The sequence below is a fragment of the Hymenobacter sp. genome (assembly GCF_031398885.1).
Lineage (GTDB): Bacteria > Bacteroidota > Bacteroidia > Cytophagales > Hymenobacteraceae > Hymenobacter.
The window spans coordinates 1-57,671 of the sequence record NZ_JANNOD010000047.1; the positions used below are offsets into that span (position 1 = coordinate 1).

General features: G+C 60.6%; 42 protein-coding genes (1 of these 42 running past the window's edge). 5 read left to right on the plus strand and 37 right to left on the minus strand.

All coding sequences use genetic code 11. From position 1 onward, the window contains the following. Positions 1-11: 11 nt before the first annotated feature. On the plus strand, positions 12-101 hold the full coding sequence (locus tag RMO51_RS22585; RefSeq protein WP_409025038.1) for an integrase core domain-containing protein: 90 nt from the start codon (positions 12-14) through the stop codon (positions 99-101). Between the two features lie 281 nt (positions 102-382). After that, the gene (locus RMO51_RS08385; protein ID WP_310393751.1) at positions 383-757 is read left to right on the plus strand and encodes a hypothetical protein; all 375 of its coding nucleotides are present in this window, start codon (positions 383-385) and stop codon (positions 755-757) included. A 149-nt stretch (positions 758-906) separates the two neighbouring features. Here RMO51_RS08385 and RMO51_RS08390 read toward each other — a convergent pair whose 3' ends face one another. Then, positions 907-1,140: a helix-turn-helix transcriptional regulator gene (locus RMO51_RS08390; protein ID WP_310393753.1), complete on the minus strand. Its 234-nt coding sequence runs from the start codon at positions 1,138-1,140 to the stop codon at positions 907-909. Positions 1,141-1,268: 128 nt separating this feature from the next. Between RMO51_RS08390 and RMO51_RS08395 the strand changes: the two genes are divergently transcribed. Beyond that, entirely contained in the window at positions 1,269-2,213 is a 945-nt protein-coding gene (locus tag RMO51_RS08395) for an energy transducer TonB (RefSeq protein WP_310393755.1), read from the plus strand. Positions 2,214-2,227: 14 nt separating this feature from the next. On the opposite strand, the gene RMO51_RS08400 is transcribed toward RMO51_RS08395, so the two are convergent. From RMO51_RS08400 to RMO51_RS08480, 17 genes are all read right to left on the minus strand, one after another. Continuing rightward, entirely contained in the window at positions 2,228-3,058 is an 831-nt protein-coding gene (locus RMO51_RS08400; RefSeq protein ID WP_310393757.1) for an IS5 family transposase, read from the minus strand. Between the two features lie 191 nt (positions 3,059-3,249). Further along, the gene (locus RMO51_RS08405) at positions 3,250-3,687 is read right to left on the minus strand and encodes a hypothetical protein (RefSeq protein WP_310393759.1); all 438 of its coding nucleotides are present in this window, start codon (positions 3,685-3,687) and stop codon (positions 3,250-3,252) included. Between the two features lie 394 nt (positions 3,688-4,081). Then, positions 4,082-4,732 carry a hypothetical protein gene (locus RMO51_RS08410; RefSeq protein ID WP_310393761.1) on the minus strand — a complete coding sequence of 217 codons (651 nt, stop codon included), beginning with the start codon at positions 4,730-4,732 and terminating at the stop codon, positions 4,082-4,084. A gap of 505 nt (positions 4,733-5,237) precedes the next feature. After that, positions 5,238-5,426, minus strand: a complete 189-nt coding sequence (locus tag RMO51_RS08415; protein WP_310393763.1) for a hypothetical protein — start codon at positions 5,424-5,426, stop codon at positions 5,238-5,240. A 66-nt stretch (positions 5,427-5,492) separates the two neighbouring features. After that, positions 5,493-6,335 carry a DUF4350 domain-containing protein gene (locus RMO51_RS08420; RefSeq protein WP_310393765.1) on the minus strand — a complete coding sequence of 281 codons (843 nt, stop codon included), beginning with the start codon at positions 6,333-6,335 and terminating at the stop codon, positions 5,493-5,495. Positions 6,336-6,372: 37 nt separating this feature from the next. Next, complete coding sequence (locus tag RMO51_RS08425; RefSeq protein WP_310393768.1) at positions 6,373-7,632, minus strand: glycoside hydrolase family 88 protein; 1,260 nt, start codon at positions 7,630-7,632, stop codon at positions 6,373-6,375. Between the two features lie 3 nt (positions 7,633-7,635). Beyond that, positions 7,636-9,504, minus strand: coding sequence for a heparinase II/III family protein (locus RMO51_RS08430; protein WP_310393769.1), 1,869 nt, complete (start codon positions 9,502-9,504; stop codon positions 7,636-7,638). 10 nt (positions 9,505-9,514) lie between these two features. After that, positions 9,515-11,368: a glycoside hydrolase family 88 protein gene (locus tag RMO51_RS08435; protein ID WP_310393771.1), complete on the minus strand. Its 1,854-nt coding sequence runs from the start codon at positions 11,366-11,368 to the stop codon at positions 9,515-9,517. 4 nt (positions 11,369-11,372) lie between these two features. Beyond that, positions 11,373-13,238 (minus strand): hypothetical protein, encoded by a 1,866-nt coding sequence (locus RMO51_RS08440; RefSeq protein WP_310393773.1) that lies wholly within the window; start codon positions 13,236-13,238, stop codon positions 11,373-11,375. Between the two features lie 146 nt (positions 13,239-13,384). Continuing rightward, positions 13,385-16,369 (minus strand): hypothetical protein, encoded by a 2,985-nt coding sequence (locus RMO51_RS08445; protein ID WP_310393774.1) that lies wholly within the window; start codon positions 16,367-16,369, stop codon positions 13,385-13,387. Between the two features lie 110 nt (positions 16,370-16,479). Further along, positions 16,480-18,306: an alpha-galactosidase gene (locus tag RMO51_RS08450; protein WP_310393775.1), complete on the minus strand. Its 1,827-nt coding sequence runs from the start codon at positions 18,304-18,306 to the stop codon at positions 16,480-16,482. A 52-nt stretch (positions 18,307-18,358) separates the two neighbouring features. Further along, complete coding sequence (locus RMO51_RS08455; protein ID WP_310393776.1) at positions 18,359-19,291, minus strand: hypothetical protein; 933 nt, start codon at positions 19,289-19,291, stop codon at positions 18,359-18,361. Between the two features lie 627 nt (positions 19,292-19,918). After that, positions 19,919-26,011: an Ig-like domain-containing protein gene (locus RMO51_RS08460; protein ID WP_310393778.1), complete on the minus strand. Its 6,093-nt coding sequence runs from the start codon at positions 26,009-26,011 to the stop codon at positions 19,919-19,921. 138 nt (positions 26,012-26,149) lie between these two features. Beyond that, entirely contained in the window at positions 26,150-26,737 is a 588-nt protein-coding gene (locus RMO51_RS08465) for a fasciclin domain-containing protein (protein ID WP_310393780.1), read from the minus strand. A 43-nt stretch (positions 26,738-26,780) separates the two neighbouring features. Next, a complete protein-coding gene (locus tag RMO51_RS08470) occupies positions 26,781-28,226 on the minus strand; it encodes a RagB/SusD family nutrient uptake outer membrane protein (RefSeq protein ID WP_310393782.1) in 1,446 nt (481 codons plus the stop codon). 17 nt (positions 28,227-28,243) lie between these two features. Beyond that, on the minus strand, positions 28,244-31,705 hold the full coding sequence (locus tag RMO51_RS08475; RefSeq protein WP_310393784.1) for a TonB-dependent receptor: 3,462 nt from the start codon (positions 31,703-31,705) through the stop codon (positions 28,244-28,246). Between the two features lie 109 nt (positions 31,706-31,814). After that, the gene (locus tag RMO51_RS08480; protein ID WP_310393786.1) at positions 31,815-32,828 is read right to left on the minus strand and encodes a FecR domain-containing protein; all 1,014 of its coding nucleotides are present in this window, start codon (positions 32,826-32,828) and stop codon (positions 31,815-31,817) included. Positions 32,829-33,463: 635 nt separating this feature from the next. On the opposite strand from RMO51_RS08480, the gene RMO51_RS08485 reads away from it, so the two are divergent. Next, a complete protein-coding gene (locus RMO51_RS08485) occupies positions 33,464-34,885 on the plus strand; it encodes an alpha-L-fucosidase (protein ID WP_310393787.1) in 1,422 nt (473 codons plus the stop codon). A gap of 20 nt (positions 34,886-34,905) precedes the next feature. Here RMO51_RS08485 and RMO51_RS08490 read toward each other — a convergent pair whose 3' ends face one another. From RMO51_RS08490 to RMO51_RS08520, 7 genes are all read right to left on the minus strand, one after another. Next, positions 34,906-35,496, minus strand: coding sequence for an RNA polymerase sigma-70 factor (locus RMO51_RS08490; RefSeq protein WP_310393789.1), 591 nt, complete (start codon positions 35,494-35,496; stop codon positions 34,906-34,908). 182 nt (positions 35,497-35,678) lie between these two features. Beyond that, the gene (locus RMO51_RS08495; RefSeq protein WP_310393790.1) at positions 35,679-37,721 is read right to left on the minus strand and encodes a glycoside hydrolase family 2 TIM barrel-domain containing protein; all 2,043 of its coding nucleotides are present in this window, start codon (positions 37,719-37,721) and stop codon (positions 35,679-35,681) included. After that, positions 37,718-38,068, minus strand: coding sequence for a cupin domain-containing protein (locus RMO51_RS08500; protein ID WP_310393792.1), 351 nt, complete (start codon positions 38,066-38,068; stop codon positions 37,718-37,720). Before RMO51_RS08500 ends, RMO51_RS08495 begins: the two co-directional genes overlap by 4 nt. 5 nt (positions 38,069-38,073) lie before the next feature. After that, positions 38,074-38,892 (minus strand): 5-dehydro-4-deoxy-D-glucuronate isomerase, encoded by an 819-nt coding sequence (kduI, locus tag RMO51_RS08505; RefSeq protein ID WP_310393794.1) that lies wholly within the window; start codon positions 38,890-38,892, stop codon positions 38,074-38,076. A gap of 144 nt (positions 38,893-39,036) precedes the next feature. Further along, the gene (locus RMO51_RS08510) at positions 39,037-40,395 is read right to left on the minus strand and encodes a BNR-4 repeat-containing protein (RefSeq protein ID WP_310393795.1); all 1,359 of its coding nucleotides are present in this window, start codon (positions 40,393-40,395) and stop codon (positions 39,037-39,039) included. 132 nt (positions 40,396-40,527) lie between these two features. Next, positions 40,528-42,810, minus strand: coding sequence for an FAD-dependent oxidoreductase (locus RMO51_RS08515; protein ID WP_310393797.1), 2,283 nt, complete (start codon positions 42,808-42,810; stop codon positions 40,528-40,530). A gap of 78 nt (positions 42,811-42,888) precedes the next feature. Then, positions 42,889-44,619: a sodium:solute symporter family protein gene (locus RMO51_RS08520; protein WP_310393798.1), complete on the minus strand. Its 1,731-nt coding sequence runs from the start codon at positions 44,617-44,619 to the stop codon at positions 42,889-42,891. 553 nt (positions 44,620-45,172) lie between these two features. On the opposite strand from RMO51_RS08520, the gene RMO51_RS08525 reads away from it, so the two are divergent. After that, positions 45,173-46,201, plus strand: a complete 1,029-nt coding sequence (locus tag RMO51_RS08525) for a LacI family DNA-binding transcriptional regulator (RefSeq protein WP_310393800.1) — start codon at positions 45,173-45,175, stop codon at positions 46,199-46,201. Positions 46,202-46,267: 66 nt separating this feature from the next. Here the strand turns inward: RMO51_RS08525 and RMO51_RS08530 are convergent, their stop codons facing one another. The 12 genes from RMO51_RS08530 to RMO51_RS08585 form a co-directional block, all read right to left on the minus strand. Then, complete coding sequence (locus RMO51_RS08530; RefSeq protein WP_310393801.1) at positions 46,268-47,152, minus strand: IS3 family transposase; 885 nt, start codon at positions 47,150-47,152, stop codon at positions 46,268-46,270. Between the two features lie 27 nt (positions 47,153-47,179). Continuing rightward, positions 47,180-47,311, minus strand: a complete 132-nt coding sequence (locus RMO51_RS08535) for a hypothetical protein (protein WP_310393803.1) — start codon at positions 47,309-47,311, stop codon at positions 47,180-47,182. A gap of 6 nt (positions 47,312-47,317) precedes the next feature. Next, positions 47,318-47,476, minus strand: a complete 159-nt coding sequence (locus tag RMO51_RS08540; RefSeq protein ID WP_310393805.1) for a hypothetical protein — start codon at positions 47,474-47,476, stop codon at positions 47,318-47,320. Positions 47,477-47,567: 91 nt separating this feature from the next. Further along, positions 47,568-48,026 carry a nuclear transport factor 2 family protein gene (locus RMO51_RS08545; RefSeq protein WP_310393807.1) on the minus strand — a complete coding sequence of 153 codons (459 nt, stop codon included), beginning with the start codon at positions 48,024-48,026 and terminating at the stop codon, positions 47,568-47,570. A gap of 40 nt (positions 48,027-48,066) precedes the next feature. Further along, on the minus strand, positions 48,067-49,413 hold the full coding sequence (locus tag RMO51_RS08550) for an MFS transporter (protein ID WP_310393809.1): 1,347 nt from the start codon (positions 49,411-49,413) through the stop codon (positions 48,067-48,069). Positions 49,414-49,500: 87 nt separating this feature from the next. Beyond that, positions 49,501-50,154, minus strand: coding sequence for a bifunctional 4-hydroxy-2-oxoglutarate aldolase/2-dehydro-3-deoxy-phosphogluconate aldolase (locus RMO51_RS08555; RefSeq protein ID WP_310393811.1), 654 nt, complete (start codon positions 50,152-50,154; stop codon positions 49,501-49,503). 119 nt (positions 50,155-50,273) lie between these two features. Further along, positions 50,274-51,284, minus strand: a complete 1,011-nt coding sequence (locus tag RMO51_RS08560) for a sugar kinase (protein ID WP_310393813.1) — start codon at positions 51,282-51,284, stop codon at positions 50,274-50,276. 229 nt (positions 51,285-51,513) lie between these two features. Further along, positions 51,514-52,938: a glucuronate isomerase gene (uxaC, locus tag RMO51_RS08565; protein ID WP_310393814.1), complete on the minus strand. Its 1,425-nt coding sequence runs from the start codon at positions 52,936-52,938 to the stop codon at positions 51,514-51,516. A 62-nt stretch (positions 52,939-53,000) separates the two neighbouring features. Further along, positions 53,001-54,656 (minus strand): altronate dehydratase family protein, encoded by a 1,656-nt coding sequence (locus RMO51_RS08570; protein WP_310393816.1) that lies wholly within the window; start codon positions 54,654-54,656, stop codon positions 53,001-53,003. Beyond that, complete coding sequence (locus tag RMO51_RS08575; protein WP_310393818.1) at positions 54,653-56,179, minus strand: tagaturonate reductase; 1,527 nt, start codon at positions 56,177-56,179, stop codon at positions 54,653-54,655. Before RMO51_RS08575 ends, RMO51_RS08570 begins: the two co-directional genes overlap by 4 nt. Positions 56,180-56,783: 604 nt before the next feature. Beyond that, positions 56,784-57,554, minus strand: a complete 771-nt coding sequence (kduD, locus tag RMO51_RS08580) for a 2-dehydro-3-deoxy-D-gluconate 5-dehydrogenase KduD (protein WP_310393819.1) — start codon at positions 57,552-57,554, stop codon at positions 56,784-56,786. Beyond that, positions 57,551-57,671, minus strand: the 3' portion of a protein-coding gene (locus RMO51_RS08585; protein WP_310393821.1) for a hypothetical protein. The gene runs 71 nt beyond the window's last position; the window shows 121 of its 192 coding nt (coding positions 72-192); its start codon lies off the right edge, out of view — the gene reads right to left on this strand; it ends in the stop codon at positions 57,551-57,553. The genes kduD and RMO51_RS08585 overlap by 4 nt, the downstream gene beginning before the upstream one ends.

Genomic DNA, 57,671 nt, shown 5'->3' on the forward strand with positions numbered 1-57,671 from the left:
CGCGCCAGCTGGTGGACGAGTGGATGCTCGACTACAACACCCAACGGCCGCACCAAGCCTTGAATTTTATGACCCCACTCGAATTTAAACAAGCGGCTTAACCTCTGCTAACTACTGGCTTACCGAATGGGGAAGCGGACACCACTATCTTCCCACGCTACAAACCTGGGCGGAACCGCAGTCGGTGACATTGACAGTCCCGAGTTGCGACGCCCAAGACTTACCACATGTCATCAGGCAGATGGAGCGGGTGTTGGTCCGGCTTAACAACCGCTTTTACAAGCAGTACAAACGCGGGACGCGCTTTTCTCCCCTTGTTGGGCTGCGGAAGCTGGAGTGCACCTTCCACGACGGTCGCTACCACCCCCATTTTCACTTCTTATTGCGGGATACCGTCATAGCTAACGACTTGCGGAGCGCGTGGCTCGAAGCCTATCAACATGCAGGGATTGCTGTGAGGGCTCAATCGGTGATGCCATTAGCAACGGCCTCTATTGGACAAGCCTTAAATTATTTAACCAAACCCGTTCACTCTCCCAGGCAGTCGACCTCCCTGCCTGTGCACGCCTTGGATTGCATTTTTCGAGCGTTTCAAGGCAAACAGATAATTCAAGATTATAAAGATGCTCCTTGGTTGCCTCCTATTGACTTCGAATTTAATGAGTTGAGGTACTCCGCCGCCAAGATGACTTGTTACACCTGGAATGCCAAAGCAGGAGCATGGCTCAACTCCAAGACAGGCCATTATTTAACTTAATAGTTGGGCGTGTCAACGAGGAAGACAGTTCCTGGCAATGAACCTCGTTGACATGCCCTACTATTTGTACTGCGCTTTGCGCGCTTCGTTCACCTCTAAAAATTCTGCGTAGTTCTTCTTTATGCCATTTTTTGCAGGTATTGGGGACTTTAATGAAACTGCACTAGCGGGAAGTCGACTAAGTCGCGCAACGGCATTTCTAGGCCTTCGGCCAAGCACACCAACACGTCTAGGGTCGGTGAGGTCTGGGCGGTCTCGATGCGGTACACGGTCTTTTTCGTGATATCTGCCGCGTCCGCTAGCGCTTGCTGGCTCCAGCCCTTGGCTTCGCGCAGGGTGCGCAAGTACTGCCCAAAGGCCTGGTTGCTCGCGGGCTTCTTCACGGCCGCAAGCTCCGAGAAAGCCGAAAGCAATTTGTGGACACATGAGTCCACAGTTTGAAATAAAATGGTATGTTTGCCGGTACATCTGCGGCGGGAATAGGCCCTTGGCAGTTGTGCTGACTCCTTCCATGAAATTATTTAATGCAGTGCACGTCTGCTGTTGCCTCGCTGCTGGCAGCATCGTTACGCCAAGCACGGGCTATGGCCAAGCGGCCCACAAAAAGGCCATTATCTTTAGCACGGGCTACCAGTACCTGACGCGCACCAGTCAGCTCACGCCGTTCCGCTACACCCGTTCTTTTCGGGGAACAGGCCCACTTTTTACGACGGTCTACAAACTGTATCATCCCACCAAGGGCACGCCCTTTCTCACGATTACGGCCAAGCACGATAAGCCCGCTCAAACAGTCGTCGTGGAGGTTGCCGATACTCAAGGCAGTATTTTCTCTCAGATTAACCAGGAAGAAACCACGTACGAAGGCACGCCCGTCACGGGCTTCGGCTTTCGCGGGGCTGTGGGCGGCCTGTTCGGCAAACGCATCCCTAATCAACTGGGTCTACAATTCACGAGCCGCCGCGCGGAGCAGGTCAAGGTGTTAAGTGTATTAGGGGAGCACGAGGGCAATGACTTTGAGTTTTTTACCCTGGAGGCGGAAACAGTCTTGCCTCAGTTGCCGAAGGGCCCAAAACCTGTGCGCCCCGTACAGGCTCAGTCCGTGGCCTCCTCCCCCCTGACACGTGATACGTCCACCACCCGGCCTTATACTTTCATTGAACAGATGCCCGAATACGAAGGGGGGCAGCAGGCATTAAATTATTTTATCTACAAGAACACCCAGTACCCGGCCTTGGCAAGCCGCAACGGGATAATCGGTCGGGTATTCGTACAGGTGGTCATTGACGAAACCGGCCAGCTAGGAGAGCCAACTATATTGAAAGGCTTAGGAAATGGCTGTGACGAGGAAGCTTTACGCGTCATTCGCTTGTTACCGGCGTTTACACCGGGAAAACAAGGAGGCGTTCCAGTGAAAGTGAACTACACCATGACCGTTTCCTTTGCACCTAGGTACTAGGTGTATGAAGCTGTTTAGAAAGTCAGTTTGGCGTTAATTTTTCGCAAAAAGAGGACGAGAAACGCGAGCCAATGAAAGGCCAGCCAGTTGCCAACGCCGGTTTCGTAGCGCACGAGCAGGGTTTTGAAGCTGTCGAGCCACGCATTGGCGTGTTCGATGACGGCGCGGCGGCGATAGAGTTCGGGGTCAAAAAACGTGTCGTCGTCGGTTTGCCAAGCGGTGGCGCGGCGGTTGCGGGCGATGTTGGCTTCGATGGCACGGGCGGCACAGACTTGGCGCAACTCGATGGTGTCGAACGCGCTGTCAGCGTTTAAAAACAGCCCGGCCACGGCAATGCCGGCCGCTTCGAGCAGCACGCAAAGTTCCTCAAACAAGGCCGCCAGGCGAAAGCGGTCGTGGTGGTTGCCCGCCTGCGGCGTGGCACAGGCCAGGGGCTGGCCCTGGTTATCGGCCAGGAACAGGGCCGTGGTGGTCCGGGCCTTTTTGCGCCCTTGGCAGCCCACGGCGGCTCCCCCGTTTTTGGCCGGCGTGTGGCTGCCGTCGAGTTGGACGCATGAGCAATCCAGCCAGTGCTTGTTCCGGCGCAACACGCTCAGCCAAACGGTTTGCCACGAGCCGTCTTTGCGCCACGTATTGAAGCGGGCGTACACGCCTTGCCAGCTCAGGGTGGCCCCGGTAAAGAACTGTTTGACGGGCAGGTAGCGCCACTGGCAACCGGTTTTGAGCTTGTAGAGCACGGCCTCCAGTAACTCGACCGGGTCCACCCGGCTGGGCCGCCCGATGCGGGACTGGGTCAAGTGGGGTAAAATCCAGGTGCGGATAATAGCTTTGGGCAGGACTTCCATGAAGCAGGTGAAACAAGGTGGCTCGCACCCCAAAGTGCGCCCGTCGCGTGGGAGTCCTTTGCGTTTCTGTTGGCCGTCGGCTACTTTCTAAACAGCTTCGATAGTCCCAGCGTGAGGTGAGACGGGTCACGGGTAAAGATAGTCGGGTTCATTTGCCATTGGAGAGCATCAAAAAGTGTGGGGCAATCGGGCTAAGCGGCCATCGGAAGAGGCTCCGCTGGCAGTGGGCGAAAGCCGGGGTGTTGCTGCCGAAAACACGCTTCCCACTCCTCGTTGAGCACCTTGGTGCGGGCCTGCACGAGCAGGTGCGCGCCTTTTTTAGTCCACTGCATTTGTTGCCGCTTCACCATTCGCTTGGCTAGCACCTGATTTACCGCCGACTCGACAAAGCCGGTGGAGACGCGTTCGCCGTAGCGACGGCGCTCGGCATAGTCCACGATGAAGCCGCTGTTCTGCTCCACGTAGGTGTGAAAGTCAGCCATCAATCGGGTCAACGGCTTCCACTTACTGTATTTCCTGGCCACGAGCGGGTCGTCTTGGTGCGTGGCCAGGGTGTCGTCCAGGTCGGCTATCTTTTCCACGGCCCGCCCGGCGTTGCCGTGCCAGAGGTGCCACTTGATGCTGGTCAAGCTGTCCTGTAGCGCTTTTCCCCAGTCGCATCGACCTGAGCGAAGCCCAGCGCGTACTGGTGCAGCACGGTCAGGCGCATGGTCAGGTGAAATCAGTCCAGGATATGAGTGGACTCTCTTCCACCTGCCGCTGATACTCCTGCTCCTTTTTGGAGACGCGCACGAAAATGACGGCCTGTTGCATACCGATGGCAGCGTCTGGGCTTTGCTGCCAGAAACCAGCAACAGCATTCCGAAAAATCAGTTTTTCAAAGCTGTATCAGTTGAGTAGAAACTATGTTGGGTATCCGTCTGCCGGGTAGTGAAGTGGCGCCTGGCCAACCCCCAACGCTTAGTCTGGCGTAAAAGGGTCAACACATTGGTTTGCTCCACATCGCTTTTTAAGAGCGCTAGCTTAATCACCGTAGCGGATGGTTATTGGATCGGCGTGCAATGATTCCACAAATCTATTGCCCAAAGCCAACCCTAACCCCAAAGACACGCCGAGACTATAGCTTCCGGTGGGTATTTTTACCGCCTTGTCGGCGGTGTAAGGTTTGGCCGCATTGGGCTGCAACACGTCCGTTATGTGTAACAATACCTTCATGTTGCCGTGAGCCGGAATCGTAACCGCGTCACTTGCCCAGAGATTGACCTGACTGGGTTTGTCGTCAATGGCGACCCGAGCTATCGATAACGAGCGGAACACCCCGTCCGGCTCCCCTACTTTACGTCTTTTATGGTCAAAAGTGAGCCGCGAACGATGGGGGAAGAAAACGTCGACTCCAGTCGCGTCAACCAACCTGATGCCCAAAAAGTCCACTGGGTTTTTTATCACCACGGCGGCGGTTGAGTCGTTGCTGATGACCAGTACGGCAACCAGTCCTTTCTCAGAATGCTGCTGGAGGGTATCTGCTCTTACGCTAGCCTTTATGGCTCTTTTCTGCTTAGCACCAAAGGAAGACTTAAGCGCCTCCTCTCGCACTCTTTGCGCCGCAGCCCTGCGTCCCATGCCTGCGTTGAGCAACAGCACCAGGGCAGCGAAAACGATGAGCTTGGGTTTCATTTCTGGCGGAAAAAGGTAAAACATCCCCATTAGCGGCAGTAAGTACAGCGGGGCCAAGTAGTACGGCTAGCGGCGTAGAAGCAGATGGAGGATATCATTTGATTCACGACGTTGCGCTCCGCAATATCGGTTGGCCCACCTGGAGAATGGTCTCCCGCTAGCCTTATCTGTCCTATGTACTCGGCATCCCAAAAGGTTCTGGCTCTGCCGTCAAGTCCCGGTTCGCTTTGGAATGCGGGCAAGTTCCTCAATTGGGTTACGGCAGCCGACTCTGATTGGCCCGTGTGGGGCACGGTCAAGCTTTCAATGCGCGCCTCAATGTCCGGGACAACGGCGTCCAGCGCGGGCTGCAAATGGCGCTCATGCACTGCTTCGTGATTCTGAATAGCACTGACCATATACCATAAGCCTTTCTGATGGCTTAAATTATGTAAGTCATTGATTTGTTGGCAGGCGTTGCCACCGTTCGTATTTCCGCCGTATGGACCAGTAATTTGTGCTACCCCTAATTGAACAGCATCGACTTCTCCTGCGCGTTGGTAACCGTGACGGTACCGGCCGTGGAATGCCGGGCGCAGCCCACGGCAAACTTTTTTAGCAGCGGCGGCCCGATGACCACCGAATATGCTTTGCCCTGGCGGTTGGTGCCCGTGGTGGATGAAAGCCCGGCCTGCGCCGATGAGTGAGACTTCATAAGGTAGGCCCAGTGGTGATGGGCCCCTTTATCCCGCACTGTTTTTATGCGCTCCCATGCCGGCTTTCATCGGCCACCGAGGGTGCGGCGCGGTGGTACCTGGTTCAGCAACCAGGTGGTCAGTTCCTCGGCAGCGACGTTGTTTTGAAACTCGGCGGGCAGGTGCGTGTTGCCAATGTACTCGTTGTATATCCACGGGTCGCCCACGGCAAACACGGTGCCCTTGCCCAGGCGGGCCGTGGCCATGATTACGTCACCCCGGTCGGTGAGCAGGGGCGTAGCGCCGCCGGTAGCGCGCAGCGTCGAAATTCCCTTTAGGTAAAGCGTACTGCCGACGTGAAGTACCGGGTTGGCTTCCGCGACCACAATTTTGCCGATGCTCAGGTCCTCGCGCACGACGGCGTTGCGCGTCTTGTTAGTGAAAGCCAGACCGAACTGAGCTGCCAGTTGGTTGAAACGGGTTAGCTCGGCATTGGCAGAATCATTGGCCAGCAGCACCAGCACACCGCCCTCCCTTACCCACCGCGTGACGGCGGCCACGTGCGAATCGGTCATATAGTTCGGCTGCGGGGTTTCGCGCTCGGTATCCGGGTCGGAGATGATGTAGAGGTCCGTCGCCAGCAGGTTTTCACGGGTCGGAGCCGTTGGCAACGTGGCCAGGACGGCTCCTTTGCTCGTAAAAATTGCCCCCCACTGGGAGTAGCCCGAATCCTGCTTGTCTTCCCAAGTGTAGTGAAATAACTCAGGGCGCCCATCTGGACCGGTCCGAAACTCGCGGTTGAAATAGTTGTCCAGCGTTACCGTAACCGGACGAGCAGCGGCGACCGGGGCGGTGGCCGACGGCCGCGAGGAGGTGGTGCAAGCCAGCAGGGTGCCCGCCAGACAGGAAAGCAAAACCGATGTCTTCATAGGTAAATTTTTAGCGCTGTAAACCGTTATCCTCTACTTAAAATTTCTTGATATTTTCCTTCCTAAGAGGCTGTTCGCCCTTCGGCTGAACTTCCGGGACACGGATTTTCTTCGGGTCAGTCCGCTGGTTCCAGCGCAACAGGCCTTCGATGAAATAGTAGTCGGCGTAATTGATGGGCACGTCGATTTCCGAGTTGTGGGGTAAGTGCCCGGTGGAATGCATGAGGATGAAGCTGTTATTCGTATTGGGTTTAGCCAAATATGCCGGTGAAGCCAGGCTGCTCAGCATCTGCCCCGCAGCCTGCTCGTAAGCGACTTTTTTGCCGGGAGAATACCGGCTTAATTCCAGCAGCCCGGAAGCGGCGATTGCCGCCGCGGAGGCGTCGCGGGGACGTCGGGGTTGGGCCGGGGCGTCGAAATCCCAGTAGGGCACTTTGTCGGAGGGCAGGCTTTTGTGGTTGAGGAAGAAGTCGGCAATGGCCTGGGCCTGGCGCAGAAAGCGCGGGTCCTGGGTTTCGCGGTAGGCCACGGTGAAGCCGTACAGGCCCCAGGCCTGCCCCCGCGCCCAGGCCGACGCGTCGGCGTAGCCCTGGTGGGTTACGCGCTGGCGAACCTGCCCGGTAAGCGTATCATAATCAACGACGTGGTAGCTACTGTGGTCGGACCGGAAGTGGTTTTTCAGGGTGTTCAGAGCGTGGGTGGTGGCAATGCGGTAATAGCTGGAGTCGCCGGTCTGGCGGGTGGCCCAGTAGAGCATTTCCAGGTTCATCATGTTGTCGATGATAACCGGATACTGCCACACGTCCCGGCCATGGTCCCAGGAGCGAATGGTGCCCGTTTTGGGGTTGAAGCGGGTAATCAGGGACTTGGAACCCTGAAGGATGATGCGCTTATATTCCGGGTCGCGGGTGAGGCGGTAGCCGTTGCCGAAGCTGCAAAACAGCATGAAGCCCAGGTCGTGGGTGCCGGTATTGAACTGTTCTTTCTTCAGGTCGGCAGTCCATTGCCGGGCCAGCTTTTCCCACTTCTTATCCCTGGTGTAGTCATACATCAGCCACAGAGAGCCCGGAAAAAAGCCGCTGGTCCAGTCCGGCGACTCCACCGTGGCCAGGGAACCGTCTTTGGCGGTGGAGCGGGGGTAGCGGCCGGGGGGCATTTTCGTCTGGGCCAGGGTTGCTAAGTGAGTCTGCGCCGTTTGGAGCGCAGCTTTGACCGGTACGGCTACTTCCGTCCGGAAGGCGGCCAGCCCCAGCGCGAGGCCGAGCAGCAGCGAAGTTTTTGGGAAACGCGGGCGCATAGCTTAGTAGTTGGTTAAAGCAGGGGTGTGAAATTTGCCGGATTGGGCCGCTTTTTCGGGCAGCAGCAGCACGCTCAGCGTGCGTTTGGCCCCCGGCGGCAGCGTCAGGTCAAAGCCGACCAGCGTGGTGCCGGGGTTGGGCGCGTCGTAGTCCTGGGGCGGGTCCGTAGCCCAGGTTTGCAGCGTGATGGTGGCGGGTTCCCGCACTTGCAAAATAAGCTTCTTGCCGTCTTTGGTCAGCTCGGCGCGGTTTTTTCCAACCAGCTTCACGCTCGCCGGGGTTAGCATGGCCCAGCGCACGGTAGTGGCTTTATTGGCGGCCCGCAGCTCGTCGCGCACCACCACGTAGCGCCCATCCACAATGGCCACGCCCCGATTGGCTTGCGCTAAAGTATTATTATAGAGACTGGTAAGGTCGGTGGTGGCCCGCATGAAGCCCGGCGCGGCGGCGGCGCGCGTGATAGGGGCGTACCCATCTACGAGCTGCAAGCCGTCATCGACCGTTAGGGTGCTGTGGGCGCGGTTGGTGTGGCGGTACACCTGCCAGCGCTGGGCATCCTGGCCTTTGCCCCAGATATCCAGGCCTTTCGCTTCCAAGGAGCTGTAGTCCTCGGGGCCAAAATCCATGGCCCAGCGTACCCCGTCGGCCTCCATCACAAACGAGCCCACATCCATGTGCCCGTGATTGACGGAGGGCGAACCGCCCTTCAGCCCGACGAAGATGGCCCGCGGGTCGGTCCAGGAAGTACGCATGAGCGCTACGGGATTACTGCCGCCGCCCGTCCACAGCAGGGCTTTCGGCGGCGACAGCGCATTGAGCCGGACGCCCCCGTTCCAGAGCACAAGGGCGGGCAGCAGGCGGTGGGCCACAAACTTCTTGTCGCGGTGCCGCGCCAGGCGGTGCTGCTCGCCCCACAGCAGCGACGCATCGTTGGTGCGGTGGGCAAACCAGAACAGGGCCGGGTGCAGGCTGCCCCCCGGCCCCGAGTCGGAGTAGTTGAAAGCGGCCCCCGTGGGCCCACTCATGTGGGTGACGTAGGCAGCAGTTTTCAGGAAGCCGGGTTGAGCGGTCAGGCCGAAATCCCGACCGAAAGCTTTTTCCAGGGCCGCCACCAGCAGCACGTTGAAGCTCGTGCCGTAGTCCCAGTAGGTGTAGCCCTCCGGATAGGCGCCGTCGGGGGCGTACTCGCGCATGGGCAGCTCGATGGTGTTGATGGCGCGGTTGATGATTTTTTTCGCCACTTCCGGGTGCTCGTCGTAGAGTGCCAGCGCCCCGTAGGTCATGCCCGCGTTGCAGACCTGATTCCAGTTGTGCGTAGCCGTGAGCCAGTTGGGGTCGCCGGGCGGACCGAGGGAGGGCACCAGCCCTTTGGTCAGCAGGGCTTCGCCGATGGCCAGGCGCGACGCCGGGGGCAGCTGCTTGTACAGCCAGTCGTAGCCGATGGCCAGGGCCAGGGTCATCTCGGCCACGTCCAAGAAATGCTCGGGGTTCCAGTCGCGGAAAGCGGCGGCGGCCAGCATTTCCCGCTCGGCCCGCTCGGCGTAGCGCTTATCCTGGGTGAGGCGATAGGCATAAGCCAGAAAAAACACCCGCCGCAGGCACTCCCGCGACACGGTGAGCAGGCGGCGACCCACCAGCGCGCGCTGCACGGGGGCCACGCGCGTCAGACTGTCGCACTCCCGCAGGATGGCCCGGTGCACGGCCGCCCAGGTGGTGTCGGTGGCAATGGTTTGCCGGATGGCGGCCTCCTCGCCCTCGCGCAGCAGCAGCCGCGGATGCCCCGACAGCTTTGCCGAGCCGATGTAATCCGGCTGAGCCCTGGCCGTAAAGCCGCTCAGCAGCAGAAGTACTACAAACAGGTAGGTGCGCATACGTGTAGAATTAGGGCGCTTTCACCTCAGTCCGGTCGCTTGGCTTACCCTGGGAGTGCAGCAGGCGCTGCATTTCCATGCACGTAAAGAGCAGCGGAAACAGGCCGTGGGCGTCGTCGGGGCTCACGGGGCGGGCGTCGTACTTGGCCGGGTCGGTGCTGATGTTGGTGCCGACTACCGAGCCTTCCACGGTGCCATCGGCGGCAATTACGCTTTCCAGGGCCCGCCAGCCGCGCAGGGCCGCGGGCTGGTATTTTTTCGGCGGAAGCCAGCCCTGGTTGATGCCCCGCGCCAGGGCCAGGGTGAAAATGGCGGTACCCGACGTTTCGCGAAACGACTTGGGGTCAGTCAGAATGTTGCGCCAGAAGCCCGAGGCGTCCTGCGCGCCCACGATGCCGTCGATGTGACGGCGGTAGAAAGCCAGGATTTTGGGGTAGTCCTTGTGGCTTTTGGGCAGGCGGCCCAGCACTTCCATGGTGGCCCACGCGGCCCATCCGTTGGCCCGCGACCAGTACGGAATGCGCTGCTCGGGCCGGTTAGTCATATAGCCCTGGGGCAGCAGCCGGCTGTCGGGGCGGCGCAGGTAGCCGGCCAGGCCGAGCAGCTGGCGGGCGGCCTCGTCGTAGTAGCGCTGCTTCTCCGGGGCATTGGCGGCCAGCTCGGCCGAAAAGAGCAGAAACGGAATGCTCATGAACATATCATCGGCCCAGACGGTGAACTGCTCGGGCGTGCGGCGGGCCAGCACGCCATCGGGCAGGCGCACTTGCTCTTCCATAATGTAGCGCCGCAACGGGGCCACGAACTGCTCGTAGGCCGGCCGACCAGCAAAGCTTTCATCCTCCCGCAGCCGGTAAAGCAAGGGCAGCGCGGGCGCGGTGGTGTAGTCGAGCATGGGCCGCCCCACCATCTGGTACTGCATGGCCTGGAGCGCGTGCCGCGACTCTACCTGATAAGCAAAAAAGTCGCGGTGGCCGATGATAAAGTCGCAGTACCGGGCGGCAAACTCGGCGTACTTTTCCTGGCGCGTGGCCTCGCTGAGCTTCTGTAGGCCCCACATCAGCCCCCCGATAAAGTAGTTGTACTGGTACATGGGGCTGCCCGTGGCCGCTACCACTACGTCCGGCCGGGGCACGGTCCAGGTGAAGGCGCGGCCGTCGTTGTAGTACAGCGCGCCGGGGGTGAAGCCGGCTTCGGGCGGAAACGTGGCCTCGGGGCCGGGGGCGGCGAAAGGCCCCACGGTCAGCCAGGTGGCGCGGCTTACCTTGGGGGCCAGGGGCTGCAAGCTGAAACGAATGCGGCGGGCGGTGTCGGGCAGCTCCAGCAGGTGGCGCGACTGCAAATAAAACAGCCAGCGCTGCCCGGTGGGCCGCGCCGACTGGCCGTCGCTGAACGACTTGACCAGAATTTTATTGACGCCTTTTTTCAGGGCTACCCGGAATGAATCGGTCAGGGCCAGGGTGTTGTCTTTCCACACGATTTCCCCGTAGCCCACGCTGAACTCCTGGCGGCCCGTTTTCTCGTAGGCTACCCGGTCGTTTACCCACAGCCGGAGCGCGTCGTTGTGGCTAATCTCGAAGGTAACCGTCTGGTCCTGGGGGCTGATAACGGTGCTCAGGCCGTAGGCCGTGCCCTGGGGGCTGCCCAACGTCTGCTCGAAGTCGACGTATTCCAGAAAAGGATTTTTGGGCTGGTCTGTCAGCTCCAGGCGGTAGGCGCCCGTGCGCAGAATCTTATCGGCCACGGCCTGGCCCACGGCCAGGGGCGTGCGGGTGCCCACCAGGGCGGGGTTGGTTTTTTGAGCGAAGCCAGGGGCACAAAAGCCCCCCAGCCCCAGGTACAAGCCGCAACAGACAAGCAGTTTCATAACCCTAAATTTTTTCGAACTGAAGCTTAACGGCTCCCTGGCGGGTGCCCGCGGGCAAAGCCAGGCGCAGGCGCACGCCGCCCGAATTTCCGGTGTGCAGGCCCTTTTCGGCGGCCAGCCCCAGGAGGACGCGGGTGCCCGCCGGCGCGTCCTGCAAGGTGAAGGCGTACACGGCCTTGCCCACCTGAATGCCGTAATGTTTCACCTGGTCGGCTGCGAAGCTGCGGTCCCGGAAATGCCCCCCGCCGCTGGGCAGCTCGCCCCGGCCGATTGCCTGAATCTCTTCCCCGGCCCACAAGCCGTAGAGCTTATCCGGCGGCACCAGCAGATGGAAATCCAGGGAAGTAGAGTCGCCCTGCAGCCCGGCGAGTTGAATGGTCATGGTGAGCTGCTTGCCCTGAAAGGCGTAGCTGCTTTGCAGGGTGCCGCCCTGCTGCCCCTTGGCGGAGCTGAGGTTTTCGCGCCAGTTCACGGTCACGCCGTTGGCTTCGGTGGCGGTGATGGCTTCCAGCTTCTGGTGGGAATCGTAGGTGGCGACTTTGCCGCGCACCCGCACGTGCGGAAAGCCGGCCCAGTCGTTGGTGTCGCCCAGCCGCAGCTTCGCCTTTTCTACTTCTGAAGGCAAGGAGTGCTGGGTGGAAAATAAAACACCTCCTTCGGCGTGCCAAAGGTTGGCGAAGCCCCTGGCCCAGATGCTTTTGTCGTAATTGAAGAAAGATGCCTGAAACGGCCCCTCGCGCACCACCACGCCTTCAATATCGGGGAAGCGACCCAGCTTTTCGTAGGTTGGGGCGGCGGGCGCGACGGTCAGCGCCTGCGCCCACTGCGCCAGGTTGTCCGACCAGCCCGGACTGCCGAACTGCCGCACCAGGTAGGCCGCCTGCGGATTGCCGAAGGCGGCCTCCGTGAACGTCACCTTCGGCAGTACGTTGCCGGCGTGGGAAGTGCGGGTGCCGAAGTTGCCCAGCCACACCAGACTGGGCGTAACGAACTGCTGCTGCAAGCGAAAAAACCGGCCCACCGTGGCCCGCAGCTCCGGGTCGCGCGAGTCGTAGGCGAACTGGGCCAGAAAATCGGCCCCCAGCATGTGGTAGTGGCCGGAAGCTCCCCCGTTTTCGCCCACAATCCAGCCGTTGGCCGTCACCTTGTCCCGCACCAGCTTGTTGCCGGCCTGCAGGGCCCAGCTTTTCCACTCCTCGTTGTTCAGCTCATTGCCCAGCCGCCAAAGCAGGCCAATCAGGTCGATGGAAGCGTTGAACACGTAGGTGTAGGTCCACGGGTTTTTATAAATCCACTCCCCCGTTTTGGTCATCGTGGCCCGCCAGTAACGGTCTTGTTCCGGGCTGAGGTGGCCTTTGAGCTTGCGGTATACTTCCACCATCTTGTTGCCGTGAAAAGCCGTGCCCCACGGGATGGTGCGCCACATCTGGTCTTTGGTAAGCCAGGTGTTGCGGTCGTACTCCATGAACGTACCCTCCGACAGCACCCGTTTGCGCAGCACGTCGTTGGCCACCAGCAGGGCGAATTTTCGGTACTGGGGGGCTTTTTTGCGGTCGTGGTCGGCCAGCCACAGGGCGTGGTCGGCGAACTTGAAGCCTTCGCGGGCCAGGCTGAAGTTCAGCTCGTCCTTAAACTTTTTCTCAATCAGGTCCAGGGCCACGGCCGCGTCGGAGCCGGCCGCGGCGAATACGGGCTGTACTTCCTCGCCGTAGCGGAGTTTGTAGAAATCTTCTACCTGGCGCACCGACAACGGTGCGGTAGCGGCATACGCCGCGGGGGCCTGCGCCAGCAGGTGGGGCCGGCCGGCCAGCGCCGCCAGCCCGCAGGCCAGCAGGGCGAGTAGATGTCGGTTCAGGTGAGCGAAGGTCATGGTCAGGTACGTGGCTGGACGGGTCGTGGGAGGCTTTTGGGGGCTTGCGTTTCTACCCTGTTTAAAGAGCCTGCTTCGGCAGAAACGATAATCAGTGCGGGGGTTTTAAGCTTAGGCGTGCCATTTTTCAGGTAACCAAAACTTCCCTACAGCCCGGCCGCCAGCAGGTTGAGGGTGAGCTGCACGGCGGCCGGGTCGTAGCGGGCGGTGGCGGCACTCGCGGGCCGGCTGCCGGGCAGCAGCCGCTCATTGACCAGGAGCTGACTTAGAATCAGGTGGCCTCTCCTGGGGCCGAAATTGATTTTGTACACCGGCGTGCGCACCAAGTCTTTGCCGGCCAAGGCCAGGGGCGCGAGGTCTTCGGCCTGCCCGCCCCGGCCGGCCGCGTACAGAGCCGCCAGGTCGTAGGACTTCACCGGGGCGTTGGGGTTCACGCTCATTTTGAGGGCCGGCGCGTCCTCCACCAAAAACGTGACCTGCCGCTTCAGCGAGTCGATAACGGCCTGGTCGCTGGCTTTGCCGGAGTAGGCGTAGAAGCCCTCCAGCTCGTAGGCGTAGTAGGCGGTGCCGGCCAGCTTTTCGCGGCTAGCGCCCCGGCTCAGCCACTTTTCCTGAATGGCCTTCTGGTTGAGGCCACTTAGCTCCATGGCCGTGGCCGGCACCAGCAGGCCGCCCCGCATTCCGTTCCAGAGCCAGGTGGCTTCCCGCGGCAGGTGTTGCCAGAGGCTGCTGTCCTGGGGCGCGGGGTGGAGGTGGCTTTCCGGCTCGGCCACTTCCCGGAAGGCCACGGCCAGCTGAAACGGCAGCGCGGTTTTTTGCTCGGCGCTGGCCGTTATTTCCCGTACGCCCTGCAAGGGGCCCAGGTCGCCTTCGTAGTAGCCCTGGCCCAGAAACCGGGGGCCGATATCGAGCATCACAACGTGCTGGCCCCGGTCCAGGGCCTGTTCGAGCTGCCGGGGCCAGGTGGGGTCGTCTTTTTTTTGGTCCCAGGTGCGGCGGCCGGTCACAACCAGGTCGGCTCTGGGGTCGGTGGCAGCCACCGTGCGCAGCCCAAAGCTGGTCAGCAGTTGCCGCAACTCAGTTTCTTCGGCCGGCACTCCGATTACCTTCCGGATTAGCTGCCGGGGCACCTGGGGCCGCAGGGTACGCACGTCCCAGGCCGACACCACCGGCAACCGGACCGCCGAGGCGGCGGGTGCGAGGATAGCGCTTATTTCCCACTCGCCCACCGTGGCCGGCAGCGTCAGCTGCACCGGTTCCACCCGCTGCTGGTGGGCGCCCACCACCGCTTGCACCACCTGGCTGAACACGGGTGCGGCAGCGGGCTGCTGCTTGCCCTTGATGGCCACGGTGGCCATCATCGTGGTTTCCTGGTCGGTGTCGTTGAAGAAATGCAGCGGCACCGTGAGGGCCTGCGCCGTCAGGAAGTTCCGGTCCCAGAGGTCCAGGCTGACGCTCACGGGCGCGTAGGCGGCCGTCAGGGCAGCCCACACCGGCTTGGGCCGACCCTGCTTCAGCGAGTCCAGAAACCAGTGGTTGCCGTCTTCGGGCGGGCCCAGGGCGCAGAAGGGCGAAAAGCCGGCCGCCCCAATGCGCCGCCAGTACTCGGCTACCTTGGCGTTGGCGAGAGTATGATGGCGCAGGCGCATTTCGCGGGTGTGGCGCGGTCCCAGAAACCGCCGAAACGCCGACGGAATGGTGGGGTAGTCCCCCATGTCGCCCTGCCCGTCCAAGTAGTTGCCCCCGAACTCATCCACCATAATGGGTAGGGGAAACTGCTGGAAGGAGTCGTAGTACAAGCCCAGATTCTCGAACAGACTCCACCAGTACTTATGCACGTGCAGCACGTCGCGGTGGCCAATGACCAGGGGCGGGTAGTTCTGCGCTACCGCCCCAATGGCCTCGAAGGCCCGCTTCAACTCGTCTTCGCCCTCGGTTTCGTTCCAGCCGTGCAGGAGCACCACGCTCGGGTGGCGCATACACAGGTCGAACCAGGCTGGCCACTGTTCCAGCAAGCTCGCGCGGGAAGCCCGCATGCCGTGAAAAAACAGCCACTCGGCCTGCACCATCAGCCCGTACTGGTCGCAGAGGTCGAGCAGGCGCTCGGGGGGCATTCCCAGGTGAAACCGCAGGGTGTTGGCCCCGTGGCTTTTCAGCCGCCGCACGATGTTCTGCTCAAACCACCGCTCGTCCCAGGCCAGCCGCGCCGATTCCGGGTCGCGCACCCAGCGGTGCCACACCACGCTGGCGGCCCGCAGCTTTTCGGGGTGGCCGTTCAGCTCAAACTGGAGGTTGTTGACCCGGAAGGCGCGGTGCCCGTAAGTCATCAGGTTCTCGTCGAGCAGGGTGCGGCCCCGCCGCAGCCGGGCGCGGAGGCGGTACAGGTTCGGCGCTTCGGGCGACCACAGCCGCAGCGCTTTGTTCAAGGAGATGCCTATTTTGCCTTGTGCCTCCGTCAGTCGGAATACGCTGTAAGCCAGAACTTTATTCTGCTGGTCCAGCACGTCCAGTTCCAGGGTCAGGTTGTTAAAGCGCTGGTTCTGCTTTGGCAGCCCCAGCTCGTAGCTCACGTAAGCCATGTCGGCGGACACGTCGGCGTAGGGTACGATGCGCTTGAGCCAGCTTGGGCTGTGGGTGTGCAGCACTACGTCATCCCAGAGGCCGGAGGAGACGTTGGAGCGCCACAAATCGGCGGGCGGAATCTTAGAAGCGTCCGTATCGGGGAGCTGGTCGAGGGGCAGGAGAGCAATTTCCAGGCGCACGGTGCGGCCGGGCTGTACCTGCTCGTGCCGGAGCTGATGGGCGGTGGGGGCCATGCCGCCGTTGGCGGCCGACACCAGGCGGCCGTTCACGTACACCGCCGGGCTGAAGCGGGCTCCTTTCAGTTCCAACGTGGCTGCCTGCCACTGGCCGGCCGGCAGCCGCACTTCGCGGCGGTACCAGAGCGTGTCAGCATTCACCTTTTCCGGGTCGGTGGCCAGTCCTGGCACCGGCACCGTACGTTGGTACTGCCGGTGCGTGCCCATTTGCCACTGCCCGTTCAGCAAGATGCGGGCGCTGGTTTGCGCCGGGGCTTGGAACGCTGATAAGGCCGTCGCCAGGAAGAATATTCCGGCCCTCAACAGCCGCACGTGATTCGGTAATCGCAAGGGTGGGTTTCGTTTATGTAGGCTGTTTAGTTCAATTGGCGGCCTAGAAGTGCGGCGTTCACCCGCGTTGCCCATTCTTCGACTCCCTAGCATCAGTTCGTGATTTTAGCCAAGCCGCTAATGGGTATCTCCACCTTATTCAGGCCCTTTTTCAGCTTTATTTTTCTGGTGGCAACCAACTGGCCAGTGCAGTCATAAACCAGCAGGTTTTTGCTTCTGGCATCCTGCTTCATTTCCACGGTCACGGCTCCGGCCGGACTGGCATTGATGATTAGCAGCTCCTGCGGAAGGGTATCGATGACAGCCACTTTATCGGGCGAGTAGGCGGCTACAATCATGCGCCTGGCGTCGCCGGCCAGCACCAGCGGGTAGTTATCCTGCGGATTTTGCGCCCGCAACGGGCTCCGCAGCAGCAGCTCCTGGTTGTCGTTCCAGAACTTGAGCCAGAAAGTCAGCATGGCGCGGTGGCGGGCCGGCTGCTCGGCCAGGCGCACCGAAATCTGGGGCACCGAGAACAGCACGTACAGCAATTGCCAGGCCGCCCTTTCCGCCGATTCGTTGGCGTGCCACATCAGCATATCGGAGTGCACGGCGGTGGTGCCGGCCAGCAGGCGCAGGTCCAGCACCCGCACCTTGTTTTCGAGGGCGTCGTTGGGGCAGTCGGCCGCCCGAAACATATTGCCGTACTTGCGCATGAGCGGCCCCGTGTACGCCTGCCGGAACTCGATGAGCACGTCGGGGTTTTGGGCCCGCAGCTCGGTCAGAATATCGGTCATGAGGCGGTCTACGGCCAGGTTCACGGAGGCGTAGTCGCGGCCGTTGGTGGCCTCCATCACGGTGCCCGCTTCGGGAATGAAGCGGTCGATGAAGTCGAGCTTGAAGCCATCGAGCCCCCAGGCCGTGGCCGCCGCCTTGTATTGGTCGATGAGGTAGCGGCGCACCTCGGGGAAGCGCGGGTCGAGCACGGAGCAGTCGAGGCGGTCGATGTCGTACAGGTACTTGCCCCGAAACCGCTCGTAGTTCTGGGCCTTGCGCCCCATAAAAGGCACCGCGTACCAGAGCATGAACTTCATATTCAGCCCGTGGACGCTATCCACGAAGGCCTTCATCTGCGGAACGCGGCGCGGCTCCCAGTCGCCGGTGTAGGCGTAGCCACGGTTGGTGTCCAGGGTCTGCCAGCCGTCGTCCACAATTACCGTTTCGCAGCCCATTGGGCGCGCGAGCCGGCACTCGCGCAGAATCTGGGCGGGGGTGAACTGCTGGTGGTAGCTGTACCAGGTGGAGTACATGGGCCGCGCGGCCGGGGCCGGCACCGGCGCGGGCTTGTAGAAGGGAAATGTTTCCCACCACTGGCTTACCTGCCGGAGGGCTTCCGAGCAGGGAATAGGGCGCGTATCCAGGCGAATGGAAAGCTGGTAGTCCGTAAAATCCGGCTGGGGTTCCGTAAACAGCTTCAGCTCGCAGAGCAGCTCCCCGGAATCTTCCACGACTTTCTCGGCAAACACCACCGAGTTGAGCGCGTCCGAGCAGGCGAGCGTGAGCCGGTTCTGGTCATTCGTGTTGTAAAAAGCCAGCACGGGTGCCTGGGTACTGATGCGCGACGTGAAGGCGTAGCTGCGGATTCCCGCCTTGTCGAAAAGCGTCGCCGGCGACCATTTGGCCTGAATATCGTTCAGCGGGTGCTTCAGGGCGATGGTCAGGGGCCGGGGCTTCCACTTCCCCGGTGCCCGCAGGTGGAGCGTAACCAGGTCCAGGCCCGCTGCTAGCTGCTTGCTCTCGAAAGACGCCTGCAAATCCTTCGTGTCGCCGGTCAGCAGCAGCACATGGGCGGACGTCTTGATTTGCACCGGGGTCTGGGCCCGGAGCGAAAAGCTTATACTAAACCAGAAGAATAGAAAAGAGGCGCTTCTTACGAACATCAGGGGGATATAAAACAACAATCAAAGGCTGGAGACACCCAAGGGGAGAGGGCTACTCCGACGTTTTTGCCGCCGCCCGCCAACTCCGAAGCGTGTCGTAAAAAGGTTGCTGTGGCGCGTACGGGGTGCCGTTTTTAACAAACCCCGGCCAGCCCCCCTCCCTGGGTGTTTGAATGAGCCGGTAGAGGCAGATTACTTTTATGCGGGGCTGGGTGTCGAAATAGCTCTTGGCCTCGGTCAGCATCCGGGCCCACTGGTTCCAGTCGTTGCGGAAGGGGTCTTCCTTGTAGTTCCACTCCCCGAAAATCACCGGCTTGCTGCCGTAGAGCCGCAACGCCTCTTCGGTTACTTTCTGCACGTCGGCCAGCGTATTCGCGTAGGGGTGCAGCCCCGCGTAGTCGCAGTACTTCAGGTAGCCAGCTTCCACGTACTGCCGGGTGACTTCGGTACTGATTTTATCGTTCTGCCAGGCCGTAAATGAGCCTCCCAACACCGTTTCGCCCCCCGCGTGCAACGAATACCACGCTGCTTTGAGCACGTTGTCCACGTACTGCGCCGGGGTGTATTTCCAGTATTTGCGCAAATTTAGCTCGTTGGATATCTCCCACACGTCTACGGCTTCCTTCATCCCCGGCGCGGCCTGCGCCCAGTCGAAGTAGGCTTTTACGTCCTCGTAGCGGGGCGGCTCGGCTCCGTCACGGGCATTGGAGCTGACCAGCAAAATCACCCGGAAGCCGGCTTTCTTAAAAGCCCGCGCCCGCTCAAACGACGGGGTATGCTCCTGGCGCTTGGCGTACTCAACATCGGCCCAGAGCCGCACCCACTCCACGCCCAGGTCCCGCAGAACGGGTATGGCGGCGGCTACGTCGGTGTCGTTGCCGACGTGCATTCCGTAGCGGCCGGCCCCGGACGGTTGTTGGGCTGCGCCGGGCCGGGCCGCGGCCAGCGAGAAAAGAACGAGCAGCGCGATGAGACGTCGGGGCATTGGATGATGGTCTTGAACGATGGCCTGGCGGGCACACTTGCGGCGGCCGGGTAGTGCGGCGGCTTGCCCAAACCCTCATTTTGCTCGCTTCGCCTGCCCGGAGTAATGACTAGTACAACTCACCTGCCTGCCATAGCTACTGAGGCAGCAAATATTTCTCCCATCCTCCCCGAAGTTGCTGGCCCGTCACGCTGGTACGAGGAGTCAGGTTTCAATTCCGTCATTTCAGTAGCCTTTGGGCCTGCGGCTTTGGCCGTTAGCAGCGTTGCTGTCCGGCCGTGGTACGCTGCTTTGGCTCGGGATAAAAGCCCACCCAGCCGTGCCAGGCACCTTGAGCTTGAGCGGCAACCTGCCTTATGCGCTGCGTTGAGGCGATGGTTTATTCCATGAAGCTATTCAGGAATTGAATGGACTGTCATGCTGAGCTTGTCGAAGCATCTCTACCGCTTCGTTGAATTAATTACTTGCGCGGTAGAGATGCTTCGACAAGCTCAGCATGACGTTCTGGTAAGTTTTGAACGACTTTCTAATCAGCTTCCATGTAAGCAAAAAAGTCAGCGAGCAGGTAGCATGCTACCCACTCGCTGACTTTTTGCTTTTGCCGGCCTAGACTGGCGGAGCGGCTGATTATTTCTCAATAATCAGCTTGCCGCTGGCTCCGTACGCGCGCTGACTACCCTGGGCAGTAACCCGGTAGAAGTAAACCCCAGCGGGCAAGGCCGTACCGTCCAGTTGCAGCGTGCGACTGGGGCCGGCTTCCAGGCGCTGGTCCGGAATGCTCAGCACCTGCAAGCCGCTGGCGTTGTACACTGCCACCTGTACGGTGGCGGCTTCGGGCAAATCGAAAGTCACCGCTGCCAGGGCGCGGCTGGGGTTCGGGAATGCCCCCCGCAGCACAAATTCGCTGCGCTGGCTGGCGCTGGCCCTGCTGGTGTTGCTGGCACTGCTGCCGGCAGTCTGGCTGGCGTTGGCCGTCGTGCGCAGGGCATTGCCGCAAGTGCCGGCTACGGAGTAAGCCACAGTTTCATCAATCACCTGGGCGTTGGCCGACGCGCTGTACGGTACCGATACGCGGTAGACCATTTGGCTGGTATTGCCGCTCGGGTCGGTGCCCTCCAGGTGCACCGTGTACACGCGGCCATTGCCGTAGCCCTGCCTTTCCGCCCGTACCTGCACCGATTGGCAATCCTTACTGATGAGGATGTCGGCAGACGTGTTGCCACTGTCTTGACCTAACTCCGACTCGTTGCTGGTTACCTGTACGATTCTGACCGCTACCGGCCCGCAATTATCCACGGCCGACGTGACCATCGTAGTGACGGCGAAGCTGTGATAAGCGTGATTAGGCGTCCGGAGAGAAGCTGGCGCCGCCGCCGTTAGTACTGGCGACTCCTGGTCGGCAACGGTGATGAGCTGCTCCAAGGTGGCGGTGTTGCCAGCCGCGTCAGTAGCCGTCCAGGTCAAGCGGGTTGAGCCGGTGGGGTAAGCCGCTTGCAGACCCAATCCGTCGCTGCGGACGCCCACGATGCTGGCTTGCGTGCAGTTGTCAGTCACGGTGGGAGCCGCGATGTTCAGGACTGCGCCACAGGTATTGGCGTCGGTGGGGGCCGTAATGGCCGCCACGGCCTGAATAACGGGCGCTTCCGCGTCGGGGGTTACCGCGAGGGTAGCCGCAGCGGAGGTGGCCGACGTGCCGGCCGCATCCTGGGCCACGGCGACCACCTCGTAGGGGCCGGGCTGGGCGGGCGTAAACGTGGCACTCCAACCCGTGGGGCCGTTGGCGGCATTCAGGGTCTGACTGCCATTGACGACGAACCGAACCGCCGCTACGTTGGCAGCAAAGCCGGCCGGCGCGGCGCGGAGCGCAATCGGGGCGCAGGCCGGGTACGTGGTGCCGGACATCAGGCCCAGCAGCTGCACCTCGCCCACCGACGGGGCCGCCACGATTTGCAAGCCGCTGATGCCGGCCCGGAACGTGTTGAAGGAAGCAATTTCCAGCACCAGCGTGGAGTCGCGCAGGTTCTCGAACAGCACGTAGTTGCTGCCGTTTTTGGCTACGCCCTGCTCCGTGGCCGTGGAGCGGGTGTGCAGGCCGTCCCAGCGCTCGTCGCTGTCGCGCAGGAAGAAGGTGGAGCTGCCAACCTTGTAGGATACCACGTCGTTGTCGGTATCCCTGTTGCCCCAATACACGAGGAGGCTGTAGCCGCCGCGGGTAAACAAGGCGGGCAGGTTGCGCACGGTCACGGATTTGGCATCGCCGCTGAAGTTGGCAATGTAGCCGCGCATCATCTTGTTGTCGGCGGTGGTGGCGGGGTCGAAGGACGAATAGTTGGCGGGCAGGTCGTTGCTGATTGCGGCCGAAGTTGCCACGCCCGCCGCGTTGACGAGCCCGGTAATGGTGGCGTTGCTGTCCGAGTTGTTCCAGTTGGCGGCCGGTACGGCCCCCGCCACGTCGGCGGGAACCAGGTCTGAGCCGGTACCCCGGAAACTAACGCTGATAACGCCTTCCAGCCGGTCGGCCCTCACCCGCAGGTTCACGGGGGCCGATTTGCCCGAAGTACTGTCGGAATACGCCACGGAGGTGATGTTGTAGCTGCGCGCCTGCGGGATGGTCCACAGGAGGCTCCAGCCGTCGCTGCCATCGGTGTCCTCCCCAATCAGCTGGTCGTCATCGTAGTAGAACGCCATTCGCCGCACGGGGGCCGGGTCGAAGTTGTTGGCCGTGGCGCGCAGCGTCACGGTATCGCGCACCGTGTAGACTCCGCCAGGGGCCGGGTACACCACGGATGAGCTGGCGCGGTTGCTGCGCACGATCTGGATGCCGTTGATGCCGATGCGGCCGGCGGTGGTGCCCAGATACGAGGTCACCTTGAGCGTGAACGAGGTGCCCGTGACGCCTTCCAGCAGCACGTAGCTGGCGCCGGCCTGGGCCTCGGCCTGGGTGCGGGCCGTGGAGCGGCGGTGTACCCCGCTCCAAGTGGCCGAATTGTCGCGCAGGAAGTAGGTGTCCCCGTTGATTTCCAGGCCCATGACCACGTTGCTGCTGTTGTTGTTGCTGCCGTACACGTACACGTCGTAGGCCCCGAAGTTGGCCGGTAGATTATCAACCGTAATGGTGCGGGTGCCGGAGCTGAAGTTGGCCACGTAGCCCTGCATGAGCTTCAGGTCTCCGCTGGTGGCCGCGTCGCTGGATTTGTAGGCCGAAGGCAGGGTGTTGCTGATCTGGGCGCCGGTGTTGTTGCCGCGGGCGTCCACCATGAACGAGCTGGTGTTGAAGTCCGAGTTGTTCCAGTTGGCGGCCGGTACCTGACCCGCCACGTCCGTAAGAGTCAGCTCCGCGCCCAGGCCCTTGAAGGAAACGCTGATCACGTCGCCCGCCTGGCCCAGCACGTTCAGCTGCACCGGGAACGAGGCCACGGCCAGCCCGGTGGCCGTGGTGGCTACCGCCGACACCGGGTAGATGCCCGCCGGCACGGCCGTCCAGGCTACCTGCCAGCCGTCGGAGCCGTCGGTATCCGTCCCGATCAGGGTGGCGCCGTTGGCGTAGAACGATACGGACGCCACGGCAGGACCGAAATCGGTGGTGCTGGCCGTGAGGGCAATATCGTCCTGATCCTGGTAAATCGCGCCGTCGGCAGGGCTGGTAATGGCCACAGTGCCCAGCTGCGGGCTCAGGTTGGAGCGCACGATCTGGATGCCGCTCACGCCCCCGCGGAAGGTACCGTAGGCGCGCACGTCCAGCTTAACGGTAGCGCCCGTCTGACCCCTAAACACCACGAAGCTGCCGCCGTTAACAGCCGTTTCCGCCGAAGGGGCGTTGGACAGGGTGTGCGTGCCATCCCAGCGGTTGGTGTTGTCGCGCAGCCAGAAGCTGCGCCCGTTCAGGGAGTAGCGCACGTAGTCGTTGTCGCCATCCTGGTTGCCCCAGTACACGTACACGTCGTAGAGGGAATCGGCGAAGATGGGGGGCAAATTGGAGACGGTGATGGAGCGGGTGGTGCCGTCGAAGCTGGCAATGTAGCCCTGCATCATCTTCCGGTCCCCACTGGTAGTGGGGTCGGCGGAGCGGTAGTTGCTCGGCAGGGTATTGGTTACCTTGGCCCCGGTATTGCTGCCCTCCTCGTCGAGCAGGTCGCTGGTGCTGGCTACGTTGGCCGAGTTGTTCCAGTTAGCGCGGGGCAATACCCCGGCCACGTCGGTCGGATTTAGTACCTGGCCCGAACCCTGGAAATTAATGCTGAGCACTTTGCCCGTGGTGTTGGCCACCGCGCTGATGACGGGCCCGTAGGCCCCGCGCGTCGCGCCGCCGTTGTCTTTGGCCAGCACCGACAGCTCAAAGCGGCCGGGGGGCAAATTGGTCCAGGTGAAGCTCCAACCATCGCTGCCATCCGTGTCGCTGCCAATGAGCTGGTCGCCGCTGTGGTAAAACGCGACTTCCGTCACGTTGCCGCCCACGTCGCCGGCCTCGGCAGTAATCGTCACGCTGCTGCCCGCCTCGTAGGTAGTGCCGGTGGCCGGGGCCATGAGCTGCACGCTGGGCGCGGGGTTGCTCAGGTCGGGCGTTTTCGGCCAGCTCTTGTACATGTTGTAGAAGGGCAAGCTAGCCGTGTAGGTCGGACCATTGCGCACTAAGCTCGGGTACAGCCCTTCGCTGGTGGATTCCAGGTGGCGGTAGAACATGAAGGCCTCCAGGGTCGGCTTAGTGGCGAAGTACTCGCGGGCCAGGGTAATAGCGTTGGCCAGGGAAGCATCCGAGGAGAAGCTGTTGTCCTTGTAGTTCCACTCCCCGATAAAGACGGGCTTGTTGCCATAGAGCGACAACACCTTATTGGTGAAATTTTTTAGCTCGGAGAAGCTCGTGGCGTAGGGGTGCAGGTTGGCGTAGTCGCAGTAGTCGAGGTAGCCGGCTGCGATGAGGCGCTCCGTGCTCTGGGTGCCGCCGAACGTGTCCTGGCCCAGGGTAAAGGAAGCCCCCACCACGGTTTCCCCGTTGGGCTTAAACGAGGCCCAGGCCGCCTTCAGCACCAGGTCCACGTACTCCTGCTCCGTGCCCTGCCAGTATTTGTCCAGGTTCACTTCGTTCATGATTTCCCAGGCGTCCACGGCCGCGTTGAGGCCGGGCTGGGTCTGCACCCAGTCGAAGTAGGCCTTGGCCTGGGCGTTGGAGGCGGGCATGATGCCGTTGTTGGCGCTGAGCACCACCATTACCTTAAAGCCCGCGTTTTTGAAGGCTACGGCCTGGGTGAAGGCAAACGAGGTGTTCCTGGTCGGGTCCGCCCAATCTATTACGTCGGCAAACAGGCGCACCCAGCCCGCGCCCACATCCCGGAGGCTGGCAATGGACTTGGCCGGGTCGCTGTCGCGGCCCACGTGCACCCCGTAGAAAGTGTTCAGGGCCGCGTCGGTGGGGGCCGGGGGCGTAGCCGTAGTCACGGCCACGTTGGCCCGCGCCGACTCGTTGCCGGCCGCGTCGCGGGCACTCACCTCGAAGGTGTAGGCAGTGCCGGGCGTGAGGCCGGCGGCCTGGTACGGCGACTGGGGCACATCGGCCAGGAAGGTTCCGTTGCGAAATACCCGGTAGCCGGTCACGCCCACGTTGTCGGTAGCGGCACTCCAAGTAAGGGTGGTGGCGTCGGTGGTCGGGGCGGTGGCTTGCAGGTTGGTGGGCACCGTGGGCGCCTGCGTGTCGGCGGCGGTAGCGGTGGTGGCAGCCGTAATGGTGCTCAGGGCCGACTCGTTACCGGCGAAGTCCACGGCCCGCACGCCCAAGGTGTAGGTAGTGGCCGGACTCAGCCCCGTAAACTGATAGGGCGAGTTGGCAACGCTGGTCACCAGGGCGTTGTCCAGAAACAATTTATAGCCGGCAACCCCAATGTTGTCGGTAGCGGAAGCCCAGGCCAGGCGGATGGCGCTGCCGGTAATGTCGCTGGTGGCGAGCTGCTGCGGAGACGTGGGCGCTTCCGTGTCGGTTCCGCCGCTGCCCCCCGCGAAACTCGTGACGCGGAAGTTATCAAGGGCCACTTTGCCCTGGGCGCTGGGCGCTATTCTCAGGTACAGCTCGCTGAGCGTCTGGCCCGCGTTGGTCACGGCCGAAGCGGTAATCAGGCGGGCATTGTCCACCCACAAGTCAAACTGGTCGTTGCCTACCGACTGAGTCGAGCCGTCCGGGGCTACATAAGAGGCTACGGCCCCGGAGTTGTTCAGAAAATAGCTGAGCCGCCGGGTGCCGGTGAAGGATTGTCCCCCCACCGTGAAGCCCCCCGCGCTGTCGAGCCGGATGCCGTTGCGCAGGTAAAAAACGCTGGAAGCCGGGTTGGTCACGCTATTGGCGAAGCCGTTGCCGACGCCAACCGTGAGGCCGCTGCTGGTGGTTTTGGTCACCCCGCTTACCGTCACGTCCACCTGATAAGCCAGCGTTTGGGGCGGGCCGGGAAAGTCCACGTTGCGGGTAATCACCCCATAGGCGGTGGAGGTAGTGGTTTTCTCGATGGTGAGGGCCCCGTTCTGGATGCTGCGCACCACGTCGGCCCCAATGTAGGCGTTCAGGTAAGTGAACTGCCCGGTAGTTGGCGCGGTGCTGTTCACGTAGCTTCCGGTGCTGGTGCTGGACTCGAAGTTTTGCTCAAATAGTGCCTGGGCCCGCGCCGGTGCAGGCCCCGCAAAGACCAGCGCCAGCACCAACCAGCGCCAGACAGAAAATAGTGGTGGGAATTTTTTCATGGGGTAAAGATTTAAATCATGTAAATGACTCGGGTGATATTGAGCAGGAAGCCGTTGGCCTGCCCCCGGCGGCAGGGGGCGGGGCACCGGCGATGGCCAGTCGGGCGGGCTCGTGGCAAAGCCGGGAGCCCGCCAATTTTAGGGTCGTGGCGTCAGGACCCTATCCGTCTTGTGGATGATTCCATTAGCCCCCCGGATGTCAGCGGTTATGATGGTGGCGCTGTTATCGAGCCTAATCACGCCGTTCTGCACACTGGTGTTGATGTACTTATTGGGCACGCTGGTCAGGCTCAGCGCGGTAGGGGTCGGAAACTCGGCGGCGGTGAAAGCCTTCGGAATAAAAGTGTAGGTAATGGCCACACGCAGGGTAAGTTGTTTCTGGGTCTGGGTGGTGAGCTGGGCAGTGGTCAGCCCAGCCACGGGGAGGGTAATGTCCTTAATGCCATTTACTTGCAGCGCCCGGCGGAAGTAGTCGTTGAAAGCCGCGTTGTTGGGGGCCAGCACCGTAAAAGGTCCCGGCGAGGTCAGAAAAGACCTGAGCCGCAAGGAATCCAGCACTTCCGTGTAAATGCTCAGGTCCTGGTCGGCGGCCAATAGCGCGGTCAGGTTTTCGCCGGGTGCCAGCTGTATCTCCGGCTCGTCCTCCTGGCAGGCCGATAGCCCCAGGAAGCCCACCGAAATCACCAACAGGTAGCCGGTAATTTTCTGGATGATGGAATTATTCATTTTTTGCGGAGTATGGTTCAAAAAATTACCAGCAACAGCCTCCCTATTGGGTGTTCTGGGGCAACAGATTGGAATTCAGCAGTAGCTCGCCGTTGGCTATGGGCAGCAGTGACCGCTGAGTCAGGTTGCGGCGCAAGGGGAAGTAGGGCGTGCCCGTTGGGCTGGTAACGGCGAGGGCTTCTGTTACCCGGTTGGCGCGTACCAGGTCGTACCAGCGGTGGCCCTCAAAAGCCAGCTCCACCAGCCGCTCCTGGCTAATGGCTTGGCGCACGGCTTCCTGGGTGCGGGCCGCAGTGCCCGGCAGCCCGGCGCGGGTTCTGATTTGATTAACCAGCGTAATGGCGTCCGTCGTGCGGTTCAGCTCGTTCAGGGCCTCGGCGCGCAGCAGAATAATGTCGGCGAGGCGCAGCACGATGAAATTGTCGTTGCCGCTGCGCTGGTTGCCAACTACCTGGCCCGTGTACTTGCGCACGTAGGGAAAAGTGATGTTGGCGGGGGTGTTGAAGTTATCGGGGTTCTGGCCAGGCAGGCCCAGCGTGGCGGTGCGGCGCAGGTCGTTGGCTTCGAAGGCATCCACGAGCCGGGTCGAGGGGGCTAAGCGGCCCGAGCCGGCGACGGGCTGCACGTTAATATTGGGCAGTAGCGTTTGGGTCAGGTTGCTCAGCGTGTTCACCGTATTGAATACGTCAATCTCAAAGATGGACTCGGTGGCAAACTGGTCGTTGAACAAGGTGCCGTAGTTGGCCCCCGTCACCAGGCTGTAATTGGTTCGGATGCGGGGCTGATTCAGCAAAGAGTCGGAGAAGGCGGCGGCGTTGGCGTAGTCCCTTTTCCACATGTACACGTGGGTGAGCAGGGCGTACACCGTGCCCTTGGCGGCGCGGCGCCGCGAGGTGGCGTTGTAGCTAGCGTTCAGGCGGCTTTTCGCATCGTTGAGGTCCGTGATTACCTGCTCGATTACCTGCGCGGCGGGGGTCTTAACGGGTTTAAAATCCTGATCCAGACCTACGTAGGGCTCCAGCAGCAGGGGCACGTCGCCCCAGTTGCGGGTGAGCAGAAAGTACTGCCAGGCCCGCAGAAACAGTGCCTCGCCCACGAGCTGGTTTTTCTTCAGCTCCGTCACCCGCGGGTCCTGAATGCCCGGAATCCGCGCAATGACGAGGTTTGCCCGGTTGATGCCGGAGTACAGGCCCGACCAGTTGGCGAAGCCGTTAGTGGGCGAGATGTTGTTTTCCGTAAACTCCACGAACTGGGGCTGGGCCCCGTTGCCCCGCAGCGTGTTGTCGCTGCGGGCGTCGCCCCACATCACTAGGTTGTTGGGGTAACTCAGAATGCTGCTGTAAGCGGCGGCAATGGCCGCGTTGGCGTCTTCGTCGGTCTGGTAAAAATTTTCGGGCACAATCTCACTTTCCGGCGACAGGTCGGTGACCTCGCAGCCCCCGATAACAAAGGCGACGAGTAGCGCCAGGAACTTAGGTATGTTTTTCATGTAAGTAGCCATTCAGATTAAAAGCCAAAGTTTACCCCCAGCATCACCGTCCGGGCCTGGGGGAAGGTGCCGTAGTCGATACCCGATTCTAGGGGGTTGCTCAGAAAGTTTACTTCCGGGTCCAGGCCTTTGTATTTGGTGAGCGTGAGCAGGTTTTGGGCCGTCGCGTACACGCGCAGGTTTTGGATGTAGGCCCGTTGCGAAATCGATTTTGGAATGCGGTAGCCGAGCGTCACGTTCTTCAGGCGCAGGTAGGAGCCGTCTTCCAGCCAGCGCGTGGAGGGCAGGGCGTTGCGCTGGTCCCCCTGCAAGGCCCGCGGCACGTCGGTGATGTCGCCGGGGTAGCGCCACCGCTCGCGCACTTCAGTGGTCGAGGCACTGTTGGTGAACATATTATTGAGCACCGCCCGGCTCTGGTTGAAAACATCGTTGCCGTAAGAGCCTTGCAGAAAAACGGACAGGTCGATGTTCTTGTAAGTGAACGTATTGGTGAGGCCGCCCACGAACTTGGGAACGGCGTTGCCAATCACCACCCGGTCGTCGTTGTTAATCACGCCGTCCTGGTTGATATCCTCGTAAATCGCGTCGCCGCCCTGGTATAATTGCCCCCTGTCGTCGCGCAGGCCGTTATCATTAGCCTGGTCGGTGGGGTACACCCCCAGCATTCGGAAGCCGTAAATAGAGCCGATGGACTCTCCCACCCGCGCAATGCCGAACGGCACCGACTGACCAAACGCATTGAGTCCGGAGGCCTGAATAATGTCCTCATTAAACTCGTTTAATTGTAGGATTTTATTCCGGTTGGAGGAGATATTGAAGTTGGTATTCCACGTGAAATCGCCTACCAGGTTTTGGGTGATGAGGGCCAATTCCGCGCCTTCGTTGCGAATTTGGCCCACGTTGCGGGTGGCACTGCCGTAGCCGGAGGTGCCGGGTAGGGGCACGGCGAGCAGCAGGTCATTGGTGGTTTTGCGATACACGTCGGCCAGCAGTACTACGCGCTCGTTGAAGAAGCCCAGGTCGAGGCCGGCGTTGTACTGCGTGGTCGATTCCCAGCTCAGGTTGGGGTCGCCGAGGGCGGAGGGCGCGATGCCGGCCAGGGTACCGTAGTTGTTACCGACGCGCAGCAAACCCAGCGCGGCAAAGTTGCCGATGTTCTGGTTGCCGGTCACCCCGGCACTGGCTCGCAGCTTCAGGTTGCTGAGTGCCGGCAGCCCCCGCATAAAAGCTTCCTGCGACACCCGCCAGCCAATGGAGGCCGATGGGAAAACCGCGTCCTTGTTATTATCGCCAAAGCGCGACGATACGTCCCGCCGCAGGTTCACCTGGAACAGGTAGCGGTCCAGCAGGCTGTAGTTGAGGCGGGCAAAGAGCGAAGACAAGCCCCAGGAGGTTTTAAACGTGGACCCGTTGGTGAGCTGGGCCGCCGCGTTCACGGTGGGCACGGTGTTGGTGGCCGCACCTTGCCCCCCGGTCTCAATAAACTCCCGCTGGGAAAGCTGCTGCTCATTGCCCAACAGCAGGGCCAAGTCGTGGGCCTCTCCGATTTTTTTGCGGTAAGAAAGGGTGTTGGTATTAATCCAAACCAAATCCTGGGTGAAGCGGGCGTAGGAGCGGCGCAAGCCGCCCTGGGCCGTGGTGGAGGGGTCGAAACGGTCATCCTTCACGCCAATGAAGTCGGCCCCGAAGCTGGAGCGCAATGTCAGGCCATTCAGGATATCAAATTCGCCGAAGACATTGCCTACCAAGCGGTTGCTTTTGTTGTCGAGGTACTGCTCACGGGCCGTGGCCACCGGGTTAGGGGCACCTTCCAGGTTAATGTTGTACGCGCCGCTGGGAGTGTATACCGGCAAAAACGACAAAGCCCGTAGGGCGTTTGAAAGAATGGCGCTTCCGGCGTCACCGCTCTCAATCCGGTCATTATCGGTACGACTGACCGTGAGGCTGTTGCCGAAGCGCAGCTTTTTAGAAATTTCATAGTCAAGATTCACCCGGCCGCTGAAACGCTTGAATCCCGACTCGATGATGACGCCGCGCTGATCGAAGTAGCCCAGACTGACGGCGTAGCGGGCCTTTTCGTTGCCCCCGCGAAACGACAAGTCGTAGTTGGAAATGGGCGCGGTGCGAAAAATCTCATCTTGCCAATTCACGTTCGTCACCTCACTTTCCGGGGTAAGCAGAAAGGAAGCAAGGCCCGCGCCTGCATTGAGGCGGGCTTCAATCAGCAATTGGCGTTGTTCCGAACCGGGCAGCATATTTAGTCGCCGCCAAGTTTGCTGAATACCGTAATAAGCATTGAAGTTGATGGTTGCGGTATTGGCTTTGCCCCGCTTGGTGGTGATGAGCACGACCCCATTGGCAGCCCGTGCTCCGTAGATGGCCGAGGCCGAGGCATCCTTGAGCACTTCTATGCTCTCAATGTCGCTGGGGTTGATGTCGGCCAGGGCGTTGGTGCCCCCGCGGTTGCTGCCATCGTCTCCGGCAAACCGGTTGCCCTCGCTGATGCCCGAATAGTTGCCGGTGTTCACGGGTACGCCATCGATGATGTATAGGGGCTCATTGCCGGCCGAGATGGAAGTAGTACCGCGCACCCGCACGCTGATGCCGCTGCCCGGCGCGCCCGAGTTCTGGGTGACCTGCACCCCCGCCGCCCGGCCCTGAATCAGGGCATCGACACTGGCCTGGGGCACGTTGGCAATATCTTCCCCCTTAATGGAGGCTACCGCACCCGTCACCGTGGCTCGGCTCTGGGTGCCGTACCCCACCACAACGACCTCGTTCAGCGCCTTCACGTCTTGCTCCAGGGCAATGTCCAGGCTGGTGCGGCCAGAGAGGGGCACTTCGCGGGTAGTGAAGCCAACAAAAGAAAACACCAGGGTGCCCGTGAGGTCGGGCAGGCGTAGGCTGTAACGGCCATCGGCGTCGGTGGAGGTTCCCACGGTGGTGCCTTTGAGCACCACCGTGACGCCGGGCAGTCCCTCGCCGTTGCCGGTCGTGACGCGCCCCGTAACCACTTCTTCCAAGGGCTTGGCCGGGGCCTGCTCCAAACGGGGCAAGGCCCCACCAATGGCGTTTTCGCCGCCCAAAGGGACGGCGGTGGTCGGGGAACCGGCCTTGACGGGCCTTGACGGGCCGTCGAGGCCGGCCGGCACGATGACGTACATGGAAGCCTCCACCTTGCGGTAAGTGAGCTGAGAGCCTTGCAGCAGCTGGAGCAGCACATTCTCCAAGGGGGCGCCCGCCAGCGGAGAAGTGACCGTTTTGCCTTCAAGCAGGGCATTATCGGCCACGATGTAGACCTTGTACCGGGTTTCCAGCTCGGCCAGCGCACTTTTCAGTGTCCTGACCGGCTGGGTGCCGGGAGTATCCTGGGCAGTGGAGTGGCGGCGCGGCGCGGCGGCCAGCAGCTGGGCCTGAGCGGGCTGACTTAGATGGGCGCAAGCCGTAATCAACGAGTAAAGGGTAAGGATTTTGCGCATGAGGCGGGGGTGGGTGGGAGTCAGAAGAAGGAGGTAAAATATGGGCAACGCAATGCCCTCAAGTCAATAATGACTTTTTAGATTATTGTTGGTAGTTTATTAATTCGCTCTACTTGTCTGTTCTCTCTGACAATATCACTCGGCCGTTGGCCCCCTTCACGACCCGTAGGCCGAAGGAGTTTTCCAAGGCCGCCAGCAGCAAGGAGGCCTTGCCACTGGGCACGGAGCCCCACAGCTGCTTGCTCAGCAAGGCCGGGTCGGCTACCGTCACTTCCACCCCGTAAGTGTCGTGCAGGATGGCTACTACTTCCGCCAGGGGCGTGGCGTCGAACACCATCTTGTTCTGGGTCCAGGCCGAGAATCGGGCCGACTCCACCCGCTGACGGCGGTAAGCGATGGGCTCCTTCTTAAATTCAACCAGCTCGCCGGGCAACATGGTTACTTGCCGGGCCTGGGCCGACTCGCCCAGGTTCAGGCGAATCCGGCCCGAGTTGAGCACTACCCGCGTCCGGTCTCGCCGACGCATCACGCTGAAGGAGGTGCCAAGCACTTCCACGCTGCAATTTTCGGCGGTATGCACAATGAATTTCTGGTGGTTTTTCGTGTGAATCACCGAGAAAAAAGCCTCTCCCTCCAGCCATATTTCGCGGGCGGCCGTGCTGTTCCAGTGGCGGCCGTAACGGATTTGAGAGTTTCCGTTCAGCTTGACCACCGATTGGTCGGGCAAAATGATGGTGGCCACTTGCCCGTAGGCGGTGTGCTCAGTCACCTGTGAGTGATACTGCAGCAGGTAGGCAAAACCGGCCAGCAGTAGGATGCTCGTAACTATCGCCGACAAACGCAGTCGGGCGCTACGCAGCATGGGCCTGCGCCCCCCTGTCAGCACTGGTTTGGCTGGCACCGCCGTGGTGCGCGCCCGGATGCCCGCGTACATGCGCTCGGAAAGTTCGCCGCTTACTTCCGGGTAAAATTGCAACTGGTCCCAGGCTTCATCTAAAAGCTGCTGCATCTCGGCATCGCCATCGGGCTGCTGCAAATACCGCATGACCTGCGCCAGTTCCTCCTCGGAACAGCTGTCCGCCAGGAACTTGATGAGCATCGCTTTCTTAGCGTTCTTTTCCAAAGCTTTTTGGGGTTGTCTATTCCTAATACAAGCGAAGTCCGGCGTATAATTACTCGGGGCAAAATTATTTTTGTTGATGCTGGCCTACCAGCTGCCGCCAGGCTCCCAAGGGCCACAGTTTTAAGGCCCGGGGCTTATTTATTTCTCAACAAAACTTCCCGCTTGACTCCGCGAATGCGCAATACCGGAGAAAAAATTTGGGCATTCAAGCAACCCTTACTTAATAATCTGCTATAATTGGGGCCACAAAGTAGGTCCGCTCGGGCAACTATAGGGAGGTCAGCAATGAGGTGCCCTCACCTGCCAGCCAGTGCCAGCCACAAGCCCCCAGGCTTCCGCAGCCGGGGTTGCGCCCCGCCGAGCGAACTCGCCCCCCCGGTGTCCGCCTCGCTTTGGTAGCGGCGCAACGGCAATTTCTGATAAATCAAGCCAGCTTTCAGCTGGCTTCGCAGATAGATAAACCACAAAAACCACTCGCCGGTACCTGCCGACCCAATGCGCTGACCGGCGCTTGCTAGTCGGCTGAACTGCTCATGGACCGGGGGCGAATCAGGCTAGGCTGCCAATGGCTTCAGCTGCTTCTTCGTAACAGCAGCCAGTTGGCTGTGGGGCTCACCTTTACCACTACTTTTCTTATGACGCCTGCTTTCCGTCTGCGCCGGGGTGCGCTTATTCTGGTTGTACTGCTTTTTTTTCGTGCCAGCTACGGTTTTGCCCAGCAGCCCTTAGCTGCCGAAACTCGCTTGGGGTGGTGGCAGGACGCCAAGTTTGGCATGTTTCTGCACTGGGGCCTGTATTCGGTGGCCGGCGGCGACTGGAAGGGCAAGCGCTACAAAGGCAATGAGCACTTTATGCTCTACGAGCGAATTCCGCTCAAGGAGTACGCTACCCTGGCCGCCGGTCTCAATCCGGTGCGTTACGACGCCGAGCAGTGGGTGAGGGCGGCCAAAGACGCGGGCATGAAGTACATCGTCATCACGGCCAAGCACCACGAGGGCTTCGCAATGTTTAACTCGCCCAGCAACGACTACAACATTGTCAAGCGCACGCCCTACGGCCAGGACCCCATGGTGCCGCTGGCCGCGGCCTGCCGCAAACACGGCCTGAAGCTGTGCTTTTACTACTCCCTGGGCCGGGACTGGGAAGACCCCGACGTGCCCACCAACTGGCCTGTGAAAGCGGGTCGCAGCAACAGCTGGGACTATCCCAACGAAGACGCCAAAGACCTGGCCCGCTACATCGAGCGCAAAGTGAAGCCTCAGCTCCGGGAGCTGCTCACCCAGTACGGTCCGGTGGGCGTCATCTGGTTCGATACCCCGGAGCTGATTACGGCCGCGCAGAGCCGGGAGCTGCGCGAGTTCGTGCTCAGCCTCCAGCCCAATTGCCTCATCAACAGCCGCGTGGGCAACGGGCTCGGCGACTTCGAGGTGTCGGAGCAGAAGCTGGTGGCCGAAGTGGCCGCCAAACCCTGGGAATCAAGCATAACCATGAGCAAGGGCTGGGGCTACAACCGCCACGACACGGCGTACAAATCGCCGGAGCTGCTGGTGCGCAACCTGGTTCAGGTGGTGAGCAAAGGGGGCAATTTTCTGCTGAACATCGGCCCAACCAGCGCCGGCGAGTTGCCGGCCCCCAGCCTTCAGAACCTGGCGGCCGTGGGCCGCTGGATGCGCCGCAACCAGGAGGCCATCTACGGCACCTCCCCCCTGGCCAGCGCAGACCAGCCGGAAGCTGTGGCCGAGAGCGCACCGCCGGCCGCCGCCAACACCATGAAAGACGCGCTGAACGACGTAACCTCCAAGGCCATAACGCCGGATTTTCGCTACACCACCAAAAACGGGAAAACCTACCTCTTCGCCCGCAGCTGGCCGCCCCCACTCATCACCGTGCCCGCCTACGCCGGCCGGCCCATCAGGCGCGTCCGCCTGCTGGGGGATGCCAAAAAGCTGAAGTGGAAGCTCGAAAACGGAAACCTGCTGCTCCCTATCCCCGCGGATTTTGCCGGTGAAATTCCCGTCTATGTATTTGAGCTGGAGCACCAGCGAGCCGGGCGCTGAAGGCGCGGGCGGCAGGCAATTTACAGCCAGGCGTGCAGCAGCAGGGCCACGGCCAGCACGTCGGGTTGTAGGGTGATGGTTGCGCGGATGTACTTCAGCGCCTTGACCAAATGAACGTTGACCGTGTGTTTGGAGATGCCCAGGGCGGAGGCAATCTCCTCATGGCTCATCTCCTCCTGCCGGCTCATCTGAAAAATCTGGTGCCGCTTGGGGGGAAGTTGAGCGATGGCCTGATGGGCCAGGGTCAGGTAGTCGGCGTACTCAATAGCAACCTCCGTCTGGTTGCTGGCCTCAGAAGTGCGCAACAGGGTTTGCTGGGCGTAGAGGGTCGCATGCGTTGTTTTCTTTTGGTGATTGAGCACCAAATGCTTCGCCAAAGTATAGAGGTAAGCATTAATTGAAAGCTCCGGATTGAGGGTTTCCTTTTTCTCCCAAATCTTCACGAACACATCCTGCACCATTTCCTCTGCCGTCTCCTCCGATTTCGTAAACTTCAGGCAATACCAGTAAAGCTTGCTTTTATAGAGGTCATATAAGGTGCGAAACGCAGCCTCATCCGCTTTACGCAAACGATTAACTAACTCGGTCAAAAGTTCGTCAGAGTAAGCCATTTTGGGTGGGATGGGCGGAATGGGTGGGGAGGGTGAATTAGGGCTTCTAAGATACCTATTTTTCAGATCATTAACAAATCCTTATGATTTTTATACGTCTTGTGCCAGTTGGCGCTGCCTGGTCGGAGGGTAGTGTGGAATTTGACTGAAGGAACCGTGGAATTGCTTTCAACTATAAGGCGTCATTCCAGGCTCCAAACAATGCTGTCCTCCAGCGTTTTGCCTTTTATCCTGCTGCGCAGTCGTACTTGGTTGACTCCCGGCTGCAAAGTCACTTGGTCCCAGCGCACGATGCGCATAGGCGAGGGCTTCTGCCTGCCTAGCGATTTGCCGTTGAGGAAAAGCTCGACTTCCGACAGATTAGTGTAGGCTTTCACGCTGGTGAGGGGTTGAGTGCGCCTTGTATGGCGGCGGTCGGCCAGGTAGAGCATGGGCGCGGGGTTCCAGTTCGCCTTGTAGAAATAGAAGGCGTCCTTTTTCACCTGCCGGTCGTAGGTCACCACGCCTTTGTCGTTGATACCCAGTGTGTCGCCTTCCCGGCGAATGGCCGAACCAAAATCGGCCAGCACCCAGATGAACTTGCCCCACAGGAACGGCCGGGCGCTCATCTGCTGCCAGTTGCCCTCGTGGTAAGCGGCCTGCCAGCCCTCGGGGTGAAAGCGCCCCCCCGGCACGGGTGCCCGCAGCGTCCCGGTGTGCTGCCGGATGCTGGCTCCGGCCCCGTACTCGCTCACGGCGATGCCCTTGGTGGGCAGCTGGCGGTGCTGCACGTCGGCCCACTGGCCCAGCTCGGCGGGCGTGCCCCCGTACCAGCCGTAGTATTTGTTCCAGGCAATCAGGTCGGTTACGCCATTCAGGGCCGCGTCGTCCTGGTGGCTGGCCGCCACGGTGGGCCGGGTGGGGTCTTCCTGCTTGGCCAGGGCCTGTAACGTTTGCAGGTAGGGCACGGGCGAGTCGTAGTCGAGCTTCAGCTCGTTAAATAACCCCCAAAAGCAGATAGCCGGGTGATTGTAGTTCTGCCGAATCAACTCGGTGAGCGCCTGCCGGCCGTGGGCTTCCAGGTCGGGATTCTGCACGTAGCCCGCGCTGGTGTAGCCACCGGGCCCAACCAGCGGAATCTCGGTCCAGAGCACCAGCCCGGCCTTGTCGCACAGCTCGTAGAAGTACTCGGGGTGCGGGTAGTGGGTGAGGCGCAATGCGGTAGCGCCCAATTCCCGCACCAACTCGATGTCCCGCTCCTGGTCGGCAGGAGCCAGGGCCGAGCCTTTGCCCAGCACGTCCTGGTGGTGGCAGGCCCCGCGCAAATCCAGGTACTTACCGTTCAGGAAAAAGCCCTTGTCCGGGTCGACGCGGTAAAAGCGCAACCCCAGGGGCTGGGTCACGGCGTCGGCAACGATGCCGGCCTGACGCAGCTCGGCCGTGACCTGATAGCGGTAGGGGTCGGCGGTGCCGTTCCAAAGGTGGGGTTTGGTTAGCGTAAAAATCTGCCGCACTTCCGGGGTGGCCCCCGCCGCGACGGGCGTGGTTTGCTCGGCCACTAATTTGCCCCCGGCGTCGCGCACGAGCGTGTGTAGGGTCCGTTCTCTCCCCAGCCCCGTGACTGACAGTTTGGTGCGCACCGTGAGGCGAGCTAGCTGCGGGGTCACTTCGGTTTGCTCCACGAACACGCCCGGCGCGGCGTAATCCAGCGGCGTGATGCAGTCGGGCTCGGTCACGAGTAAAGCGGCGGGCCGGTGCAGGCCCCCGTACACGTTGAAGTCGCCGGCCAGGGGCAGCACATCCAGGGTGGCGGCGTTGCTCACGCTCACGGTCAGCAGGTTATCCTGGCCGTACTGCACGCGGTCCGTAATTTCCAGGCAGAAGGCCGTGTAGCCGCCCCGGTGCTCGCCCACCCAGCGCTGATTCAGGAAGACATGGGCCACGGAATTGGCCCCCTCGAAGCGCAAAAACAGCCGCTTGCCCTGGTAAGCCGCCGGGATGGGGAGCTGCTTTTCGTAGTGAGCCAGCCCGCGGTAATAGGGCTGCCCGCTCATTACCTCGTCCGCGTTCCAGGTGTGAGGCAGGGTTACGGCCGTTTTGGGCGCGTCGCGGCGGGTGTCGTAGGCAAAATGGAATTGCCAGCCGTCGTTTATCGGAATAACCTGCCGGCCCTGGGCAAACCCCGGCAAGGTCTTGGCCAGACACCACCCCAGCAGCAGGCCCCGGCACGACAGAACTAGCTTCATACGAAGTCGGCGCGCATGGGATGGAAGGTGTCCAGCAACACGCCGGCTTCGAGGCATTCCACGGCATGTACTACGTTGGAGGGGGCATAGAATAAGTCGCCGGCCCGGAGTACGCGCGTCGCACCGGCCACCGTCACCCGGAAAGCACCGCTTTCTACGTAGCTCATCTGCACGTGTACGTGCTGGTGGGGAGGGCCAATGCTGCCCGTCTCAAACGCTACTTTTACCACCATCATCTGGGCGTCGTAGGTGAGTACCTTGCGGCGCACCCCCTCGCCCACGGGCGTCCAGGGGTCCTTGTCGTCGTAGCAGAAAAGCGGATTGTCGGGAGTTGGGGTGGTCAGCATGAGAGTTAGTGGAGTTGGTGAGGAGCCACGGCATCCATGTCGGTGTACTCGCGGTTTTCGCCGGCCATGCCCCAGATGAAGGCGTAGGCGGCGGTGCCGCAGCCCGAGTGAATTGACCAGGGCGGGGAAATAATGGCCTGCTCGTTGCTTACCCACAGCGGCCGGGTCGTCTGGGGCTCGCCCATCAGGTGTAGTACCCGCTGCTGGTCAGGCAAATTGAAGTAGAGGTAGGCCTCCATGCGCCGGTCGTGGAGGTGGGGAGGCATGGTGTTCCACACCGAGCCGGGCTTGAGCTGGGTCAGGCCCATCACCAGCTGGCAGCTCTGAATCCCCTCGCCGTAGATGTATTTGTAGATGGTGCGCTGGTTGGCCGTTTCCAAGGCCCCCATTTCCACCGGCGTGGCTTCGGCCTGGGTGCGCAGCGTGGTCGGGTGGGTGGCGTGGGCCGGGGCCGAGAGCAGGTAGTAGCGGGCCTCCTGGCCGCTGAACATAATGGTTTGCGCACCCCGGCCCACGTAGAGGCAGTCCTGGTTGCCCAGCTCGTAGCGGGTGCCGTCTACCGTGACCTGGCCCGCCCCGCCCACGTTGAGAATGCCCAGTTCGCGGCGCTCCAGGAAGTACGCGGCTTTCAGGTTCTCGGGGGTGGGCAGGGTCAGCGGCTGCCCCGCGGGCACCGCGCCGCCCACAATCAGACGGTCGTAGTGGGAATAGACTAGTTCAATCCGGCCGTCGACGAAGAGCTGCTCAACTAAAAAGTTCTCGCGGAGCTGGTCGGTGGTCATCGTGGCCGTTTCGCGGGGGCTGCTGGCGTGGCGTTGCTGCATTAGACTAAATGAAATGGGTGAGCTGGAGCGGGGAAATAGAAAGGGCTGGTGGAGGGAGGGTTTTTCTGCCGGCCAAGGAGCGGGAAAGCTGGATGCGCTGGCCGGCAGGCCGGTGAGTCGCCACCGGCTGACGGGTAAAATTTCTCAACGCGCCGGGCGGCTGACCGTTTGGAAATACAGCTTCCCCGTCGTCGGGCTGACTTCAGTGGGCGCAACCAGATACACCGCGTCGGTGCCGTCGGGGCGCATTTTTACCGCCAGGCGCTCAATCGACTTGCCCGCCGCCAAAGGCGTTTCCGCGAAGGGTGCCGTGCCCACGCTCTCGGCCACGGTGGCGGTGCTGAAGGTGCCTTTTTTGGAATAGTAGATGCGCACCATCCGGCCGTCGTGGGTGGTGCCCATGGCCGCGTTGGTGTCGCCGCCGGCGTAGACGGTGGTGCGTGACCAGGCGCGGCCGTTCCAGTAGGCGCGGCGCACGGTGTAGGGGCCGCCGTGGGTGGTGCGGTAGCGGTAAGCCACGCTCAGGTTGTTAGAGTTAGGTACCAGCGCCAGCCGGGCGCTCTGCACGCCGGGCGAAGTCAAGTCGGGGTCCGAGGTCCAAGTTTCGGCCCCTTCAAAGGACTGGTACTCGTCGCTGGCCGCAATGCTCACGGGCAGGGTCAGGGGGCGGCCGTCGGCCTTATAGGCCTTGCCGGTGGCCAGGTGGTAGCGCAGGTAAGCGGCCCGGTGGCGAATAATGCCCGAGGGCGCTTTGCTCCACTCGTAGATGATGTGCAGGTTGCCGGCCGCGTCGGCCTTCACGTCATCCGGATACACCGCGTAGCCCGCATCCCGGGCAAATACCCCCACCCGGGTCCAAGCGTTGGCCGCGTTGTTCCACCGATACAGCCGCCCCTGACCGTCGCCGTCGTTGATGCGCGCCCGAATCAGCAGGTATAAGTCGCCGGAGGGCGTGCGGGTCAGCACAGGGTACGTGTACGTGTCGCGCGGGTCAGGCATTTCCGCCGACTGGTTTTGCATGGTGGTGATGTCGCCGGGGGTCGCGGAGCGGTAATAGCGCCATCCGTTGTTGTGCATCGACACGAAAGCGTGCAGGTAGCCGTCGCCATCCACGGCCATGGAGGGCTGGTTGTGGCCCAGGTCATCGACATAGGTGGCGCAGGCCGGCGAGGCGGGCAGGCAGGCACTGGTCCAGGGGCCGGCGGCCTTGCGCTGCCCAATCCGCACCTGATGGTCGGCGGCCGTGGGTCCGGGCGCGTTAAATACGCAGTAAGTCCTGCCCTGGTACTCGTCGAGCGGGGTCCACCAGCCGGCCACGTTGCTGGCGTCAATTTCGGCGGCAACCGTTTCCAAGGGTCCGACCGCGGCAGCCAAGATGCCCGCGGCCGGGCGCTGGGGGGCCTTTGGGGCGTAAGCCGAGTTCTCGCCATCGTGCCAAACCAAGGTGACCGGCAGCAGGCCCGCCAGCAGCATCGGCCGGGCTACCCGGCGAGCATAGCGCACCGCCAAATTTGCTGCTCGCCACCGGCGAATTTCTTGCGCCGCGTTTGTACACCAATCAATGGGCATCGTAAAAAAGTGAAGCGGTAAAAGAAAGAAGGAGCCCAATCTCTACCGACCAGCGGCCGGCGGGGGCTAGTCGGGGTAGCAGCGTACCTCAAACAGGCTGGCCGGCACCTGGGCGCTGGGGTGGCGCAGGTGCAGCGTGAGGCGAGAGGTTTGCACGGGCGCGGCGAAGCGGATGGTATGGCGGGCCTGGTGGTTGCCGGTGCAGTAATAGAGCCGCTGGTTGTGTTCATCGCAGAGCACGAACTCGGCCACGCAGAAGGGCGACACGGTTTCGGGGTGGGTCATGAGCACGGTTTCGAGCGGGTGGTCCCAGTCGGGGTCGAAGTGCAGCTCCAAACGCCCGATGGTCTGGGGCGTGGGCCAGGTCAGGGTAAGCGTGGGGTCGAGGTCGGCGGGGTCGGCCACCCAGGCATTGGGCTGGCGGGTGGGACGGTGCAGGCCGGTGCGCAGGTTGTCGGGGCCGAAAACCGACAGGCCCGGCGTCAGGGTCAGGGCCAGGTTGTGGCCGGCCGGGCGGCGCTGAGGGCACCAGAACTCGAACGTGTCCACCCCAATATCTTCCGTGGGTTCCTGCTTGCCGTAATTGCTCACGGCCGGGTTTATCTGGTTGAACACCGACAGCACGCCCGTCAGGCGCTGCTGGCTGGCGGCCACCTGTACGTGCTCGTTTTTGAGCAGGCAGATAAACGCGTAGGCGGGCGCCTCCAGGACGCTGCTGAAATTCAAGGACACGCGCTGCCGGCCGGGCACGAGGTCCAGGTGCCGGGTCTCCAGGGTAAGGTCGGGGGTATGGTTGTCGGGTTTGCTGCTGCGGCGCAGCTCCACGGTGAGGGTAGTGGCCGCGCTGGCCTCAACCCAGAGGTGAATCTGGGGCACGGGGCCGGGGGCTAGCGGCAGCAGCTGGGCCGTGGCGGTGGTCAGGGGCAGCCAAGGGCCGTCAGGGAGCAACGTGGTAAGTATCAGCTCACTCGACACGCTGCGGGCGGCGCCGTGGGTAAGGTCGGCCGGGTCGTGCAGGTGCTGACCGGGAATATGCTGGCCGGTCTTGAGCAACTCCTGCAGTAGCTCCGCCAGCAAAGCCCCCTGCCCCAGGGCGCGGGGCTCCACCCCGTGCCGGGTGCACAGGGCCGCCGCCAGGCCCACGGCCTGGGCCACGTGCGCGCCGGTGGCCATGACCCGCGTCGAGCCAAAAGCGACGTGCGAGGCGCTGATAAGCCGGCCGGCCAGAAACACATTGCGCAGGTTGCGGCTGTAGAGGCAGCGGTAGGGAATGGCATACAGGCCCTTGGTGTGCCACTGGTTGCAACCCGGCTTTTCGCTGAACACCCCATCGGCGGGGTGTAAGTCAATGGACCAGCCCCCGAAGGCCACCGCGTCAGCAAAGGACACTTGTTCCACCAAGTCCTGCTGACGCAGCAAATAATCCCCCTCAAACCGGCGACTTTCCCGCTTGCCGGGGATGGTTCCCACCCACTCCAGTGTTAAGGTTTCGGCCTCCGGGAACTGGCCCGAGTTCTTGATATAATTCCAGACGCCGTAGACCACCGTCCACAGCTCCCACTTGATTTGCTCGGTGTCGTGCACCGTGTCGAGGCGGCCCCCGTACTCCAGCCACCACAGCTGGCAGCCCTGCTGCTGGGCGTTGAAGCGGCGGTAGCGCGGAATCCGCGTAATATCCTGCAAGGCAAAGGCCGGGGGCACGAAGCGCACGGGCTTGCCCGTATCCTTGGAGTAGAAGTAAATGGAGTGCCCCAGCAGCTCCCCGTACTCCTGGCTGGGCGCAAACTTCTCCCCCAATTCCTCGCTGCTTTCCGCTCCCATCCGAAACGCGGCCCCGGCCTGAAAAGCGACGATGCCGTCGCCGGAGGCGTCGCAGAACAGGGGCGCGGTCAGCTCGTAGAGGGTGCTGTTCTGGGAGCAGAAGCCGCGCACGGCCCGCACCGTGTCGGGGCCGGACTTCTCCACCGCCATTACGGCCGTGTTCAGCAGCAGGGTAATGGCGGGCTCCAGGCGAATTTTTTCGAGCAGAATCGTGTCGAATAGCAGCGGGTTGCCTTCGGGGTTGCGGTAGAGGTTTTCGACCAGCAGCTCATCCAGCACTCCTCCCTCGCGGGCCCAGCGGTTGTTGTTGCCCATGTGGGACGTGGCGCCCAGCACCCACAGGCGCACCTCGGAGCTGGCGTTGCCGCCCAGCACGGGCCGGTCCTGTACCAGAATAACACGGCTACCGGCCCGTGCCGCCGTAATGGCCCCGCACACACCCGCCAGCCCGCCGCCCACCACCACTAGGTCGGCGGTGAGGTGTTCGGTTTTAAGGTCGCGGTGGGATACAAAATCTTCTTTAATCATGGGGAAAACGAGTAAAGCACAGCATCAGCAAAACGATGGCTGCTAAATGGGATTGGTTAAGGCTTGGTTTTTTGGGTGTCAAGCTAAATGCGGTTTCGGTGTGGTAGCAGCCTCGGACCGAAGCTTGGCGGCAGTTCGCCACGGAATCAAAGCCAGTACCAGAATGACCATTGCCATCCCGGCCACCAGCCCCCTTCCCGTGGCTATAATAGCGCTGAGCGCGAATAGCAGTACACTAGTGAATGCCAACGCCCCGGCAATGACGCGCAGTCCAAACCGGTTCTGCTGCCGCGTTTCCCGCCGCTCCGCCGCGGCAACTTCGGGGAGTAAAGTATTGGCCGCTTGGCTGGCCGCTGACCGCTCACGGGAGTACCTGAGATAATCGGGGCTGACGGTGCCCCGGCGTGCGGCCCACAGTTCGTGCAGCAGCAGCAGCAGCACGGGCAAGCCTACCCCCACGATGTACTCTTCGGCGCGGCTAAGCTTCAGCCCGCTCGCCCAGGGCAGCAGCACCTTGCCCCCCAAATTCACGCCCAGGCTCAGCAGGGTGATGAGCAGGGTAGCCTGGCCGCTGAGGCGCCGGGAAAACAACGCCCACACCGGCGGGGCCAGCAGCGGCCCCCCGGTAATAGCGCCGATGGTTAGCACTACGTTGACCATACCCCCGGCGGCGGGCACGAGCAGGGCAATGCCAATCATGCCCAGCCCAAACGCCCACGATGCCAGCCGCGCCACCAGCATCAGCCGCCGGTCGGAAGCGGCCGGGTTCAGCAGGCCCTTGTAAATGTCGTTCGTCACCACGGCCGACACTACGTTGAGGGTGGTATTGGCCGTGGCCGAAGTGGAAAAATACATGCCCGTGAGCATGAGGCCCAGCAGGCCCGGTGGCAGCACCTGCCGGCAGATGAGCAAGTAGGCGTTTTCGGCGTCCAAGCCGGTCAGGTTGGGGTTGATGGTGCGGTAAATCATGGGGGGCAACATCCAGATAACCGGGCTGATGAGGTAAAGCCCGGCGAAGAGCAGCGCCACCTTGCGGGCCGCGCCGGGGCTCTCCACGCTGGTGTAGCGCTGCACAAACGCCCAGTTGCCCCCAATCTGGAAGGTATTATAGAGCATAAAGGCCACAATAAAGCCCCCGGTGTATTCCCCGTTCAGCGGCGCGAAAAAATCATCAGGGACTTTTTCCAGAAAAGCCGCCGTGCCGCCCGTAGCCTGCAAGGCCAGCGGCATCACCACCACCACGGCCGCCGTCAGAATCACGAATTGCAAGATGTCCGTCACCATCACGGCCCATAAGCCGCCCACGGCCGTGTAGGCAATCATGAACAAGCCCAGCACCACCGTGCAGGCCCCCAGCGGGTAGCCCAGCGACACGCTCACCAGCTTGGCCACGGGGTAGAGCACGGCTCCTTTCACAAACAGCGACACCAGCAAAAACGTGTAGATATAGAGCTTCTGCACCGTAGAGCCCAGGCGCTGCTTCACAAACTCGGCGGCGGTGAGCACCCCGGTGGCTTTCCAGCGCGGGGCCAGCCAGATGGCCGTTATAATGGCCGCCACGCACATGGCCCATTGAATGGTAATGGCCACCCACCCATGCTGGTAGGCAATGGAACCCCAAGCCACAAAAGTGCCAGCCGAGAAGAAACTCATGAACAAGGAGAGCCCCCCGATAAACCACGGCACGGCCTCGCCCCCGGCAAAAAACGACTTCAGGTTGCGGCCCGTGCGGGCAAACAGCATCCCGATGCCGAGTACGAACGCCGAAAACACCAGCATGACAACGGTATCAATCGCGACAGAGGGCATAAGAGCAAGCAAGTGAAAAAGCGCACCTGCTTGCTGTCAGCGGCGAGCAGACTTTGCAGGGCAATGTGGCAAGAATTATTGCGGCACCAATCCGGGAAACTCTCACTGCCCGCCCCGATGCGGAAAATGACTTTTAGATGGGTTTTAAAAGCAAACGAAAGGTAAACAATAAATTAATCAATGCAAGCGGTTGCATAGTTTGAGTGCAAACAAATAATTCGCTTTAAGCCATTCAGATTAGATTGAACGAAAGTGAAAAGGTAATTGCAAGACTTGCCTGAGCAATATGCTTGTCGTAGAAGCAACCGGTTGCAAAACAAAATTTCAAAGGTGCCGCCTTTACTTAATTCTGGAAGGCTTGACACTGATTCGCTTTGCCGAAGCACTGACCGGGCCGGATGCTTTACTTTGCCTTGTACAAGGAACCATTGCCTCAGGACGGTATACATACTCCTCCTAGGCTATGCCCAGGAGTAAGCAGATATGACGCACCGCATACCTGCTTGTCCACTTACTATAGCTGTCAAATACTTAAGAAACGCGCTTTTTAGCTATGGCAGCTGCTTCTAAATCCCCCTCTATCTACGACTTAGCAGAGAAGTTAAAGATTTCCGTATCTACAGTATCGAGAGCTTTACAGAATCATCCAAAAATCAGTCAGGTCACCAAACGACGGGTCCTGGAACTTGCCCGGCAATTGAACTATCAGCCCAACCAAATGGCCAAGGCATTGAGCCAAGGGCATAGTAAGCTTATCGGGGTACTAGTGCCTCACATTGATGGTTTCTTTTTCGGAACCATTGTGCGGGGAATTGAAACGGCGGCGCATCAGGCAGGCTATCACGTGCTTATATGCCAGAGTTATGAAGATGCTACCCTTCAGCAGGAAGCCCTAACCATGCTCTTGCAGGCCCAGGTTGCCGGAATATTAGTTTCCTTGGCAATAAGCACCCCCGATGCCAGCGCTTTCGCGCCGGTGCTGGAGCGGCACGTCCCGCTAGTTTTATTTGACCGTTTCATCAGCGGGTTTGACGTCAGTTCAGTTGTCATTGATGACTATCAGGGAGCCTATGACATGACGACGCACTTGCTGGCTCAAGGTGCCCGTCGCATAGCGCACTTAGCGGGTCCGCAGAGTATGGGTATTTTTCGGGAACGGTTGCGGGGTTTTCAAGCCGCGCTTCACAGCCACAACGCAGTATCTGACCCAGCCCTTATCCTCTTTGATAGTCTCTATATCGAGGGAGGAATTAGAGGCATGACTGCGCTGCTCCAGTTGCCGCAACCACCAGACGCGGTATTTGCCGCCAATGATTTTGCTGCTATTGGCGCACTACAGGTTTTAAAGGAAAAGAATCTCCGCGTACCAGAGGACTTATTACTCGCGGGTTTTGGTGATGAGTTGACCTCTGCTTACGTTGAGCCACCATTGTCAACTGTGAATCAGCTTAACCTAAAAATGGGCGAAGCGGCCGTACAGCTGCTGCTTAATGCTCTAAACAAAACGCATGGCCCTGCCCCGCATCGCTTTGTACTTAAACCGGAGCTTATCGTCCGCCGCTCAAGCAACCGACAGAACTGAGCTAAATTTAAGACACTGCTGTTACGCGGCGAATGGCTGTGGATGCAGGAAGGTGAGGTGGTCCGATTAGGCTGGACAGTTTAGGGCAGTAGTTTGAAGAAGTTGGTGGTGAGTGGAATACGGAGTCTGATAGCTGATGCTGGAGTGTAGCCGGTCGTGGTTATAGTAGTCAAAATAGTCGGCCACGCTGGCCTGGGCATCGGCCAGGTCAGCGAAAACGGGCCACTCGCGGAGTTCGAGCACCTCGGTTTTGGGGCGGGACCAGAGGCTCTCGGCCTGGGCGTTGTCGTAGCACTCGCCGCGGCGACTCTGCAAACGCACGGCCCCGTACCGGTGCAAGAGGACGCGGTAGGCGTTGCCGCAGTACTGGCCGCACCGGTCGGAGTGCACGAGCAGCCCGGGCGTGGGGGGCTGGGCCAAAAACCCCCGCTGCAAGGCCATGGTGGCCAGTTCTTCGGGCATGGTGGCCATGACGTGCTTGCTGGCCATGTCCTGAAAGGCGCACAAATAGGCCCAGGCGCCGTTGGCCAGGGGCAAGTAGGGTGATGTCCGAGACCCAGACCCGGTTGGCCTGAGTCGGCTTGGGCTGGTCGAGCAGTCGGTTGGGGGCGCAGCGCAAGCCGTGGGTAGAGTCGGTCGTGCGCGGGGCGAAGGCCTTGGGCTGAAGCGCGTGCAAGCCCCGCCTGCGCAGGGCCGTGCGCAGGCACTGGCGGCCCACCGGTGCCCTTTTTGGCCCAGGGCGACTTGGAGCCGGCGGGTGCCGTAGCGGCGTTTGTGCCGGCTAAAAACCTTGACCAACGCCTTTTCCCAGGCCGGTAATTCGCTCTCCGCTGCCTGCTGCTGGCCTTGTTGCCAGGCGTAAAAGCTGCTGGGCGGCACGCCCAGCACCTGGCAGAGTTGGCGCACGGGGTAGTGGCCGCGCTCGGCGGCAATAAAACGGTAGCGGCTCATGGCGTCCCGGTCTGCGAGAGCCTGCGCTTATAGCAGGCAACTGGCAATGGCTTTTTTTAAAATCTCCAGTTCCTGCGCCTGCCGCCGGGCTAGGGCCCGCAACTGACGCAGCTCCGTGGCCGTGGCCGGGTCCAGCGCCGCGCCCAAGGCGGCCCCCACCGGCGATTAGGCCGCTTTCTGCCACTGGTAGATGCGTTTCGGGCCGATGTTCAGCGCCCGGACGGCCGCTTGGACCAAGCGGCTTTGTGCGGCCAGACGCAAGCCTTCGGCGCGGAAGGCCGCATCATATTTGCGCCGTTTGTCAGGTTTTGGCGTGTCGTTCATGACAAAGGAAAGATACTGCCCTAAACTGTCCAGATTTTGCCGACCATCTCAAGTTTGACAATAATCCCGAAACCGCCATCTCACCCTGCCTCTAAAGCTGCTTCTGCGCCTGCCAAAGCACAACCTGCCAGCCGTGGCGGGGGACCTTTATGTGGATCACCGCATACTTGAGGCGAGCCAGACTAGGCCGCCCATCGGCTTTGGCGGGCGAGGTGATGACGACGGTGCCATTTACTACGGCGGCACGGTCGTCGTTATAGAGGCGCACGTTCAGTGCCTCCACATCAATTTTATCATACTGGCTTTTGCCGTCGCGGATGCTTTGGAGGTAGCTGGTTTTAGTATCTTGATGGCCGCTGGCGTGGATATATACTAAATCATCGGCGAAGACTTTCCCCAAAAAAGTATAGTCTTTCGCTACTTGAGCCGCAAAGCGCTGGCGCTCTAAAACTTCAACTTCCTGAATGGCGACCATGTCTAGCTTGGTTTGGGCGAAAGTAAGCGCCGGCAGCAACAGTAAGATCGTAAGTACTAGGAAATGCTTTTTCATAAAAGAAGGCCCAGAGCCGGGCAATTACCAGCACCAATTATTAGCGTTCGAGGCTAATCTGCTTCATGCGCGGGACTAGCAGGTGCATGAACACCCAGGCCAGCAAGTAGGCCCCGCCGCATATCCAGAACATGATAAAGTAAGCAGTTTCCAGTTGATTAATACTTTCGTAGTACACAAACATCCGCTTTTGCACCAGAGCCGAGAGTAGAATGCCCCCTAATCCGCCGGCCATGCCGCCGATGCCCGTCACGGAAGCCACCGCCCGCTTCGGAAACATATCCGAAACGGTGGTGAAAATGTTAGCACTCCAGGCTTGGTGAGCGGCCGCCGCCAGACCAATCACCAACACGGCCAGCCACATATTGATTTGCCCCAACTGCTGGGCGAATACAATTGGGAACACGCCCAGCGCGATGAGCAGCATAGAAGTCTTGCGGGCGCGGAAGGCGGACAAGCCTTTGCGGATAAAGTTTAGCGGAATCCAGCCGCCCCCCACGCTGCCGATGCTCGACAGCACGTAGACCGTCGCTACCGGCAGGGCAACGGCGGTGCCCGTTAGGTCGTATTGCTTGTTCAAAAAATCGGGCAGCCAGAATAAATAAAACCACCAAATAGGGTCGGTCAGGAACTTGCCCACCACGAAGGCCCAGGTCTGGCGAAACGTGAGTAGGCGAAACCAGGAAACCTTTGACTGGGTTTCGATGGGGGCCGCCATCTCGTCCACGTCACTGTGAATGTATTCGAACTCGGCTTTGGTCAGGCGGGCCTGCCGGGCGGGCACTTCGTAGTATTTTAACCACAGCAGCAGCCACACGAACCCCAGCGCCCCCGTGATAATAAAGGCCCACTGCCAGCCGATAGTTTCGGCAATCAGCGGCACGGTGAGTGGGGCAATAATAGCTCCAACGTTGGAGCCAGAGTTGAAAATACCCGTCGCCAAAGCCCGCTCCCGTTGCGGAAACCACTCGGCCGTTGCCTTGATGGCCGCCGGAAAGTTGCCCGCTTCCGTTGCCCCTAGAAAGGCCCGCGCTACGCTGAACCCCAGTGTGCTACTCACCAAAGCGTGGCCCATCGCCGCCAGGCTCCACAAAAAAGTAGCCAACGCATAGCCCAACTTCGTGCCCAACGTATCGATGACGCGGCCCGCACCCAGCATTCCCAGCGAGTAGGCCACTTTAAAGGCGATTTCGATGTTAGCATAGTCACCCGCGTTCCAGCGAAACTCGGTTTCTAGGTAAGGCTTAAGCAGGGCGATGACCGCACGGTCAAGGTAATTGACCGTGGTGGCAAAAAACACCAGGGCACAGATAGTCCAGCGGTACTTGCCCACGATGGATAAGTCGGGAGAAGGCACGGGCGGCGCGTGGGTTCGGGAGGGTAGCATTATTGGGTGCGGGAGTTAAGGTCAGGGCGATACTCGTACTCTGGGGCCAAAGCAGCGACGCGAACCCCACGCAGGACAGTGTAAGAATTAGGTTTTCAGAGTATTTACAAACGCCATTAAATCAATAATCTGTCGACTCAAAGCCTCAGTATCATCCGCGTTTTTGAAAAGCTGCGAACCAATACCGACTACGTTCACGCCGGCTCCAAACCACTCGGACAGGCTCTCGCGGGTCGGTTCCACGCCGCCCGTCACCATCAGCTTCACGTCGGGCAGCGGGCCGCGCAGGCTTTTAATATAGCCCGCCCCCAGCGCGTTGCCGGGAAATACTTTCACCAAAGCCGCGCCGAGCCGACTGGCCTGGTAAATCTCGTTCAAGGTCATCGCGCCTGGCACCCAGGCCACGTCGTTACGGCGGCAAACGCTCCCCACGGCGTCCGTCGTGACGGGCTGCACCACGAAATCGGCCCCAGCCGCGATGAAGCGCTCCGCCTCCTCCGCCTGGTAAATCGTGCCAATGCCCAACATGAGCTCCGGGCAAGAGTCACGCACGAAAGTCGCCAACTCGGCGAAGACCTGGAAGGCATTTTCGCCTCGATTCGTAAACTCAAACACCCGCACCCCACCCGCGTAGCAAGTCTGCAGAAGGTGCCGGACATAAGCCGCATCGGCGTGGTAAAACACCGGCACCACCGGGTAGCGTAGCACGGCTGTTAGCATGTGAGCGGAGGGGAAACGCATATTTGTTCACTTAACAATTAACACTGAGCAACTAACGTTGAATAAAGGCTTGTTTCCAGGCAGAACAGGCAGAGGGTGAGAACGAGTGTCAATTACTCAGTGTCAATTAACAATAGACTTCATCGCACCAACCGGCCGGTGGTGTCGCCTTGCAGGACGTGCTCCACTTCGGCTACCGTTATAAGATTTACGTCGCCGGGAATGGTGTGCTTGAGGGCTGAGGCGACAATGGCGAAGTGCAGCGCCTCTCGGGGCGTAGCGTAATGCAACGAGCCGTAAATAAACCCCCCTAAAAAAGCATCGCCCCCACCGATACGGTCTACCACGGGCGTGATGTCGTAAATGGATGTTTCTAGATAAGTGCCGTCGTAGAGTTGGCCTTTAATGCACTCGTGGGAGGCGCTCTGGGTTTTGCGGCGGGTGCTGAGCACCTGTTTTATCTGGGGAAAGCGGGTCATCAATTGGTTGGCTACAGAAGCGAAGTGATTCTCCGCCGCGGCCGCCGGCCGGATTCCAAACAAGTCGTCGGCGTCGTTTTCGGAACACACCACTACGTCGCAGTCGGCCACCAAATCCGGCATTATCTCCTGAGCGCGCCGGCCGTACTGCCAGAGGTTGCGGCGGTAGTTCACGTCGGCCGACACGGTGAGGCCCAGGCGGCGGGCCGCCCGGATACCGTCGCGCAGAGCCTGAGCAGCGGCGGCCGAAACAGCGGGCGAGATGCCCGTCCAGTGCAGCCATTGTGCGTTTTTCAGGATATCATCCCAATCAAAGGCGGCTGGGTCGAGGTGAGCAAAGGCCGAGTCTATCCGGTCGTATACCACCCTGCTGGCCCGCAGCGAGGCACCGGTTTCCAGAAAGTACAAGCCCAGTCGCCGGCCGGGCGCGAATACCGCGTGGCGCATATCCACGCCCAGGCGTTGGAAGCTTTGGGCCGCGGCCTGCCCTAGCTCACCGGCCGGAAGGCAAGTAACGTGCGCGGCCGGCACGCCTAGTCCGGCCAGAGCCGCGCCCACGTTGGCCTCGCCCCCACCGTAATTCACCTCGAAACTGGCTGCCTGGGTGAGCCGCTGGTGGCGCGGCGGAGAGAGGCGCATCATAATTTCCCCGAAGGTGACGACTTGTTTCATTTGGTTGGGTATAACCTCAAGCTCCAGCTTTGCTTCTATCCTTCAGTATGAAATTGTTGCGGTCGTTGTTAGTAACCCGAAGCTTCCGCTTTGCACCTTGTCGAACCGTAGGACAATGGATGTAGTGAGGGTGGCGGGGGAATTTACGATGTTATTCACTAAAAAACGACACGCGAAGCGGAAGCTTATTGCTACTATTACGCTACGGCCTCCAAGCAGGGGCATGGAGTTACGTGGGGCTGACACAGCCGCAAAAATTAAAATATGCTTTCGCGTTGTGATAGCAGATATTTTGAATAATACCCCCCAGCAGTGCCAGCTCGTCGGGCAGTTCGCCGTTTTCTATGTCGCTGCCAAACAGGTTGCAGAGTACGCGCCGGAAGTACTCGTGGCGCGGGTAGGACAGAAAGCTGCGTGAATCGGTGAGCATTCCTACGAATTGGCTGATTAAACTCATGTTAGACAGCGTGTTGAGCTGCTTCTCTATACCGTCTTTCTGATCCAGAAACCACCAGCCAGAGCCCCACTGCACCTTGCCTGCTACTGAGCCGTCGTTGAAATTACCTACCATCGTGGCCAGCACTTCGTTGTCGGCGGGGTTAAGGTTGTAAAGAATGGTTTTGCCCAGTTGATCCGACGAGTCGAGGCGGTCGAGGAAAAGGGCCAGGTGGCGGCTCTGCGCGAAGTCGCCGATGCTGTCCCAGCCCGTGTCTGGACCGAGCTGACGCAGCATCCGGGAGTTATTGTTGCGTAAAGCGCCCAAGTGAAACTGCTGGGTCCAGCCGCGGGCGTGGTCCAGGCGGGCCAGATCCAGCAGCAGACTTGACTTCAGCGCCTCGGCCTCGGCTTGGCTCAGTTCTCGACCGCTCCGTACTTTGTCAAACGCGGCCGTGACCTGCTCAGACGTAAAGTCGGCCGATGACAGGCGTTCCAGACCGTGGTCGGAGAGCCGGCAGCCTTGGGCGTGAAAGAAATCATGGCGCTGGCGCAGGGTGGCGAGCAGGTCGTCGTAAGTCTGAATAGTCACGCCGGCGGCCACGCCAAGCTCATCCAGGTACTGATTATAGGCGGCTGCCTTCTCCACCGCCATTGCCTTATCGGGCCGGAAAGTGGGCAGAATCTGTACTTCAAACCCACTGGCGGCCAGGGTGCGGTGATGGTCCAAAGAGTCGGCCGGGTCGTCGGTGGTGCAGAGCGTCTCCACGTTCATCTTGCGCAGCAGATTCCGCACCGAGTACTCAGGCGTCCGGAGCAGCGCGTTGCATTGCTCGTAGATGCGGCGGGCACTGCCGGCGTTGAGCAACTCCGTTACGCCAAAGTAGCGCTGCAGCTCCAGGTGCGTCCAGTGATAGAGGGGATTGCGCACGGTCTGGGGCACGGTTTCAGCCCATTGCTCAAACTTTTCCCAATCCGAAGCGTCGCCGGTGATGTAGCGTTCGGACACGCCGTTGGTGCGCATGGCGCGCCACTTGTAATGGTCGCCGGAAAGCCACGCCTGCGTGATGTTGTCAAACTGCCGGTCCTCGGCAATCTGGTTGGGCGGCAGGTGGCAGTGGTAGTCTATTATGGGCATCGCCGCCGCGTACTCGTGGTAGAGTTGCCGGGCGGTGGCTGTTTGCAGCAGGAAGTTATCGTTGAGAAAAGGGATTTTCATAGCGAAAGTTTTAGCTTTTTGTTCTGGCGGGGCTTGGGGATAAGGCTCATTGTTGTTTCCCTTCACAATGATACCCCCCGTTTCCACGGGATAAAATCCGTTTGGCCGTGGCGCACGGCAGCCACTTCTGCCCCACTAGCGACCTGAATCACATAGTCCAAAATTCGCTCCCCGGCCTGCTCAATGGTTTCCTCGCCGTCGATGACTGTGCCGGTATTCAGGTCGATAATGTCGGGCATGCGCTGGGCCAAAGCGGTGTTGGAGGAAATCTTGACGACCGGGGCGATGGGGTTGCCGGTGGGCGTGCCCAGGCCGGTCGTGAACAAGACTACCGTGGCCCCGGAGCCGACCTCGGCCGTGGTGGATTCGACGTCGTTGCCGGGGGTGCAGAGCAGGTTAAGGCCGGGCTTGGTCACGGGCTCCGGGTAGTCAAGCACGGCCACGACGGGCGAGCTGCCGCCCTTCCGCGCCGCGCCGGCCGACTTCATGGCGTCAGTAATCAGGCCGTCGCGAATATTGCCGGGCGAAGGATTCATGTCGAAGCCTGAGCCGGCGGCTACGGCGCTCTCGCCATAAGCTTTCATCAAGGAGCTAAACCGCTCGGCCGTGACCGTATCCACACTTCGGTCTACCAATTCCTGCTCCACGCCGCACAATTCGGGAAATTCGGATAGAATCACCGAGCCGCCCAGAGCTACCAGTAAATCCGAGACGTAGCCCACGGCGGGATTGGCCGAAATACCGGAAAACCCGTCGGAGCCGCCGCATTCTAGCCCGAGGCAGAGCCTGCTCAACGGCGCGGGCTGGCGCCGCACTTGGTTGGCCTGCATCAGCCCGGCAAACGTCTGGCGCAGGGCCGTGCTGATGAGCGTCTCCTCGGTTCCAATTTTCTGCTGCTCCAGAATGAATAACGGCTTGTCAAAGTTGGGGCTGCGCTTATTTATTTCATCCTGGAGCAGCGTCACCTGGGCGTTCTGGCAACCCAGACTAAGCACCGTCGCGCCGGCTACGTTGGGGTGGGTGATGTAGCCGGCCAGCAGGCCGCAGAGCGTCTGCGCGTCTTGGCGGATGCCACCGCAGCCGCCCTCGTGGCTCAGAAACCGAATGCCATCCACGTTGGGAAACAGGCGGGCAGCTCTAGGGAGGACGTTTTCGGCCGAGTGCAGGTCGGTTTGCAAAATCTCTTCCACCGACTTACCCGCCCGCAACAGCTGAATCAGGGCTTGGGTCTGGGGCTGGTAGCTTTTGCGGCGGGCGTAGCCGAGCTCGTTTACCAGGGCTTCTTCTAATACCTGCACGTTTCGGTTCTCGCAGAAAACCAACGGGATAACCAGCCAGTAGTTGGCCGTACCCACCCGCCCGTCAGAGCGGTGGTAGCCCTGAAAAGTGCGCTCCTGCCAGCAGCTCACATCGGGGGCGACCCAGGTAGTTTTCTGGTGCCGCGCTTCGTCGTAGGTGTCGGTAGCAGGTTGGATGTTGCTGGTTGTGAGTAGGCCGCCGGCCGGAATGGCCTGGCGAACTTTGCCCACCAGTACCCCGTACATGGTCACCAAGTCGCCGGGCTCAAAGGCGCGGGTGGCCAGCTTGTGCTTGGCCGGAATGCGGGCTGTGGTGGTCAGCGTCGCACCGTTCCAGGGCACGGGCGTCCCGGCACGCAAGTCAACCAGTGCCACCAGTACGTTATCGGCGGGGTGAATTTTGGCTACCTGATGCTTCATCTGGCTGAGGTTGTTGCTCTCGTTAAATATCCCCCCACGGTAGCCGCCACGCCGGTTTCCAGCAGCTGTTGGAGGTAGTCGCTCACGCTCGCCGCAAAGCCCGGCAGTTGGCTGAGGTCGTGGCCCCAGAGTGCTTGGTTTTGCAAGACGGCAGTGGTCAAATCGGCTGTATTCAGGCCACTCGACCACAGCCCGGCGAAGTAGCCAGCCTGCTCATCCTGAATGGTATACTCGGTGGTGTGGGCCGTGCCGTACCACTCTTTGCCCTGCTGCCGCGTACCGCGCATAAACAGCAGATAGGCCGCAAAGCCTAGCGCCATGCCGGGCGGCGCGGTGCCGAAGCGGTCGGAGTAGTGCCGCAGCGTGGGCACGTTGCGTAACCGCATTTTCAGCGAGCACTGCGCCGTGATAGTCAGCCAGCGGTGCTCGATAGCGGGGTTGCGAAGGCGGTCCAGCACCTGGGAGCCGAAGCGCCGCCCTGTTTCCTCATCCACTGGGTAGGGAATGCCCAGCCGCAGCTCATTAAGCAAGCTTTGAATAAAGCCCGCTACCAAGGCATTGTCCATTGCCTCGCGCACGGTGGCGCAGCCACTCAGGAAAGCCAAGCCGCAGCTCAGCGTATGAGTGCCGTTGAGCAGGCGCAGCTTTAGCTCCCGAAATAGGTCAATATCGGGTTGGATAATCACGCCCGAATCGGTCCGGTGAAACGACAGTACCGCTTTTACTCGCTCGTTGCCCTCGATGGCCCAGAGCAAGTACGCTTCGGCCATCGTCAACAGTTCATCCTGGTAGCCGAGCTGGGTGGTTAGGGCGTAGTAGGCCTCTTCGGTGGGGCGGCCGGGCACGATGCGGTCTACCAAAGAGTTGCAGCAGGCATTGGCCGTTCCCAGCCACTCGATAAACTCACTTTCCAGGTCGTTGCGGTAGGCCAGTTCTAATAAAATGGCTTCCAATTTGCGGCCATTATTGGGAATAAGCTCGGTGGGTACGATAACCAAGCCTTTGGTTTTGTCGCCATTAAACGCCTGAAAACGAGCGTACAACACTGCCAGTAACTTACCCGGAAATGACCGGGGCGGCGCTTGCCGCACGTCGTCGGGTATTAGCTCAATGCCGACTTCAGTGGTGTTGGAAATAACCACTCGCAGCTCAGGATTGCGGGCGCAGGCCAACACCTCAGCCCACTGGCTATCGGCCGATAACACCTGACTGATACTGGCGCACACCACGTTTTCTTCTACCGGATGCCCGTCCGCCACGCCCCGGATGCCGAGTGTGTATAGATTATCCTGGCGCTCGAAAGCGCTCAAGTCGCCCCCGTCGGTGGACTTCACGACCACTATGCGGCCATTGAATATACCCTGGCGGTTAGCTTTATCAATCAAGTAGTCGGGCAGGCCGCGCAGCAGGACGCCAGTACCGAATTGCAGCACTTTTTCTGGTAATTCCAACAAGGCGGCCGTAGGCCGAAGGACCAGGGCAGTTGTTGCAGTAAGGGCCACGGCGCGGGATAAGTTTTTCACAACTGCTTATGATTTCGGGTTGGGGACAGGCCTTTTCTGCTGCCACTTGCAATAGTGCCAGGCCGGCCGCTCACGCTCAATTTTGGCCAAAGCCAATTTTTTCACCCTGCTGCGGCTTACGTAAAGGAGCTGGTCGGTATTTACCAGAATTGATACATTAAATGGTCATATGGGCAACAGGTTGCTAGCCCACGGAAGCTGCGGAAGAGGGTGAATAAGCAATTAATACCCCAAAGACTTAACCTATCAGTTCAAGTACCGTCGATATTTATTCAGCCAATGCCCCTGACGTTGAAGACGCTCAGCTCCCGAAGCTCCAAATAACAGTCGGCGTTCAGTTCGTTGAGGCAGGTTAAGTTTAGAGGTTTCACGCCGGACATTGCTCCGCTTACTATACTGGTCTAACGAAGTTTTCTGCTCTTACTTACTCTCGTGCTGCCCCACTAGCAGGCGGTAGTAGTGGGATACACCAGTTCGATTTGGCCAAGTATACACAACGGGTCAATCAGAAAACTTTCCCGTAACTCGGCGATGGTGAAAGCCGCTGCTTTTTGCGAATTGCTGGCATATACTTGTTGCATGGAGAGTAAAAAGCAGCAATGAGTTAGCGTCCCATCCAGCCGCCATCGACCGTGAGAATAGTACCATGTACGTAGTCAGCGGCTGAAGATGCAAGGAATACGGCCGGGCCTTGAAAGTCCTCGGGGCGACCCCAGCGACCGGCCGGGATGCGGCTTAAGATGCTTAGCGAACGTTCAGGGTCATTACGCAGCGCCTCGGTGTTATCGGTGGCGATGTAACCAGGAGCAATAGCATTTACATTCACCCCACGGCCAGCCCATTCGTTGGCCAGGGCCTTCACCAACGAGCCGATGGCCCCCTTGCTGGCCGCGTAGCCCGGCACCATCACGCCGCCCTGGAAAGTAAGCAGAGAAGCCGTGAAGATAATTTTACCATTACCCTGGGCCAGCATTTGCCCCCCAATGGCGCGGGCCAGTCGAAAGGGTGTATCGAGGTTAACCGTTAGCACTTCGTCCCAAAACTTGTCCGAGTGCTCGGCGGCGGGTTGACGGCGGATAGTACCGGCATTATTAATTAGAATGTCAATGCGCGAAAAGTCCTGCTGCACTTGACTAATAAATGCATCCACCTGCTCACGTTCACTAAAATCAGCTTGATAGGCATGAAACTGACGGCCTAACGCCCGTATTTGTTGCTCCGTTTCGCTACCGCTTAGCAGCAGCGACGCCGATACGCCAATGATATCAGCACCTGCTGCCGCCAGCCCCAGAGCCATGGCCTGTCCGATACCCTTGTTGCACCCCGTAACGAGGGCACACTTGCCAGCCAAATTAAACGACGAGGGAACACTCATTTTTCGGCTCTATTTGATAAATTTCCGATTGCTTCGGCTCGCTTAGCTTTATTATCCGCCTTCTCTACCAAGGTTAAAAGGCTGATGGGAAAAACAAAGCACGTTACCGGTTCATTG

Excerpts from the sequence above, each read along its gene's own strand:
- RMO51_RS08415 (WP_310393763.1), bottom strand. The coding sequence starts at position 5,426 with ATGAAGTCTCACTCATCGGCGCAGGCCGGGCTTTCATCCACCACGGGC.
- RMO51_RS08550 (WP_310393809.1), bottom strand. The coding sequence starts at position 49,413 with ATGCTACCCTCCCGAACCCACGCGCCGCCCGTGCCTTCTCCCGACTTA.
- RMO51_RS08570 (WP_310393816.1), bottom strand. The coding sequence starts at position 54,656 with ATGAAGCATCAGGTAGCCAAAATTCACCCCGCCGATAACGTACTGGTG.
- RMO51_RS08520 (WP_310393798.1), bottom strand. The coding sequence starts at position 44,619 with ATGCCCTCTGTCGCGATTGATACCGTTGTCATGCTGGTGTTTTCGGCG.
- RMO51_RS08495 (WP_310393790.1), bottom strand. The coding sequence starts at position 37,721 with ATGAAGCTAGTTCTGTCGTGCCGGGGCCTGCTGCTGGGGTGGTGTCTG.
- uxaC (WP_310393814.1), bottom strand. The coding sequence starts at position 52,938 with ATGAAAATCCCTTTTCTCAACGATAACTTCCTGCTGCAAACAGCCACC.
- RMO51_RS08500 (WP_310393792.1), bottom strand. The coding sequence starts at position 38,068 with ATGCTGACCACCCCAACTCCCGACAATCCGCTTTTCTGCTACGACGAC.
- RMO51_RS08525 (WP_310393800.1), top strand. The coding sequence starts at position 45,173 with ATGGCAGCTGCTTCTAAATCCCCCTCTATCTACGACTTAGCAGAGAAG.
- RMO51_RS08450 (WP_310393775.1), bottom strand. The coding sequence starts at position 18,306 with ATGTTCGTAAGAAGCGCCTCTTTTCTATTCTTCTGGTTTAGTATAAGC.
- RMO51_RS08420 (WP_310393765.1), bottom strand. The coding sequence starts at position 6,335 with ATGAAGACATCGGTTTTGCTTTCCTGTCTGGCGGGCACCCTGCTGGCT.
- RMO51_RS08410 (WP_310393761.1), bottom strand. The coding sequence starts at position 4,732 with ATGAAACCCAAGCTCATCGTTTTCGCTGCCCTGGTGCTGTTGCTCAAC.
- RMO51_RS08515 (WP_310393797.1), bottom strand. The coding sequence starts at position 42,810 with ATGATTAAAGAAGATTTTGTATCCCACCGCGACCTTAAAACCGAACAC.
- kduI (WP_310393794.1), bottom strand. The coding sequence starts at position 38,892 with ATGCAGCAACGCCACGCCAGCAGCCCCCGCGAAACGGCCACGATGACC.
- RMO51_RS08440 (WP_310393773.1), bottom strand. The coding sequence starts at position 13,238 with ATGACCTTCGCTCACCTGAACCGACATCTACTCGCCCTGCTGGCCTGC.
- RMO51_RS08490 (WP_310393789.1), bottom strand. The coding sequence starts at position 35,496 with ATGGCTTACTCTGACGAACTTTTGACCGAGTTAGTTAATCGTTTGCGT.
- kduD (WP_310393819.1), bottom strand. The coding sequence starts at position 57,554 with ATGAGTGTTCCCTCGTCGTTTAATTTGGCTGGCAAGTGTGCCCTCGTT.
- RMO51_RS08465 (WP_310393780.1), bottom strand. The coding sequence starts at position 26,737 with ATGAATAATTCCATCATCCAGAAAATTACCGGCTACCTGTTGGTGATT.
- RMO51_RS08485 (WP_310393787.1), top strand. The coding sequence starts at position 33,464 with ATGACGCCTGCTTTCCGTCTGCGCCGGGGTGCGCTTATTCTGGTTGTA.
- RMO51_RS08425 (WP_310393768.1), bottom strand. The coding sequence starts at position 7,632 with ATGCGCCCGCGTTTCCCAAAAACTTCGCTGCTGCTCGGCCTCGCGCTG.
- RMO51_RS08430 (WP_310393769.1), bottom strand. The coding sequence starts at position 9,504 with ATGCGCACCTACCTGTTTGTAGTACTTCTGCTGCTGAGCGGCTTTACG.
- RMO51_RS08400 (WP_310393757.1), bottom strand. The coding sequence starts at position 3,058 with ATGGAAGTCCTGCCCAAAGCTATTATCCGCACCTGGATTTTACCCCAC.
- RMO51_RS08395 (WP_310393755.1), top strand. The coding sequence starts at position 1,269 with ATGAAATTATTTAATGCAGTGCACGTCTGCTGTTGCCTCGCTGCTGGC.
- RMO51_RS08460 (WP_310393778.1), bottom strand. The coding sequence starts at position 26,011 with ATGAAAAAATTCCCACCACTATTTTCTGTCTGGCGCTGGTTGGTGCTG.
- RMO51_RS08470 (WP_310393782.1), bottom strand. The coding sequence starts at position 28,226 with ATGAAAAACATACCTAAGTTCCTGGCGCTACTCGTCGCCTTTGTTATC.
- RMO51_RS08560 (WP_310393813.1), bottom strand. The coding sequence starts at position 51,284 with ATGAAACAAGTCGTCACCTTCGGGGAAATTATGATGCGCCTCTCTCCG.
- RMO51_RS08530 (WP_310393801.1), bottom strand. The coding sequence starts at position 47,152 with ATGAGCCGCTACCGTTTTATTGCCGCCGAGCGCGGCCACTACCCCGTG.
- RMO51_RS08555 (WP_310393811.1), bottom strand. The coding sequence starts at position 50,154 with ATGCGTTTCCCCTCCGCTCACATGCTAACAGCCGTGCTACGCTACCCG.
- RMO51_RS08475 (WP_310393784.1), bottom strand. The coding sequence starts at position 31,705 with ATGCGCAAAATCCTTACCCTTTACTCGTTGATTACGGCTTGCGCCCAT.
- RMO51_RS08435 (WP_310393771.1), bottom strand. The coding sequence starts at position 11,368 with ATGAAACTGCTTGTCTGTTGCGGCTTGTACCTGGGGCTGGGGGGCTTT.
- RMO51_RS08540 (WP_310393805.1), bottom strand. The coding sequence starts at position 47,476 with ATGAACGACACGCCAAAACCTGACAAACGGCGCAAATATGATGCGGCC.
- RMO51_RS08545 (WP_310393807.1), bottom strand. The coding sequence starts at position 48,026 with ATGAAAAAGCATTTCCTAGTACTTACGATCTTACTGTTGCTGCCGGCG.
- RMO51_RS08455 (WP_310393776.1), bottom strand. The coding sequence starts at position 19,291 with ATGCCCCGACGTCTCATCGCGCTGCTCGTTCTTTTCTCGCTGGCCGCG.